Below are 57,671 nucleotides of genomic sequence, written 5' to 3' on the forward strand. Positions count from 1 at the left end.
ATGAATTGGAAGAAGCTCCAAGGGATAGCCTGTGAATTTATCCAAGCGATGAAATTGCAGGAGCATCAGGTGGTAGCCGTTACGCATAAGGATACCGACAATCTGCACATTCATATCATTGCCAATCGGATGAGTATGAACGGGGCGGTTTATGATACGACCTTTGTAAGTAACAAGGCAGCACGAGTGGCAGAAGAGCTGAGTCGCAAACACGGTCTGACGATTGCCAATGAGATACGGGCAGAAAAACGCTATCAAAAGCCGAGAGCCAATCAGACACGGGAGGCGAGCAGGGAGAAACTGCGCACAATGGCTTATGGACTGTTGGGAAAGTATGCGAATGGCGGACTGAATGGCTACGCATCCTTTCGATATGATTTGAGACGACAAGGTGTAATCGTGGAACAGATGACGAACAAGAAAGGTAGCATCTATGGACTGAAGTTTCATTTTGAGGGGCAGACTTTCAAGGCTTCGGAAATAGGACGAGAGTTTGGATATAACTCGCTGCTGAAACAATTCGGGCTGTCCTATGCTGCTCCCTATCACTCTTCTGTTCCAATTTATCAGACGAAAAGCCCTTTACAAGAAGAAAAGCGACAGCCAACACCAAGTCCTGAACCAAGCCTTGTTGAGAGCGTAGTGGATGTTGTTGCCGAAGGGATTGCATCGGGTGTTGGCGGTCTGTTGGACTTCCAAGTCCACGGAGAAGATTATGCCGAGACCGCCTTCCAGCGGAGACTGCGCCACGAAGCCAACAAGAGAAAGAAACGAGGACGAAGGATGTAGGAAACAGAATGTTCGCCTTTCATCAATCTCACAAGACGCAAAACTCACAGCCGAAGAGTAAAAAGGAGATGATACGACTGGTCGCACCTCAAAAAAGAAAATCACGAAAGAATGCTCACTTTCGCTCGCAAATCTGTACCTTTGCAAGTGATAATAGTGAGCGTTCTTTGGTTATTCAAAACAATGTGCCTCAAAGCACTCCGCTCATTTCTAAATCGTTACCTATTCATCTATCTCCCAAAGATAACACTCTACTCCTCAGTAAGATAGTTCGCAAGCAAAAAATCGCATTGCAATCTTAATATACATATACGCAACTTAAATATATATATATTCAATCTACAAATATATATACGCAATTTGCGTATAAACTTTAAGTATAATGCTTATAAGGTTTACCCTTGTAGGTCAAGAGTTTTTCCTGCAATGCTTATAACTTTTAGCCGTAGGGGGCGAATAGATACCCCTATACCATCGTTTCATTTCCCTCTACGATTCTCTGCTTGAAGAGGAAGTCAAAACATTTTTAGCGATATGGATTGGGACAGCCAACAAAGAAATTGAGGTAAAAGAGAGGCAGTATAAGTAGTATTCTTCGAACTGTTATAATCAACAGAGCGTTACACGGGTAAAAAATTATACTTTTGTAGAGTATTTCCCTCTTAGAAAGCATGGGAAACTCTCATTAGGCTCGGTAGCTTAGCTGAATAGAGCGTCAGATTCCGGTTCTGAAGGTCGTGGGTTTGAATCCCACCCGAGTCACTTCTCTCGATAATGGTAAAGTGCAACCCGTAGTACGTAGATACGACAACTTTTCAACAACCACTATGAAAGGCATCATCTCCTATACCATAGCATCTCTTTTGCTACTGCTGCTCCTCCTAATCCCTACCTTCTGGAAAGTGTATGCGTGGCACACTGCCGTGGCAATCACAGTAGGATGTATCCTGTCCGATATAGTAGGACGAAGGATTATACGCCGTAGCAACAAGAAGAGATAGCCACCTTTACAACGAGACCGTTCGCTCTCGCCCCCACTCTACCCTATTCAAAGCGTTGTATCTGCCCTCAATAAGGAGATCAGAGTCGCTTGCGTTTGCGCCAAACTTCCCAAGCATAGGCTATCTTGCCTGAGAGCGATATGATAAGCACAGAGCATATAATAAGCCCTATACCCAAAAGGTGCATAGGCGTTAGAGGCTCGTCGAAAACCAATATCCCTATTACTACGGCAGTGAGGGGTTCGAGAGCACCCAAGACCGAACTAAGGGTAGAGCCACAGAGCTTTACAGCCTCTACGAGCATTATGTTTGCCACAACGGTGGATAGGATAGCCAAAAGTAGCATCCATCCCCAACCTTTTGCATCGGGTATTAGCTGTATTCCTCCCCAGAAATAGGCGATAATGAGGAAACCTATACCACAGAAAAGCAAGGCATAAAAGGAGAGCTTGATGTTGTTCATGTGCTGTAATACGCTCTTATTCACTATCACCATGTAGGAAGCATAGGCCAATCCCGTAATAGCTACGATAAGAAATCCGCCGAAAGGTATGGGCTCTGCACCGCTCCCTATACCCGTGATGAAGATAACGCCCACAAAAGCGAGTATTATGGCTATCATCACAAGCAATGTCGGTCGCTGACCATAGAAGACAAAGAGCAATAGGATAACATAGATAGGATAGGTGAAATGGATAACCGTAGCAATACCCGTAGGCATATAAAGGTAACCCAACTGCAAGCCCATAGCCGAGCAAATGTAGATAAGCCCGAGAGAGATGAGTAAAAAAGCTTCGTAGCGTGTAATCTTGAAATCTATCTTTTTGCTCCAAAGAATAAGCATTAAAAAGAAAGCCGCCAGAAGAAATCTATACGCGAGTATAGAGGGGGTAAGTATACCCATGGCCATAAGAGGCAGGGTAAAGAGGGGTATAAAACCGAAAGATATAGAAGCAGAGGAAGCCATGGCTATACCTCTAATGTGTTGTCCCATGGTAAAAGGTCTGTTTGGGTGCTTTTTTTCTTAATCTTTCAACACCATAAAACAGCTGATTGGTTTATGATCCGATATGCTTGCTTGCTGATCTATATGGCAGTTGTAGGATTCTATTTGTTCCGAGTGTAGTATGTGATCTATCCGTACCCCAAAGCGTTTGAATCGGAAAGAGATACCCCAACCGCAGCCAGTGTGGGTGTAAGCATCTACCAGTTCAGAGGCTATGCGAGAGCGGGCATAGGAGATGGGTGTATCGTTAAAGTCGCCACAGACAATTACGTAGGGTGTTTTACTCTGTGCACAATCGATTGCTATGGCATCGGCTTGGGCTGCTCTCCTCTTAAAAGCGGGTGTAAACTTGGCCTTAACTCTATCTTTCAGTCTGATAGGGTCTCCCTCTTTGGCAAGGGTCATATATTCGTTGGCATCTTTGTTCGTAAGGTAGAAAGACTCCAAATGCAGGTTATACAACTGTACCTCTTTTCCTTTTACATCGAGCGTGTAAACTACTCCACCGTTGAAACGTGAGTCGAGAGGCAAAAGTCGTGTATCTTTTACAGGAAACTTTGAGAGCAACATAAGGCTTGTACCCCTATCTTTCTGTGCAAAGCGCAGTATAACATAAGGGTACTCGGGGAGATATTTGGCAATATGTCGCATGGAAACATAAGGCGACTTCTTACCCGAAGTGTACGCCTCTTGCAGGCAAATAATATCTGCCTTAGACTCTTTCAGGTAGCGCAACGTAGGGTTAGGCTCTTGCTCTGTATGCTTTATGAAGCCAAAACCATGACAGTTTAGAGAGAGTACCTTTATAGCTTCTTGCGGTACTTCGCTCTCTTTGCAGTGTAGGGGCATATAGGTTGTAATGCCTCCCCATGTAACGATTAGAAAAAAAAGATTGAAGAAGAATCCCTTCCACTGACGTTTTATAAGCCTGTAAAGTAAGAAAAAGCAAATACCCAAGAGTAGAAAGGGAAATCCCATACCCAGAAAAGCAGGGAAAAAGAGCTGTTCGGGCGATAAAAACATCGAGAGCAAAGCAAGGAGATAAAGTGCCGAAATGAAGAGATTGAGCATCCACGATATCGAATGAAACAGGGTATAGAAGAAGTTCCATACGGGTGCTCTTTTCTTTCCTTTACGGCTATTTCCTCTACGCAATACACTCATCGGATTTTTATCCATACAAGTACTCTGTTTAGCGTTCTTCCTCTGTTTTTTGAAAAAGTACGTTGCGCTCCTCTTGGGTTAGTGCTGAGTAACCCGAGCGTTTAACCTTTTCCAAAACAGCCTCCATGGTAACTCCCTTTTTATCGTTTGAAGTCTCTTTTGGAGCAGATGCCTTATCTCTTTTTTTACGAACCGAAGATCTCTTTCCAGAGACGAAAAGAGGTTTTGAAAAGAGGTTAACGAGCCAATCTATCGCCTTTCCTATCCCCTGGGTTATATCCACCCCCTTAGTTCGCAGCAATCCCCCAAAGAGCATCCCCGTGAGTATGCCGCCCAAATGCGCTATCGTACCGCCCAAATTCTCCTCACCATTGAGGAGGAGTATTATACATACGATTATGATAGATAGGTTTTTGTAACTGATAGAGCTTACTATAAAGAAAGGCCTGCGCTGACGAGGTGCATACATACCTATGGCACTTATCAAACTTAAGAGAGAGGCAGAGGCTCCATAGAGTGGCAGGTGCAATTTATAAATACCTATCAGCTCCATCAATTCAAAAGTAAGAGGATAAAAAAGACCTCCTATTATCCCCGAAAGTACATATAGTCCTATCGTCTGTCGGTAACTGAAAAAACGAGCAAACTCTCTACCAAAAAAGTAGAGCAGTATCATATTGACCAAAAGATGCCCTACACTATTATGAAACCACATATAGGTGATAAGCGTCCACGGCCTTAGCAGTACCACCTGTAAACTACCGCTCAAAGAGAGGTAAGGATCGAGAAAGTAGCGGCTACCCCACCCTGCCAAAGCAAAAAGCCCCGAAACCAACCAATACAGCATAGAGAGCAAAAGGGATATTACCACCAGCTTTTGTACAGCCGTGGTAGTACGCCACCTGCCTATAAGTAGCCTTTTTCTAAACATAGGGTCTATCTATATATCCTTTTTTACGCCAGAGAAGAATCAGAACAATACCCCCTATCATTCCTCCCAAGTGAGCAAAATGCGCAATACCATCATTTGTACCCGAGATACCGAGGAAGAGTTCTACCAATCCGTAAATAGCGACAAAATACTTTGCCTTGATCGGTATCGGTATAAACATCATATAGATAGAAGCGTTTGGGAAAAGCATACCGAAAGCAAGCAATAACCCAAAAACCGAACCCGAAGCACCTATCGTAAGCACTCTATTGAGGAAAGAGGTAGCAAGCATCTGGCCTCCCTCTGAAAAAGTAACGATGGTTGCCCCCGATGCTACTATATCATGAAGCTCTGTGTACCAGAATATCTGCTGTGTAAGAGCTGCCGTAAGGGCACAAACGATATAGAAAGTGAGAAATCGGCTCCTACCCCAGAGGCGTTCTATGGCACCTCCGAACATGAAGAGAGAGAACATATTGAAGAAAAGGTGCGCTATGGAAGACTCATCATGCAGGAAAGCATAGGTAACAAACTGCCACAGGCGAAACTGTTCTGCCTCGAAGTAATGAAGCCCAAACATATTGGCAAGATTAAAACCCAAGCGTCCGAAGACGAATTGTGCAAACCACACTAAAGCATTTATTATGATAAGGTTGAGCGTTACAGGAGGTAAAAACTGTTTCAAACGCTCATAGAAGTTTCTATTATCATAGTTGTAATAATTCATACGCTTCTTCTCTTTTTATCGTTAATACCATGTATTTCTTGCGCCACCTGTATAGATACTCGTCTGTTGGTACTTCAAATCCTTCAACAAACTCGATTTTACACCTATAGTTACGCTGTATGATTTGTAATAACCTATCGGTATAATACTTGCAGTTAATTGCCAGCAATGGAGATCTCGGGTTACAGATATGGTCATATTGGTAACCTTTTTGAGATCGAAATTATAGTTGGCATCGAACATAAACGCCCAGTTTTTTGTCGGTTTTATATCACCTCTAAAGCTCAAGTTATGGGTTAATTTATAGCGATACTCCTTTTTATGAATGTCAAAGTTAGCATGATCGTAACCAAGATTCATACTGTAATTGAATGAAAAGTTCCAAGGAAAGTTCCATACCAGATAGCCATCATCATCTACTTCTTGGTCTCCAAAAGGCGAACTGCTTCCTCGCCGACCAAAGCTTCTACTACTCTTGTCGACAGCTTCCTTAGAGGGTAATGCAGGTTGATTAGAATCGGGAGTATCGGTTTTATTGGACATATCTGAAGTAACCTCCTCCTCTTTATTCTTATTGAGTAGTTTATCAATGAAGGCTGCTATCTTCTTTCCCGTTTGATTATTAAATGTGTAACTGAAACCTGTACCCGTACCAATGAGGCGACCAAACCCTTTTCCATTGAAAATACGAAGTTTATCTACTCTTCTTGGTATAACCCTACCCGATTCGTCTATAGAATAATCGTAGAGATAGGTATCGAACGTACCATTAAGACGAAGTACAAATTTCTCCGATAGACGAAGTGCCAAAGTAGCATTGATATTGGTCCATTTGAATGAATCGGCCATCATATTGTACCCGATATTCCAATCGAACTGGTCGATAAGGCTAATCTTTTTGAATCCTTCGCCCACAGTATCTCTGTTGTCCCTCAACTTCATTTCGAGGTTGTTGGCAAAGTTAAAGTTGATATACCCAGATTTGTCTCTACCTGGTACCCCAAACATATTGCGTCTGAAAGGCGAATAAATCTCCTCTCTATCTACTCCGTTTTTGTCTTTATAGTGGAGCTTTTTATAGTATCCGAGCGAGGGATCCCCGAAATCGGGTGTGTAGCTAAAAGAGACCGAGGGTGTAACACGGTGGCGTATCATCTGTACTTTATCGCCGAATATCTTCCATGGCTTAAAGAAACCATATAGTGTAGTAGAGGTAGAGAGTGAAGCACTATAATCGTGTATATGGTAGAAACCAAATGTTGTGTCGGCATCTATCACACGCCCTGTTGCATCGTCCCACCTGCGCCCTATCTTTCTGGTGTACCAACGTGCATTGTAGTTGAACGAAGGGGTTACTTTGATATAATCAAAAAGGTCAAACGAAGCCGATACTGGTATCCTATGTTGCATACCGTTATTCCAATCCCTTATAAGATTCGATTGCAATATCTTGTCCTCTTTGGTTACTATGTTGTTACGGAAAGAGCCACTATAACTGAGCGAAATCTTCTCATACCAACGCTCTTTGCCTACTCTTTTCTTACGTTTGAACGGATATATGGTACTTAACGATACCGAGAGGTTGGGCAGAGATACCGACAGCGTAGAGTCGCTCGAACGCTGGTCTATATTCATAGCAGCGGTGATATTGAGCGGTATGCTATTGAAACGACGCGAATAACTTATACTCGAACCCTTAGTATTCTGAGCTCTCACGTCGGGATTATACATCGTATTGATAGAGTTGTGGTTGTAACTACTCGTAGAGAAGTTGACACTTGCCGAGAAAGTACGCAATGGATCGACTTTGCGGTCCTGTGTATGCGACCAATTGATGCTGAAATCTTTTGAGTTGCTATAATCTCCTGGTATCTTCTTATCTCCTCTAACGGTAGAAACAAAGCTTACATTCACATTACCGCTATACTTGTAACGACGCACATAGTTAGAAGAAGCAGAAACTCCCCATGACCCCAACGTATAAATATCTCCCACCACTTTGAGGTCTACATAGTCGTTAATAGCGTAGTAGAAACCTCCTCCTCTGAAGTAGAACCCGCGGTCTAATTCATCTCCATAGGAGGGAAGAATAATACCCGACGTACGTTTTTCATTGAAAGGAAAGAACCCAAAGGGTAGTCCTATGAGATAGAGCGGTACTCCCCCCATAACCATATAAGCGGGTCCCGTTACTATATTCTTCTCGGGTACCACTTTGGCTCGTGTAAGGCGAATATAAAAGTGCGGATCGTCATGGTTATCGCAAGTCGTATAACGCCCTCCTTTGACAAACATGGTATTATCGGGCATACGCATAGACTCTTCACTGGTAAGGAATCCCTCGCCCTGTTGTGTCAAAGCTCCCGTTATATACCCCTTTTCTGTACGGAAGTTATAGAGCATGGTCTTACTCTCAAACTTCTGATCTCCCTCTGAAAAAGTGGGGTAGGCCATAGGATGCCCCTCCTCATCCAACGTATATTGAGCGTAAACCTGCGAGCTATCCGTATTGATGTACATGAAGTTAGATTCCAAATTCATTCTTTGGTAACTAACTTTAGAGGGACCAAAAAAGTAAACCTTGTTCTGTCCTAATAGTACCACAGAGTCCTGTGCCGAGAAATTTACAATATCCTCCAACACGATAGGTTCTTCGGTAGCAGTCTGTAGACTATCCTCTACCACTTCTACTTCTTCGGTAGTAGATGCTATGGCTTCGGGAGCTACTTTCTCTTCTATAAGTTCGTTCGATGTCTGGGTAATGCTGTCTTGTTGGATAACATCGGGTGTATCTGAGGGCGGTACAGAATCGGAAACTATAATTTCTCTCCTCTTTTCCTCCCCCGACTTTATAGATGTCATCTGTACACTATCGGTAACGCTCGTAGGCTGCTCCTCTCTCTTGTCCAAAGAGAGCGTATCGCCTGCTCTGTCGGTAACAAGGGTATCTACAACAGTTTCATAACTTGGCTCTGTAGAGGTATGTAACGAAGTAGTCCGCGTTTTACACGAAACAGCAAAAAGGAGTAAAGCCATCCATAGAAAGAAGAGCTTCACACTACAAAATCTGCATCTACTATACATCTAACCCCTATTACTCTGCGCACAAAGTTAGTGCTTTCTACGTGAAAAGTATTGCCTCTAAAGGGGTTATTAACAGGAGTAGTAAAAGAAGAGAGAGCAAGACCTATTGAGAGCTGGGGTATATATCTATCGTATTTCTCTCTATACCCTTTTACTACCCTCTCGAGAAGATATAAAAGTTCCCTATAATCTTTCCCAAAGTTTCCATAGGTCTAAACTCAAGTTAGGACCTATGCAAACTCGAGTTTGTATAGGTGGAAACTAAAGTTTGCACAGGAGCTATGAAAAAGCAGGTTATTACTTTATCAACAATTCACCCCAAACACCTCTGTTTCTATGTAAGTATATAAGGAATATTCTTTATATCTCTTTCGTAGTAGTAGTAGGGACTGTTGATATGTTGATAGTGTAGAAAGGATATAAAGAGTATAGATAGAGGGGTAAGTTCTCTCTACATAAAAAGTGTAGTAATCTACTACTTATCGTCCGTTTATCAATATCTTATTGACAGTTTAATTCTCTGATAAATAAGGATTTAATGAGGTTATAAACAGATAAACCTTGTGGATAGCCTCGGTTTTATTGAATACTCCCTTTCGTTAGCTTTACTATCTGTGTCTATAAGTAGTAGATTATTGGGAGAATAACTTAGGCTAACTTTTCTTGCATTGTACATAACTGGGCTGCTTGCGAAAAAGAAAAGGAATATCAAGAATAAGTTAGCTTTTCTTTTCAACTTGTTTACAACAGAGTTATCGTCCGTTTATCAACACTTATCTACAGATTCAAATACCGCACTCCATTGTAGAGAGGTATAGGTGTAACGATACAAAGCAAAGAGGGCGCGAAAAGCCCTATTTTCTTTAGTATAAAGGGAGATAAGGATATTTAACTATCTTTGTGGTATAGATGCTTAGAGTATGGAAGTGGAAAAAAATATCTTGTCAGAGGCTACTGTTATAGCGGAAAAATCTACCGACGAACGCTTCTCTTTGGTTGCAAAGACTTTGGCGGGCTTGGAAGAGGTGTTGGCTCAAGAATTACGTCAATTAGGTGCGCGGGAAGTAGTAGTGGGTCGACGTATGGTGAGCTTTGAAGGCAATAAGGAACTTCTATATAGAGCTAATTTTTACCTTCGTACAGCACTCCGTATCTTAAAGCCCATTTACGAGTTTCAGTGTACGAATATAGAGCAACTCTATGAGGAATTGTCTCATTTCAACTGGATGCGTTACCTCCGTGTAGACCAAACTTTTTTGGTAGACCCTGTGGTATATTCCGATTTCTTTACCAATAGTCGTTATGTAAGTTACCGTGTAAAAGATGCGATTGCCGACTTCTTTAAGCAATACCATCCCGAGGGATTGCGTCCTTCGGTATCTACTACGGCTCCTCAGGTACGTTTCAACATACACATCTCTGGGCGTAATGTTACGCTTTCTATAGATAGTTCGGGCGAGAGCCTCCATAAAAGAGGTTATAAGGTACGTCAAACACCTGCCCCCATCAATGAAGTACTCGCTGCTGGTATACTGCTTAAAGCAGGTTGGAAAGGGGAGTGTGATCTCATTGATCCGATGTGTGGGTCGGGTACCTTTTTGATAGAGGCAGCTATGATAGCACGCAATATAGCACCTGCTACATGGAGAAAAAGTTTTGCTTTTGAGGAGTGGAAAGATTTTGACCCTATTCTCTGGCGTTCTATACGGGAAGATATTTCACAAGAGACCCCTTTTCAACACCACATATATGGTAGCGATATAGCTTCGGATGCCATTGCTGTTGCGCAAAGCAATATCAAACATACGGGTTTAGGTGCCGATATTACTCTCGAAAGGATTGGTATGGAAGAGCGAGAGGGTCCAAAAAATCTCTCTTTAGTTGTTATCAATCCGCCCTATGGGGAGCGTCTCAATCGTTTCGATATGGAGCGTCTTTATGGCATGATCGGTACCCAATTAAAGCATAAGTACACAGGTTCTAAGGTCTGGGTCATAGCCCCTCGTAAATCTTTTTATAGTGCTATTGCTCTGCGTCACTCTACCAAAGAGATACTTTTCAATGGAGATATTGAGTGCGAATTAAGAAGCTACGACCTCTTTGCAGGTAAGCGAGAAGATTTTAAGAGAGAGGGTTCGAGAGAGAAGGAACCCTATTCGGCAAAAAAAGAGTTGCGGGGAGCTCGAGAAAAGAGTAGTTTTTCCGACTCAGAGAGACCGAAAGGAAACTTTGAAAAGAGCGATAAAAAGCGATCTTACTACCCAAAAGAGGCAGAAAAGGCTACCGAAGAAAAAGCCCCAACTCCGCGCCGTCGGGCGCGTATAGGCGAGAGAAAAGCATCGGAGGCTATGCCTCGCACTCGATTTGCACAGGATGAACGACGCCGTAAGGGTAGAGCTATCCAAGTATTTGATGAAAGTGATAATTAAACAGTACAATATATTTCAATCTGATTGATCCTATGAAGAAAATTTTCCTACAAGCCTTGCTTGCGATACCTTTCCTTTTTGGTGCCGTACAACTCCAACCCGAAGCAATGGCGCAAAGGAGCCCTGGACTCTATACCTTAGAGGATGTTACTATGGGTGGACGTACCTTTTTGGATAGATTTTACCCTCAATATAAAAATCGTCTGCAGTGGATAGGCGATAGAGCTATCTACGTAGAGGGTGAAAGTATCCTTTTAATAGAGGGCAAAAAGGGAACTAAAGAGCTCCTTACGTTAAAGGAAATACGTAGGATTATACCCCATGAAGAGGTTTTTGAGAAGAGTACTTTTTTCCCTATGTTTCGTCCTATTAAGGGATATGATAACTGGATAGGGCTCTCCTCACCTACGGGATACTATATTGTAGATGTAAAAAGCAAAAGTTTGGTGCGCAGCTTCAACTTCTTGCCTGCCGAGGGAGTTGAGCCTTATACTCTACTGGAGTTAAGTCCCGATGCAACCCATGCACTGCTTCGCTCCTCCAAAGGAGAGTTACTCATTACTTCAGCTCTCAATTCCAGTACTACTCATCGTCCTTCCTTTGAGCTTGTTGCCTGCAATGAGAGCGATACAATTCTTTATGGAGAGGCAGTGCACCAACGAGAGTTTGGTATAGAAAAGGGTGTTTTTTGGAGCCCTGACGGTAGTAAACTCGCTTTCTACCGCATGGATCAATCTATGGTAGCTCCCTACCCTATCGTTACAATTATGGAGAAGAAAGCACAGATTGCTCCACTTCGTTATCCCATGGCGGGCGATCCCAGCCATCATGTTACTCTCGGAATATATGACCTTGCTACCCGTAAGATTACTTATATGAAGACAGGAGGCGACCCCGAGCACTACCTTACCAATATAGCTTGGGCACCCGACGCCAAATCTATCTTTATGGCAGAAATAAACCGAGCACAAACACGCTCCGATGTAAATCAATACGATGTTGCGACTGGTAACCGCATCAAAAATATCTTTACCGAGGAGGATAGCAAGTATATCGAGCCTTCTCATCCGATGGTTTTCCTCCCTGGTAGCGATAAAGAGTTCATTTGGCTCTCTCGTGCCGATGGATTTAATCATATCTATTGCGGTAATATAACAAACGGAAAGCTCCGCCAGGTAACTTCGGGAGCTTGGGAAGTGCTCGCTTTCAAAGGTTTTGACAAAGAGGGGAAGACTCTTTTCTTTGAAGCAACAAAGGCAAGTCCACTGGAGACACGCCTTTACAGCGTACGATTAGATGGCTCTAAACTTACAGACTTGACCCCTGATAAGGGTGTACATCACACGCAGTTCAATGCGTCGTTTACTTCGTTTATCGATACCTATTCTTCTACTACCGTACCTCGTAACATTGTACTACGTAGTACTTCGGGCAAGGTTGTACACAGCATTCTTACAGCTCCCGACCCTACAAAGGAGTATCGTATGCCCAAGATAGAGTTGGGCTCCATAACCAGTAAGGATGGTTCTACCGAGCTTTACTATCGACTTATCAAACCTTTAGACTTCGATGCCAACAAGAAATACCCCGTTATCGTATATGTCTATGGAGGTCCTCACGCGCAGCTCGTGACCAACTCTTGGATGGGAGGTGCCAGAGGATGGGATATTTACATGGCACAGAAAGGCTACATCGTCTTTACTTTAGATAATCGTGGCTCTGCAAACCGTGGGAGAGACTTTGAACAGGTTATACACCGTCAGGTCGGTACCGTCGAGATGGAAGATCAGATGCAAGGGGTCGATTTTCTCTTGAGCCATAATTGGGTCGATCGTGATCGCATAGGTGTTTACGGATGGAGCTTCGGCGGATTTATGACAACGAACCTTATGCTTACCCATCCTGATGTATTCAAAGTAGGCGTAGCAGGAGGCCCTGTAATGGATTGGAGCCGCTATGAAATCATGTACGGCGAACGCTATAACGACACTCCCAACGAAAATCCCGAGGGATATAAGGCGAATAACTTGACTTTACGTGCTAAAGACCTCAAAGGCCGATTGCTCCTTATTCACGGAGCGGTAGACCCTGTAGTCGTTTGGCAGCATGCCCAAGCCTTTGTTGAGCAGGCTATCAAGGCACGTACCTACCCCGATTGTATGTATTATCCTACGCACGAACACAACGTAACAGGGCCAGATAGAGTACATCTCAATACGACGATTGCTCGTTATTTCGAAGATTTTCTGTAAAATGCCCTATTACACTTTCTATCGAGAACCCATTCCAAAACAATGAGGAATTAAAGTTTACCGAAATTATGGAAGAAAAACGCACTTCAGGACGTCTTAACGTCTTACTATTAGGCTCTGGAGGAAGAGAGAGTGCAATGGCTTGGAAGGTAGCTTGCAGCCCACATCTCGAGCACTTATTCATAGCTCCAGGCAATGGAGGTACAGAGGAGTATGGAACCAATGTACCCGATTTGAATATAAAAGATTTCGATGCTGTAGCGCATTTCATAGCTCAGCATGGTATAGACCTCTTGTTGGTAGGTCCCGAAGATCCCTTGGTAGAGGGTATTGCCGACTATTTCGAGGAACGAAAGGAGTTATTTCCTTTCTTGCTTGTGGTAGGCCCCAATGCCGCAGGAGCACGCCTTGAGGGTAGTAAAGACTTTAGCAAAGCCTTCATGACTCGCTATAAAATCCCTACGGCACGCTATCAATCTTTTGGGGCAGACCAGAAGAGAGAGGCTCTTGCTTTCCTCGAAACACTACAACCCCCCTATGTGCTCAAGGCAGACGGTTTGGCAGCTGGTAAGGGTGTACTCATCGTACCCTCTTTGGAAGAGGCAGCTAACGCTTTTTCAGACTTGGCAGAGGGTACTTGGGGCAGTAAGGGGCAGCGTATCGTGATAGAGGAGTTTTTGCAAGGTATCGAGTGCTCTGTCTTTGTTGCTACCGACGGTAAGGATTACAAAATACTTCCCGTGGCCAAGGACTACAAGAGAGTAGGAGACGGAGATACAGGACCCAATACGGGAGGAATGGGTTCTGTGAGCCCAGTTCCCTTTGCCAACGAAGAGTTTATGCAGAAAGTGGCTCAGCGTATCATAGAGCCTACTCTCAAGGGATTGCAGAAGGAAGGTATCTTCTACAAGGGTTTCATCTTCTTGGGGCTTATGAATGTAGAGGGCAATCCTTACGTCATAGAGTACAATTGTCGCATGGGAGACCCCGAAACAGAGGTAGTCATGCTCCGTATAGTGAGTGACTTTTTGCTCCTTCTTAAGGCTGTTGCCGAGGATTCTTTGGGGAATTATGTGCTCGAGGAAGACCCGAGAGCAGCTGCTTCTATTATGCTTGTTTCGAGAGGTTACCCAGGCAGTTACATAAAAGGGTACGAGATGACCCTTCCCGAGCCTACTTTCAATACGCAGTTGTTCCATGCAGGAACTACTTTTATGGATGGTAAGTTGGTTACTTCGGGCGGTAGAGTACTCGCTGTAAGTTCCTACGGAGAGCATCTCGAAGAGGCTCTCAATAGAAGTTACACCGTAGCACAACAGGTACTTTTCGAGGGTAAAAACTACCGCCACGATATAGGCAAAGATCTTTTGAACGACAACTAATTGCTATAACCTTTATCCCTATCCATCTCTAAGCCGAAAGATAGTTGCAGAAATGGATAGGGGTATTCTTTTTTTCCCCTTTCTTTTCTATCGTTTTATATCGTGAAAAGGCATTCGATATTCTCTAAGAAACGCCCCTACGACTACTCTCTTCTCTGGATTGTTTTGTTGTTTTTGGCTTTTTTGCTTTTTGTTCGCTCTGCTTACCCGCTGCCCGATGGAGAAGAAAGTTATTTCTTAGACCTTCATCGCTTTCTCCCGCCCTCTTTTGCGCCCATAGCGAGCTTTTTCCTCTTTATAATGGGAGTGATTGTTGTCCGTGTTACTTCCAATGTATATGTACTCAACGATGAGAGTGAGCGAAGTAAGAGTACACTCCTTTCTCTCCTTTTACTCTTTCTTTTCCCCTGCTCTTTGGGCTCTAATCCTGCTTTTTCCGCTCTTCCTTTCTGGGGTATGGCACACCATACGCTCTATGCCTCTTATCGAGAGAAGAGTGCCCCTTTTGAGATAACCAACTGTGCCATTGCGCTCTCACTGGCAACGATTGTTTGGCCTCCTTCTATTCTTTTATTGCCTATCATGATCTTTAACATCATAGACTTACAGGCTTTCTCATGGCGCAATCTGTTGGCTTTTTTCTTTGGTTATATTGCTCCTCTTATCCTTTTGGCTCTTATTGCCGTAATGACAGGGTGGTCAGAGGATTTGCTACTGTCGCTCCAAGCCATGATGAGGCTCGAAATCATAGGATACAGTACTGTTTCTTGCGGTATCTCTCTGCTTATGGGTGGGGGAGTACTTGTATTGCTTTATCTTTGGGCTATAGGAGGGGCTATGATGCACCTTTCCAAAAAGAAAGTCAAAGTACTGCAACTCACCGCTACCCTCATGCGTACCCTATTTTTACTACTGGGGGGAGTGCTGTTCGTACAGCATCTGGAGGGATTTTTACTCCTGATGATTTTACCTACTGCTATGCTTCTCTCGGGAGTTATCCAACGAAAAAAGCCGTTCCAAATACTGTTAATTTTGCTCATGATTATACTGCTTGTGATTTGGGGCTCGGCTTACAACTTCTACTCCTTTTAATCGGTCTGTAAATAAACTATAACGTATGTCTGCTCAACGTCTTTTTCTCCTCGATGCTTACGCACTTATATTCCGCTCTTACTATGCTTTTATCCGCTCGCCCCGTATCAACTCAAAAGGCATCAATACGAGTGCTCTTTTTGGTTTTACGCTGAGTTTGCTCGATATTATAGAGAAAGAAAACCCCGATCACTTGGCGGTTGTTTTCGATCCCTCGGGAGGTTCGTTCCGACATGAGGAGTATCCCGATTACAAAGCACAGAGAGACGAGACGCCAGAGGGTATTATTTGGGCGGTTCCAGAGATAAAGAAACTGCTCGAAGCAATGGCCATTCCAACCCTTGAGGTACCACGTTACGAGGCGGACGATGTAATCGGAGCTCTTGCACATCGAGCAGAAAAGGAGGGATACGATGTATACATGGTTACGCCCGACAAGGATTATGCACAGTTGGTTACGGATCAATGCCGTATATACCGACCATCCACTCATGGATATGAACTGTGGGGACCGCGCGAAGTGTGTGAGAAATTTGAGCTAAACAATGCTCATCAGGTAATAGACTACTTAGGATTGGTAGGCGATACTGCCGACAATATACCTGGTTGTAAGGGGATAGGACCCAAAACGGCCTCCGAATTGCTCCGTTCGTATGGATCGATTGAGGAGATATACAACAACTTGGAGGCACTGAAAGCAGGTACACGTAAGAAGTTGGAAGAGCACAAAGAGGAGACTCTACTCTCTCGCTATTTGGCTACGATTTGTACCGACATTCCTTTTGATTTTGCTATTGATTCGCTCGTTCGGAAGCAAGCGCATGTAGAACGAGTGCAAAAGCTTTTTGAAGAGTATGAGTTTCGTTCATTGGCTAAGCGTATAGACGTCTTGGCGCATAACCAAGGCAACGGAGAGGCTACTCTTTTTGATATAACGTCACAGAAGAGAACTGCCACCGAAAAGGAACAAGAGGAGGTTAAGAGTGAAGATATAGACCTCTTTGACCTTGGAATGGGAGATGAGGGTACGAATAAAAAACGTCTGGCAGATATTCCCCACCGCTATACGATTGTAACTACCGACGAAGAGCGTACAGCTCTTTGGCAACGCCTTGCAAGCGTTCCGCACTTTGCTTTCGACACAGAGACCGATGGCTTAGATGCACTGACTTGTTCCATAGTGGGAGCATCGTTTGCTCCTGCAGAGGGAGAGGCTTATTTCCTCCCACTTCCCGAGGATGCAGCTACCGTTACCGAGTGGCTTAGTCCCCTTATCAAGCTCATGAAGGAGGATACTATCCTCAAGATTGCACAGAATGCAAAATTTGACCTTAAGGTACTTAGTCGTTACGGCATAGGGGAGGTTGTTTCACTTTTCGATACTCTTTTGGCGCATTATCTGATTGCTCCCGAGCGTCCGCATAACTTGGATTCGCTTGCCGAACAGTACCTTACCTATACTCCTATCCACTACGAGGAGCTCTCGTCACAGAAGAAATTTGATCTTCGTAAGGATGTTTCTCTGGAGTTGCTTGCAGATTATGCTTCGGAAGATGCCGACGTAGCACTCCGCCTCTACCCTATTTTACGGGAAGAGCTCATAAAGGGGGGGATGTATAGGCTCTTTGAAGAGGTGGAAATGCCCCTTCTGCAAGTACTCCAACGTATGGAAGAGCGAGGCGTACGCTTAGATACTGGACGTCTTTCTGAGGTAGCTAAAGGCTTGGAAGAGGAGATGCAAAAGCTCGAAGAGACGATATACCGCGAGGCGGGGCAATCCTTCAACATAAGCAGTCCCAAGCAGGTGGGGGAGATTCTTTTTGAGAAGATGAAGATAAGTAGCCGCCCCCGCAAGACGAAAGGCGGAGGGTATGCTACGGGCGAAGAGATTCTTTTGCAGTATGCCACAGAGCACCCCGTGGTACAGCATATATTGGATTACCGAGGGGTAAAGAAACTTATGAACACCTATATCGAGGCTTTGCCCACACTCCTCTACTCCGATGGCAAACTACACACTTCATTCAATCAGACGGTGGCTGCAACGGGTCGTCTATCAAGTAGTAATCCGAACTTGCAAAACATACCGATTCGCTCGGCTGTGGGGCAGGAGATACGCTCCGCTTTGGTACCCGATAGCGACGAATATCTCTTCTTAAGTGCCGATTATTCACAGATAGAACTTCGCCTTTTGGCACATCTAAGTGAAGATGAGCACCTTATCGACGCTTTCTGTCGAGGGGAAGATATTCACCGTACCACGGCTGCCCGCATCTATAAGATACCCCTCGAGGAGGTAACACCTATACAGCGTTCGTTTGCTAAGACCGCTAACTTCGGTATTATCTATGGTATTTCTGCTTTCGGATTAAGCCAGAGACTGCATATTCCCCCGAAAGAGGCACAGAGTTTGATTGATAGCTATTTTGCCTCGTACCCCTCTATAAAGGCTTTTATAGATCGTTGTATCGAGGAGGCACGTCGTAAGGGATATGCCGAGACGATAATGGGGCGTCGCCGTTACTTGCCCGATATCAATAGTCGCACCGCTACGGTACGCTCATTTGCAGAGCGCAATGCGGTTAATGCACCGATACAGGGGACAGCTGCCGACTTGATAAAAATAGCGATGGTACGTATCGATCGAGCCCTCAGAGAGAAGCAAATGAAAAGTCGTATGATACTCCAAGTGCACGATGAATTGAACTTCGACGCGCATCGCTCCGAAATAGAAGCTCTTACCGATTTGGTGCGTTACGAAATGGCACATGCGATAGAGGGATTACGGGTGCCGTTGGAGGTAGAAATCGGCACGGGAGCTAATTGGTTGGAAGCTCACTGATAGCACCTTTTTCTTTTTATATTCTATCAAAAAAATAAAAGCCAAACCTAGGAGAGTTAAAGTGTTTTAGCTCTTCTAAATCGGCTCTGGTCAAGACTCACAAGGACGGTTGTATAGGCTAACTGCTCCTCTCAAATGTTTCTTTCCAGTTTCAATTCACGCAACCCGAGCGGGTTGCGACATAGACCTAACAGACGAGCTAATACGAAAGTACAGGTTTCAATTCACGCAACCCGAGCGGGTTGCGACTGTAACGGGAAGAAAGTCTTTGAGCGAAAGCACTGGTTTCAATTCACGCAACCCGAGCGGGTTGCGACATCTTGTTGTTGCGGATTACACTTGTACGAGTGAGTTTCAATTCACGCAACCCGAGCGGGTTGCGACTCAGAGCGATTAGCGCATATTCAAGAGACCGAAGTTTCAATTCACGCAACCCGAGCGGGTTGCGACAGTACACCCACAAATGTACACAATTTAGCCGAGTTAGAGAGGTTAAAATGCGAATCATTAAATATGTCAAAGAACGTATGCTTGTTTTTCTTGTCATATCAACTATAATGTGTTGATTTATAATGACTGCGACACCGCGGCTTTTTTCTGTGTACTTTGGGTTCGCAGAAGTTATATGAGGGATTTAAATGATTAATTCCCCCTCAATTTCAAATGATGTTGGTTTGCCATAACTTTCTATGTGGGCTTGATAGTTTTTTCCCAGACGGTAAATCCTTAAGCTATCTACACTATCGTCCATAGTAGAGAGAAGTTGATGCTTGAGTAACACAAACTGTGCAGGATCTACGAGGCACTCAAATACGGAGTTCTGTACTCGTTGTCCGTAGTTTTGGCAGATTCGGGCTACTTGCCGAAGTCTTTTCTCTCCGAAAGAACTGGAGGTTGCCACATCGTATGTGATAAGGATATACATAGGTCGCTATTGTATAAGGAATATAGGGTAGTCATTGATATCTCCTCTAAGGTATCTGGATAAAAGCAAGGCCTGTATATAAGGTAATAGCCCTAATGGCATTTTTTCTTTCAAAAAGGGGTGAGTTATCTCTTCTTTTTTACGCCTTTGCCAGAGAGTTAGTAGTTTCTTACGAGCATCTTCCTTGAGAATTATACCGTTTTCTCCCTGAGACAGAAAGTCTTTTGGGCTAATTTGCTTTTTATTAATTAGCGAAAGCACGAAGCGATCTACGAGGTATGCCCGAAGTTCTTCCATAAGATCAAGGCCAAGACTGGGACGTCCAGGTCTATCTACATGTAAAAAGCCAACAAAGGGGTCTAAACCAACGCTTTCGAGGGCAGATCGTACATCAAGGGAGAGAATTGTATAAAAGAAAGATAGAAGAGCATTAACCATATCTTTTGGAGGTCGCTTGTGTCTGCCTGTGAAAGGAAATTCTGGATTTAGAATCAGATGTTCGAAAACCGAGAAGTATAGTTTTGCAGCATTTCCTTCTACCCCTAAGATGCTCTGCCGATCTCTTAGGCTTCCTATTCTCTTTTGTTCGTACTTCAGTTGCAATATAACTTCCCTAATAGCCTCTGTGGTCGTATTTGTTAGAGGATGATCTCTCAGAAGTCTGGAGAGGACAGCTCTTTGGTTAGCAATTTTTCCAGCAATGAATATAGCTGCGATATGTGTCGAGGTCAGCTCGTCATCCGCTATGCGATATTGTGTGCGGCGAAGCAATACATTTCCTTTTATACCACCTTCAAGACTACCGATATACCTGCCCGTGGGGGAGAGAAAAGATAGCTTGATGCCGTTCTGTACACAGAGGTACATAGCTCCAGGCGACGCCCCTGTACGAGAGAAAGAGAGAATGCTCTCAAGGTTGTGTATGGGTATGCGTAAGGCCTCTACATCATTGATGCGTATCACGAGGTTTTCACCGTCTTTACAGAGATAACCATCGGGAGAGAGAATATATAAGGTATTGAGAAGCTTTTTCATACGTCAAATAGTTTTTTTCTTGATAGGTAATCGGAAGCCGATTCAAACTGATTGACTCGGGGAAGACAGACCTCTACCAGAGAACAACTATTGCATTTCTTTGAATATACAGCAGGTATATAGGTCTTACGACGGAAGGCCTCATGCATGTCTTCGCAGATGTCGAATAGTTCCTTTCTCAATTCTGGAGATAAAACGACTTCCTCTCGGTGCCTTGACTCTCCATAGTATAGGTAGCCTTGGGGGATGTCAATACCATACAACTCTTCTAAGCAAATAGCTTGTGCACAGAGCTGTAATTTGTCTGCATTGTGTTTCTTGGGGCGACCACGCTTGTATTCAATAGGGGTAGCTTCCCACAAACCTGGATACTTTGGGTGAGTGAATGCAAGGCTACGAGTGTCAGATGCAGGGCGTAGCTCCACTGCATCTGACAAACCATATACTCCTAAATTGTACGAGACGAGAGGTACTGAGCGAAGAATAATTGTATTGCCTCTACGCTCGTTAAGCTCTGGTTTATCCACTTTTTTGTGTAGCAAACTTCCTAAGGTAGTGAATTCATTTTCACTCCAAACCTGCTCTACGTGTATGAGAAACCATTGTCTGGGGCAAAACTTGAAGTGTTGTACCCCAGAGAGCATTAGCAACTCGTCTTCGGTGTACATAAACTATATGTTTTTAGAACTTTTCGATTAATTCGACATTATTGGGGCAAGCACTTTTGTCTATTAAAATCTCGTAATCATCAAATGAGCGAGCTACTCCATCGGTTTTCTTTCTCTTAATTTGTATAAGGTCAAAGAGACGATGAGCAGGAGCATTGCCCAGTTTGCTCTCGTGCTTGAAGATGATAAGTTTGCGAGCAGACATAAGGCCTCGTGAGGCAGAGCGGTCTATCTCAAACATATTTTCGATAGCTTCCCATAGCAACTCCAAATCGCCTTCGCTAAACCCAGTAGTTTCTGCGCAGTAGGGGGTTATGAATCCATGACAACGATAAAGAGCATAAGAGATGGTGTGCTTTGTACCCATAGCTTGGTTAGGTCCTTGTGCATTTTCATTTTCCTTGTTGGTATCATTTTCATTTTCCTTTTTTTCGGCATCTTTTTTATCCGTCTTAGCCATACGGGTAATGCTGTGCTCTTCTTCGTATATAGGGTCAATGCTTCTGGAGAAGGTAAGCTGTACAGCTCCACGTACTTGACCTGCTTTGGCCGAGTTCTCTCCTGTAGACATTACTGCACCAAATGTGCGAACATCGTAGTAGTGTTTACACATAGCCTCTCTGTTAGCTTGTTCTTTCTCTTCTCCTTTGAGTTTCTTTCCCTCTGGTTGACTTTCTACTAATTTGGCGTTCTCTTTGAGGGTTTCGTTTAGCAAAGATCCTTGTCGGATGAATAATTGGTGGGTCTCCTTCAGTTCAGGTCGCTCCTGTGTTAAGAGCTCTATGTAGTTACGTATCTTTCTCTTAATGCAGACATCTGTCACGAGGCCGTGCCCTGTCTCTGAATCGGATCTGGGGGCATTAGCTCCGTCTGGGTCTCCATTAGGATTGCCGTCTACTACATCGAAAAGGAGTACAAACTCGTAGCGATTTTTAATAACTTCTTGATTCATAATGATATTGATATTTATTTAGCAATTATAGTTTTGATAATATGGGTTATTTAGATTTTTGGGGATTTTCCTCCTCCTTTTTTTTGTCGTTTTGGGGGTCTATAGGGGGAAGAGTACGTAGTTCTTTGCTCTGGTGGTAGTATCCGTTATCAAACATATTTTGCTGATCAAGGGTGAATCTTTGAGGGAATACCAGTTCTGAACCAGGGAAAAGGTTACGGATTTCCTGATGTACTTTGGTGAGAAAGTAAGCCGTCTTTGGCTTATTTCGAGAGATTTTGCGGATGTGCTTTTGGTGAAGAACTGTCATCTTATGGAATACAGTTCTGGGAACTACGCTGGCCTTGGAGTAGAATCGATCCTTAATAGAGGTATTTACATCCCCCAAGGCTTTTTCTTGTGTGTACTCGTAGAGTGCGAGTAGGCGACCTCCCAGGTAGCCTACATCAGTTTGATTTTTGTCTAGTCCTACTTGCATGACGATATTTCTTTTTTGAAAACGATTTTTTCTATTTATAAATGCCTTAAGAATGGCAGCTCGCATCTCAGTTACATTCCTTTCCCTTCTATTTTTTCGTAAGCAGAGTTTTTGAACTAATGAGGGATAAGGCTTATTCTTGACGATACTCTCAATGAGTTCTTCAAGAAGGTGAGTAGACATCTTATCTATTTTCTTACCCTTAGGCATGATGGAGTATATGATTTTATGCAGAGACTGAGGCTGAGGCATTGGATCTATCTTGCCATTCCACTTGATAATATGGAAGTCTTCCATGTGTGTTAGGATATTCTGGGTCATCTCTTGAACTGTACCCTCTGCCCAGAATTTGACGGCAATTCTACCCGAGTTAGGCATTAGTCCCAGCATAAAGAATCGTTCTTTTCCATAGTCGATTCCATTAAGGCTGTTTTTACCTCCCGCATACATTTTCATTGCTTTACGAAGATTCTCTACCCCTTTTTCTGGATCTTCTGAGGGTGTATCACTGTCATCTTTGGATTGCTTAGAAGTCTCTAACTCGAAGGCGAACTTTTGATAGTTACTTATAAACTCTCGATCTAATAGGCTACTCCAGAAGATATATACGGTATTACCGATTCGAAGAGAGGTGCCATTGTCCTTACGCAATAGTTCCTTAAGAGCTGTTCCGATAGCATCCGATGCTTCGAATGAAATGGGGGCGTTAAAACCTTGCTGTTTGCCATAGGAGTCGAAGCCCGAGGCTTTTTGGATTCCTATTAAGGGACCGCTGTCTTTTCCTAAAGCAATTTTTTCGTGAGTTGGGGCAATGGAGCTGTCTTGTTTTCCTGTTACGATGCAGGTCATGCGACCATGGGGTTCATGATTTTCCCTAATGCGAGGATCCATAACCTCTATTACTTCTGGTAGAGATGCTACCTCTATTCTATCTTTATCCTCTATGACAAATGTGATACGTCCACCCTTAGAAGACTTAATTTCAGAGATTAGTTGATCCTCTCTTGCTTTTAGATATTCTTCTTTTTGATAAAATAGTTTGACGGCTTTAATAGATACAGTATCGGGTAACTCCAATACCCTTTTATTGAAAGCATCGAATTGTGCAGGGTAGTTTTTCTTATCACTATCGTTATCGGTCTTAGGAATGCCCAAAAGGTAGCCACAGTGATCCCATAATGTCTGTGCTTCTACCTGGCTGGTGCGTGCATTGTCTTTCGGGATGAGATAGAGTTGGTTGTCCGTTTTTTCGATACGAACGAATGTGCCATCCGACTTAATGACCACAATATAGGGGATGGTTTTCCATTCCATGCCTGGAGGGGCTATTTTACGCCCTCCCTCCTCTTCGTCCAGCTGTTCTTGATAAGCAGCCAGCTTCCAGTAGTAGTTGTATAGAGCTTGTAGTATCATAGGTTTAGCGTAATATTTTTTCTTTATCCTCTTCTATGTGTGGTACAGTAATAACTCCATGCTCCATATAGGCATTGAAAAAAAGGGGATTGGGAGCTTTAGGATTGCTCTCAAAGTCTAAATCGAAGAGCATGTAGCCCAAACTTCTTGTATCATCGATACCTTCTTGGTACTCTGCATTGGGTTCGAACTCAAAAGAGCAGCTGAATTCTCTACACCCGAGATAGGGTTGTGTGAAGCATTGACCTCGAGAGGCACGCCTTTCAAATATATCGTGGTACTTCTCGGGTGTCTCGGCTTCGGGGTGCTTGCACTGCTTTTGCTGCTCTTTACTTCGACACTCTAATGGGATGAATTCCATTTCGGCGAAGATGCGATAGCATACATCTTTCAGAATGTACGCTGTACGTTGCGTGCGTTTGCTATTCACATCTATAGGACCGCTTTTGAGGTTCATAACACTCGAAACTTCATTGCGCCGTACCGATGTTTTTCGGATAGGATTGTGTACCTCGATGCGACGGATATGCCACTTTATGGCGGGTTTCCAGAATATGGCTTGGAAGATGTTCCTTGCTGCTGATGGAGTGATGACTTCGTAGCTAACGCGCTCTACCTTCATCTCTGGCCGAGTAAAGCATGCAAAGTCGCCTCTTAGGCGAATGCAAAATTCTTTCTTATCTTTCATAGGAGTCAAATGATGTTTGCTCATAAATTATACTAATTGCGGTTCCTCTAAATAGTAGTTGGTCATAGTTACGCCCAGTTCGTCGCTATAGCTTCTTTTATCGGTAAGTATCAATATGGGATTCTTTTCTTCTCCAAAGAAGTGTACGATAGATATACTTCCCTGCTTGAAAAGCTCTTCCAAATCTTTTTTTCTAAGTCCTACACGTAGCCTCTGAAGGCTTCGTAGCTCATCTCGCTCGAGCCAATGGTGGTTCATAATCTTATTAATAATCTTTTCTCCCGCCTCTGTATAGGGTACAAATAGATCGAAATTACCCTCATTATCTATAAGCCTAAAAGCTTTCTGTGCACTCTCGAAGTTGAGTTTTATATCCTGAGTTACCTTGATATTCCAGAGGTGCTGTAGCATATTTCCTTTGTCAAAATCCTTGTGTCTACCATAGAGTTTCCGATAGTATTCTTTACTAATCTCAGGGTCGTGTAGGTCTACATTTTGCCCTGCGAGTACTTCTTCTGTAGCATACTGGCTTTTTGATAAAGCGGGAAATGAGGTATTGACATCCGTTAGCTTAAAGATGTAGACATTACCCTTGGAAGAAAGCCTACCCTCTCGATTACACCGCCCAGCAGCCTGAATAATCGAGTCTAAGCCACTGTAAGCTCTATAAACAATGGGAAAGTCTAAATCTACGCCTGCCTCTATGAGTTGAGTACTGATGACAATTGTAGGCAGTTTTGAGGATACACGGTGTCTGATTTGCGCTATCTGCTTGCCAAGATGTTCTGAGCACATCATGCGTGATAGGTGTATAAGCCCATCGCCAGACGTGCCACGTATATCTCTGAGTGCTTCGTAGAGGAGACATGCTTCCTTTCTACTATTTACAATGCATAGAGCGGAAGAATACTGGGATAGCTCCAAAGCAAGCTCTTTGATGCTGTAGTTTTTTATATCGAGATGGTATTTTACTCTTTCGAAATGGGCAAATAAGGTGGCATCGTAGGGGACAACCTCCTCTATCGGAGTTTTGATATTATAGAGCCCTGCTGTTCTGTTTAGTGATTTGATAGACTCATCAAATACTGGTTGGGTGGCGGTACACAGTAGTGTTTGCGTTCCACAACATCTGGAGAGGCTTTCGATACTTCTGAGCATCGGGCTGAGTTGCTCGGTAGGGAAAGCTTGACACTCATCAAATAGTAGCACGGAGTTGGCTATGGAGTGTACTTTTCTACATTTTGAGGGTCTATTGGCAAATAGGGACTCGAAGAACTGCACATTCGTTGTTACGATAATCGGTACATCCTGCCAGTTGTCGGCGAGGAGCTTGAGCCGGCTACTTTCCCCCTCTTGAGAAGAGCTTGACTGCTCTGTTTCTATCCTTTTAGTATCTATATCTGAGTGATGCTCTAAAATGGCATCTGCACCGAATATATTGCGTAGTATTTGACATGTTTGTGTAATGATGCTGGTAAAAGGAAGCACAACGATGATTCGCTCCAGGTGGTGGCGTTCAGCAGTCTCCAGAGCCCAAGCCATTGAGGAGAGTGTTTTGCCCCCACCCGTTGGCAGAAATAGCGAGTAAATGCCCTTGGGAGCCGTTTCTCCGTGTCTTTTGCACTGAGATAGGAATAGACTTCTCGCTCGATTGATTTCTGAGTCGGCAACGAACTGCTCGGTGTGTGCATATAGTTTCTCTCGCAGGCTACACCATATTTGATTTTGATATAGAGTTTGGAATCTTTCCCTTTGTTGGGCTATGTTGGGAGCCATGAATAACTCTGTGTCTCTAGCATCGGCATCCACCAGACATGAGAAGATCATCCGGATAAGCATTTGTATGTCACTACGCCCTTCTTTTGATTTGAGTAGCTCTTTAAGTCCTGTCTCTAATTGCAGAGACCATGTAGGTGCCTCGTGGAAGAGTTGTTTTTGAGCTGTCGATTTCTCATATATAAGCTTCTCGTTATCTGACTCTATCCTGCTTGAGAGGTCGCTATAATCGTATAGACCGCGATGGTGCGAGGCTATACAGAAAGAGGCTATTCTGCCCAATCGTTGAGGTAAGAGCTTATTGGCATAAAGAGCCCCAGAGGCACTATGAGGGGTTGAGAGCGGTGTGCCCTCTATTAGGCCTCTGCTTCTTAATAGGTAGTTCTGCCAGTCTGGATTGTATTTGCCGAGGTCGTGTATCGCCCCGAGAAGCTCGCCGAAAGAATGCCACTCTTCTCCTAAGGCATTAGTCAAGAAGTTGCTGCATAGCTTTGCAACACCTTCTTGGTGCTCACTCATGCTCTGTACCCTTGCGTCATCGCTTATGTGAGCTATGGCAGTTGCTGTATAGGTGTTCATATTATCCAATGAAATATCCTTGCAAATCGATGCTCCGATTTAATTCTGTTTTAATATCAATCTTTTGTGCAAAAGAAATACTTCATGTTATATATAGCAATATCTTCAAGTAATTTTTTTGTGTTATGTACTATAGCATTATTATTTTATAGGATAGAAATGTCAGATTAGTATTACTTTTGCGATAGTATCTTCCTGGTTTAGGAAGCCTTGGGTGAGTTAAAAATCTTGGAGGCTACCCTCTTGGAAGAGGCTAATCTGATTTGTAGCCTTTCTGGGCTACGTGAGTTGAAATATGTTTTATATGAGGGTTAAGTAGATTCTCTTTGGGCTGTATTCGAACGTTTGACGTGGATACAGCCCTTTTTCTTCTTGAGAAAAGGCTGGAGCAAGCTATATAGTTAGTGTGGGAGGTCGCCAAAAAGAAATCCCTCACATCGATTGTCGGTGTAGGGGATTGTTGTAAGATAAGTAGGCTTCCGTGCTTACTTTTCGGCAGAGCGTTGCCGTGTTTCAAAAGGTATAACCCTTTCATTTGTTTACACGGAGGGTTTTGTAAGTTTGCACGGACCCTTTTGGTCAAAAGGGTTAATGGTTTTTCTCGAAAGGGTTAGTCCTTTCTTCGGACACCTTCTGTGGGCTGTTGAGAAGGGAGTGAAGGAGTCCTTTTTACTGCCCCTTGCTCCCCTCGATACCCTTTTTGAAAACTTCCGTAAGGCTCGCTATTTAGGGGTGGGCAGGTATGCGCACTGCCACCATCATAGCCGTGGCAGTTTTCTTATCGCCCACCCACATCTCCATTTTCATAATGACTTTGCGAGCTCCTACTTCGGTAGGCGTGGCTATAATCCTAAGCTCTTGTTGCATGGGAGTGGGAGTCAAGTAATCGACCTCCAAGTGGGCAGTAACGAAGCGGTCGATATTCTCTGCCGTAACTTCTATACCATGATGCACCATGTAAAAACCTGCCGCCGAACCCGTACCGTGGCAATCGAAAAACATAGCAATGGCTCCGCCGTAGAGGTTATGAGGCACTCCTCCTGTATAGTAGTCGGGCGGTGTAATGCGACACTCGGCTTCTGTGCCACTATCAGTTAGATAACTTTTTATATGTAGCCCCGTGGGGTGTACCTGTCCGCAACCAAAGCAGTGACTATACTCGGGAGCGTAAAGCTCTTGTAGGGAGGTAGGGTATTTCATCGTTATGCGTGGATTAAGTTTTCTTATTGCGCCGACAAAGATACCCTATTTGGAAAGAGAGACCAACAGCCACCCCTCTACCTATTACCATTCGTCTTTTTAAGAATGGACAAGAGGCTTTTTTATGGTATGACTATGCTCGCGCTGTTATGGGTAGACGATTACACAAAAAAGCCCATATATCTTTTGAAAAGTTTTCTCCTATGATAACTTTAGTTTGCACAGGTAGAAACTCGAGTTTGTACAGGAGGAAATTTTTGTTACGTGCTATGCAAAGAAAAGATATAACTTTGCCTCTACCTGTTTTAACTATTTAATGTATAAGATTTAATAAATAGTTATTTGAAGTACAAGGATAGCTTTTGATGCTCTACTTGATGGAATGATGATAGGAATTTCGGCATTAGGAGCGGGACGAATAGTTACGGCAGTTATTGTTGTATTTACTATCGGAAAGACTATTGTAAGGTTATGCGATTGATAGTCTTCGAAATAAATGAAGAATATCTTGATTGTGTGAGAATGGCACACAGAGATTATGGTGACCAGAAGTAAAGGATTCATTTCAAACACAAATGAAAGAGAAGGGGTATAATGTAGGTTTTATAGCGACGACTGTAGCTTTTTTAAGCCTTTCGTTGCTGTTCTTCTTACCTATTATTGTAAGAAATCATTGGGTCACATCTATCGTAGCGTTTATTTTAGGCTCGGCGAGTTTTCTAATTTTAGTGACTACTATCGGTCGTACTCTAATAAAAAAACGACCTATAACGCGCAAATTGATTTATATCTTCATAATCTCTGTCTTTGCCCAAATAGTCTCTGTGGGGCTTTTTGCAAATGTGGTTATAGACTTCTTGGTACGAGGTTATAATCCAATCTAAATACCCTAACTTTTCGAACGAGCGATAGAAAGCAGTTTATGAACTGAAAGAATCACAATAGTAGCTATGGAACAGAAAGAAAAGAGAATGGATGTATGGAGCTTAGTTATTATAGCTCTAGCAGCTGTTGGGAGAGCTTCCTCCGATTTGTAATTTCTGACCCTAAGATACTCTTCGTGCTTGCTATGGTAGTGATGGTAGTACTCCTTTTCTGCTTGGCAGGCTATGCAGGGGCAGCCTTTAAGAGTAGGAAGAATAGCACTGCCAAAGAGCGTTGCATATCTGCACTGCTTGCGGCGATACTCCTCTTTTCGGGTTGTATATTCATACAACTCTTTTTTCCAACCTGTATGAATGGATGCGCCTGACGCTTAGTTCAGACTCCTCCGAAATAGCAAAGCAATGATTGCCTTAGGGTGGTCATTGCTTTTTTTGTACACTTTTGAGCCTCCTTTCTTTTCGGTAATATCTGCAAAAAGGCTATTTTTGTCCTGATAAACTGATAGAAATAAAGATAGTTACACAATAATGTCGTTACAATGCGGTATCGTTGGTTTGCCCAATGTAGGTAAATCGACCCTCTTCAATTGCTTATCCAATGCAAAGGCACAGTCTGCCAATTTCCCTTTTTGTACCATAGAGCCCAACGTGGGGGTTATTACAGTACCCGATGAGCGTCTCAATAAGTTGGCAGAGATCGATAAGCCTAAGCGCCTTATCCCTGCTACGGTGGAGATTGTAGATATAGCGGGTTTGGTCAAGGGCGCCAGTAAGGGCGAGGGCTTGGGCAATAAGTTTCTCGGCAATATACGAGAGACCGATGCCATACTGCACGTACTGCGTTGCTTTGACGATGATAACATCACGCACGTAGATGGCTCGGTAGACCCCATTCGAGATAAGGAAATCATCGACACCGAACTACAACTCAAAGATTTGGAAACGGTAGAGAGTCGTCTTGCTAAGCTCGAAAAGCAGGCTAAGACGGGCGGAGACAAGCAGGCTGCCCTTGTGGTAGGCGTTTTGCAGCGCTACAAAGAGGCACTCGAAAAGGGACTCAACGCACGTACCGTGCAGTTTGATAAGAAAGAGGAGCAGGAAGCGGCGCGCGAGCTTTATTTGCTTACTGCCAAACCCGTGCTTTATGTATGCAATGTAGACGAAGCCTCTGCCACTAAAGGCAATGCCTATGTAGAGCGCGTGCGCGAAGCTATTGCCAGCGAGGGGGCAGGTTTGCTCATCGTGGCAGCGAAGATAGAGAGTGAAATAGCCGAGCTGGAGACCTACGAAGAGCGTCAGATGTTCCTCGAAGAGATAGGTTTGGAAGAGTCGGGAGTAAGCCGTCTTATCCGTGCCGCCTATGCGTTGCTCAACTTGCAAACCTACTTCACTTCGGGAGCCGATGAAACAAGAGCGTGGACCTTTATCAAGGGAAGCAAAGCTCCTCAGTGTGCGGGCATCATCCATACCGATTTTGAGAAAGGATTTATCCGTGCCGAGGTTATTAAGTATGAAGATTACGTCGCTCTGGGCAGTGAGGCTGCTGTAAAAGAGGCGGGTAAAATGAATGTAGAGGGTAAGGAGTACGTGGTGCAAGATGGAGACATTATGCACTTCCGCTTCAATGTATAATTGCCGTACCCTACCCTAAGTAAGGGCTGTAAAGAGGGGTAACGCGTAGGGCTCCTCTTGTCAATAAAAATTGATTAGTGCAAAATAGGTGTGTCCTATGAAACATAAGTGGATTAAGATAGTATCGTTCTCGCTCCTCCTTCTATTGATAGGAGAGTTTGCCTCGCCATCACTACTTTTTGCTCAACGAAAGGGCAAGAATAAGTTTACGGTAGTTATCGACCCAGGACATGGGGGGAAAGATGCTGGAGCGGTAGCACACGGAGGTAGAGAGAAAGACATCAACCTTGCCGTGGGATTACGTGTGGGAGAGATGATCTCCAAGCGATTTCCTAATGTAAAGGTGCTTTATACCCGTACAACCGATGTTTTTATCGGTTTGCAGCAGCGTGCCAACTTTGCCAATAAGAACAAGGCCGATCTTTTTATGAGTATTCATACCAATTCGGCCAAGTCTTCCGCTTCGGGCGTAGAGACCTACGTACTCGGTTTGTGGCGTAACGAAGACAACTTACGTGTGGCGATGAAGGAGAATGAATCTATCCTTCTGGAGGAAAACTACGAGCGCACCTATAAGGGATTCGACCCCTCTTCGAGCGAGAGCTATATCATGTTTGAGCTTTTGCAGAATAAGCACCTCGACCAGAGTATAGAGATTGCCAAAGCGGTACAGGACCAATTGGGGGCTACCTCACTCATCAATCGAGGCGTTCGTCAGGCTGGTTTTTTGGTTATCCGAGAGACAGCTATGCCGAGTATCCTTATCGAGTTGGGTTTTATCTCCAATAGAAACGAGGCGGCCTTTTTGCTTAGTCAGCGGGGGCAACAGACCCTTGCTAACGCTATTGTAGAGGGGTTTGGCAACTACTATAAAGCCTACAACAAAAGTTTTGGGGTTACGACGGTCGAGAATACCTCCACTCCAGAGCCAGAGCCCGAGATAAGGGAGGAGGAATCTCTGCAGGAGCCTACCGTTGAGACCGAGGTAGAGCTTGCTGAGCAACCCGAGAAAGCCCCCGTAGTAGAGGAGCCTGCTAAATCGAAGGGCGAGACTTATGCCATACAGATCATGGCTTTGAAGAAGAAAGTGTCTACCAAAAATCGAGACTTTAAGGGCGAAAAGGTGCGTTGTGAGCGTAATGGTAGAAACTATTGCTACATGGTAGACATCTCGGGCAACCGTAAGATGGCAGAGAAACAGCTCAAGAAATACAAGAAGAAATTCCCTGGAGCTTATATTGTAATCTATAAGAACGGGGTACGACAGGGTACTATTTACTGATAGTAGCGGATAAAACAAGAGAATACACACCACAAAAACATACTGAACGATGAAGAAAACAACTAAAATAACGCTGGTAGGATTTTGGGTACTACTGGCCTCCTTAATCCTTTACCTGGGCGTGAATTACTTAAAGGGCCTCTCTGTTTTCAGTAGAGAGAAGTACTACTATGCTCGTTTTAAAGATGTTTCGGGGATTGTTGTAGCCTCTCCCGTTCTTATCAACGGGTATAAAGTGGGTACGGTACAGGGGTTGGAGTTTGATATGGAGCATGATGCTACCACTTTGGTAAAAGTAAATATCGACAAGTCTATACGCCTTCCCAAGGGAACATCTGCCACAGCACGCCTTTCTCTCTTCGGGGGAGCTCAATTGGATTTGCAGTTGGGTTCTTCTACCGAGATATTGGAGCAGGGAGGATATTTAGAAACCGTCCCCCCCGACAATGACCCGATGTCTGTGGTAACGAATAATATATTGCCCGCTGTGGTGCAGATGTTGCCTAAGATAGACTCTACACTTTCTGCTATCAATGCGATTGCCAACGACCCTGCGATTCTTGCTACTCTTAAGGAGGCTCATGCTACTGTACAGCGTGCCAATACGGCGATGCAAGGTATAGAGGGTGTTGTTGCCAAGGTAGATGGTTATATGAAAGGAGATGTGGCGAATATACTCCGAGCAGCAGACTCTTCTGCAGTACGTCTTGAGCGTTTTACTCGTCAGCTGGATGAAATCGAACTCAAAACATTGGTGCAAAACTTAGAGACCTCCAGCGAAGAGTTGCGTAAGATAACTCAGCAAATCAACTCCACTGATGGTACTATTGGCAAGTTGGTACACAACAATGAGCTCTATGACGAAGCCAATAGACTTTTACAAACGATAGAAACCTTGGTAGAGGATATTAAAGCTAATCCGAAGAAATATCTCAAAATAAGTGTCTTCTAACGATGAAAAGAGAGATAGCTTTTGGGGTGGGTGTTGCCCTCCTTATGACCTTAGGACTGGGAGGATGCTCCTCCGATAAGAAAGAACGTAAGCAAGCATTAGGGCAGTTGCAGAGTTATGTGGTGGAGGGGGCTTTTGAACAAGCAATACCTCTTGCCGACTCTATCGATAGTGTGTGGGCATCTGACCTTGCTTTGCGAGAGGAGGCACTTGCTTGGCGTCGTAAGGCTTTGTCGCAGAAGTACACCTTTCTCTTAGACTCCATAGAGCAGGCTCTCGAAGGGCTTCAGGTGCGTTTAGATAGCCTCGAAGAAAAGATGGTTTTTATACCCGAGAGCGAAACCCAAGAGGCTAAGTATTGTGCGCAGAATCATAGGCAGGTTCCAACGCAGATGGGTAACTATCTCTACGCTTCGGCACATCCAAAGGGCTTTTTGAGCCTTACACATTATTATATAGGTAGCAGACCTTTGAAATATGATGCTATCGGACTGACCTCTTCGCAAGAGATTGCCGTGCGCTCAAGAGTTTTCGACACAGGAGATGACCATAACCACACCTTTACGGCTGGTGGGAGGCATCATGCTACATTACAGTTGCCCCCGAATGATAGTTATGCTTTGGGGCTTTATGTATATATGTGCTATCAAGATAGTGTACCGCTAAGGGTGGAGCTACACCATGAGGGAAAAGTAGTTACTCGCTATACTCTGAGCCGTGCGGATCAGAAGCCCTTGGCGGAGACTTTCCTCTTTGCCCAATGGGTACAGCAGAGAGAAAGTCTCAAAGCACGCTATACACGTTATCAAAAGGCATTAGGACAATTAACTGAAAAAGCCCCCCTTGCGCCTCGAAGCTAAATCATTGCTACTGCTATGCCAATGTTTATGATTATATAATGAAATAAATATTCTAACTCGAAGCTAAATCATTGCTACCGCTATGCCCTATGCTTACTTTTGGACAGGACAGATTATCTACGATGTTGCTTATCTGTTACTCCTCTTAGGGTTGCTCTTTTTGGGATTTGCTTCCTATCGCATTCCTCGTCTCTATCCACGTCTTTTCGAGGCGGCTGCGTTCTATAAAGAGAGTGTTTTCTTTGAAGAGATCAAAAGGTATATATCCCCTACTTTTTTTCTCATTTTGGGGCGTTTGCAGTTCTCCCTTTCTCTGTCGCTTATCGCCTATTTTTATTTAGATTCCATAGGTAGGTTCGTTGGTATAGCTCTTGAGCAAACGCTGTTGATACTCTCCCTACTTTTCGTTGGTATCTATCTCTTTTTTGTTGTGCATAGGTTGCTTTACCGTGCATTAGGGTATGTTTACCTCTCTCTCTCGGTTTACGATTTGTGGAGAGATGGGTATAATCTTTTGGAGTGGTTATGGTCTTTTCCGCTCTACTTGGCCATACTTATGATGACCCAGCCGATGGGATTTCAGGCGGGATTATGGGTAGCGGGTATCACCTTTCTTCTTTGGAGACTTTTTGTCATACGACGTACCCTGAGTGTACTAAAAGAGACAAATATTACGTATCTACAACTTTCTTTGTACCTTTGCACCCACGAAGTAGCACCCTTTGCCTTTTGGGTATGGATTGCTATACGGGGGTAGTATTAATTTTGTATTAATAGAAAATATGACCGCACCGACCAAGAAGATACTTATATCGCAACCAGAGCCTACCTCTGGCCGATCTCCTTACTACTCTATTGCCGAAAAGTATGGATATTCTTTAGAATTTCGTCAACTCATCAAGGTGGTTACCGTAGAACCTGCAGAGTTTCGTCGCCAAAGAGTAGATATTCTTGCCCATACAGCTGTAATCCTTTCATCCAAATCGGCTATTGATAATTTCTTCACACTCACGAAAGAGTTGCGCCTTACAATACCCGAATCCATGAAATATTTCTGTCCGAGTGAGTCGATTGCTCTCTATTTGCAGAAGTATATTGTGTATCGCAAGCGCAAAGTCTTCTTTGGAGAGAACGGTCAGCTTACGGACTTGCTGGCAACTATAGCTAAGCATCCTAAGGAAACGTACTTTCTGCCCGTTTCTGAAAACCCAGAGAATGCACTCTTCGATATGCTCAATGAGAAGAAAATCACATTTAATCACGCTATAATGTATAGAACCGTAACGCGTGGATTGGATGAGGAACCAATGGCTTTTGACCATGATATTATTCTTTTTTTTAGTCCCTATGGGATTAAGGCCTTGAAGGAGCTCTGTCCCGACTTTGAGCAAGGAGATAAAGTGATAGGAGCTTTCAGCACTTCTGCCGCAGAGGCTGTGGAGCAAGCTGGCTTACGACTGGATTTTGCAGCACCAGTACCAGGTGTACCCTCTATGCCTGCCGCACTTGACCTCTATCTCTCTCAGCATGCAGAGAAGTAGGCTTCAGAAATCAGAACGAATATATTTACGAGATACGCTCCGTAGGCTCTTTGCTTGCGGGGCTACTTTTGTGGCTTATCCATTTAGGGTGGTCTATATGATGGTAGAAGAGCCTATGAAAGAGGCTCCACTTGCCATCTTGATTAGTGTGCCGAAAAAACGTTTTAAGCATGCAACAGATCGTAATCGGGTTAAGAGGTTAGTACGGGAGAGTTTCCGTCTGCAAAAAGCTCCCCTACGAGAAAAGTTGGAGGCTCGGCATACTACGCTCTGTTTTGCAGTTTTGATGATTTCTGATGAAATACCTTCTTATGCCTCGGTCTATAAGGCTATGGAGAAGATACTTCGGAGGCTTGAGCGTGAAGTGGCTAAGCAAGGCGAAGTAAGTAATGGAGGCGAAGAGCCTACCCTTTTGTCGGTTGAGTAAGTCCTTTTCTTTCTATTATGAATAAGCAACGCTCTTTGGGACAGAAAATATACTACCAGCTTCATCGTCTGCTTATACTTTTTCTTTCGCTCCCTATTCACTTTTATCGAGGGGCTATATCGCCACTCTTTCCTCCTTCGTGTCGTTTTACGCCTACCTGTTCGCAGTATGCTCTGGAAGCACTTCGCAAACATGGTGCTATCAAGGGGACGAGGCTTGCCATTCGGCGCATCTTTCGTTGTCATCCATGGGGAGGGGGAGGCTATGACCCTGTACCCTAAGAGTTCTATCCCCCTACTAAGATGACGCCTTACATTGATTTTCACACACATTCGGAGCCTTTGATTACGCCCGAAGTGGTGGCGATACGGAGCGTTGACCTTTCAACCGAAGGGAATTGGCTTGAGCGGGAAGAGGCTTTTGCATTTGCAAGAGGTAGGGCGAGTAGGGGGGTGAAGGAGCAATATCTCCCTGCAAAGACTCCTATTTCCTTAGGCTTACATCCATGGTATATAGAGAAGGCAACTTTATCTGCTCAACTTAAGCAATTACAACACTATGCCCAACTGCCACAGGTCGTAGCGATAGGCGAGTGCGGAGTAGATCGTTACAGTAGAGTAGATATATCTCTGCAAAAGGAGAGCTTCATGGAGCAGTGCCGTTTGGCGTACGAGAATAGTCTTCCCTGTGTACTGCATGTGGTAAAAGCATGGGAAGAACTTTTTGCTTGCATAAAGCAGTTGGAAAAGCAACGACCGACCTTTGTTGTGCATGGATTCAGAGGAAAGAACGATTTGGCGCAAAGTCTTATTTCAAAAGGTTTTTACCTCTCTTTAGGAGTGCACTATTCAGTGTCGTCTTTACACACAGCTTGGCAAGCGGAGCGACTATTCCTCGAAACCGATGAGGCCGATTTTTCTATCTTTTCGCTCTATCAAAAAGTGGCTCTGGATCTGCAACTACCCATCGCGACGGTACGAGAAAATATTTTTCATCGTACGCTCAATCTGCTCCCCATTGCCCCTCTACTTTCTTTGGATACCTTGTAAAAACGGGAAGGCAAAGATGCAAAAAGATCTCCCTTCCCGTTACCATTTAGATAGAAAAACTTATTTCATAGAACCCCTATAGGGTTCTGCCCCATTCGGATTACATATGATATTCGTCGGGGTCGTTTTCTTGATGATTAGGGATATTCGAAGCCTCGTTGTACATAGTTTTTACCTGCTCGGGTGTAAGGTTAAATTCCTTAGCGATGTCTGAAATGAAGTTGTTAAAGGAAGCCTCATCTTTAGGACGCTTCGTAACGATGCGCACGGGTACTTTGAACGAACAGATTGTTAGTGCAGAGAAAGATTGTTCCCAAGCAAAGGCACTACGGAATTGGTTACCCATTTTCTTTTTGTTTGGGGTAGCAAAGCGTACGAGGTGATACACGAGGTCGAAGGCAACGTGTTCTTCTCGAACACCGATGAAGTTCTCTGCTTTTTTGGTATCAGGATTGTGGAAATAGCCTTTGAACCCGATGTTCTTTTCCGAAAGTTCTACCTCTTCTTCATCTTCTTCATGTCTAAGTGATGCTACACTACCGCTGTGATGGTGGTGATGCCCTTCGTGGGGTTCGTACATAAGATGTTCAGGATTAGTATCGCGATATATAAAACCGCTCATAACCTGCTCTAAAGACTTGTTAATAGATGCACCCTGTACAGTCTCTCCAGGGGTGTATTGGCGCATATTCTCTGCCGTGAGGAAGAATTGGCATACGTCTTCTACTCCATTCGTAGTATAGTAAGGGTTTACGCGCTTGTTGTCTTTGTCTAAAAAGGTTATTTCGGAAGACCAAACCATATGAGCCATTAGGCGAAGGGGTGTATTTCCCTTAAGTGCATAGGTCTTACCGTCGGATTGCAGTTCGAGCGTAAGCTGTGCCTTATTCTTGAGAGGAAATGCGATATTGGTATAGGTCGGATTGCCATGGAAGTTGCTACCATGGAGGTGTCCGCCACGTACCAAAATCTCAACTTTTTGAGGCATTATTCCCTCGGGTTTTGTCTGTACGGGTTCCTTTTTACAGGAAGAAAAAGCAAGAGCTACGGTGGTAGCTAATGAAAGGATAAAGATACTTTTCTTCATAATTGAGTATAATTTTGAGTGTAAATAATAGATTACTGTTTTACAGTTATGGGTATTTGGAGGTCGATGTCCGTTACCCCGAGTAGATGCTTGGCAGGTTCGTCAAAAGGATAGTAGTTGCCCTCTTTGTTTTTCTTTGTGGCAGGGGGCACTACATGCACCAGTTGGGTGCGAAGGTAAAAGTCTGGATAGGTAACATCGTCTATTAAGCGAAGAGCTCCCTCAAATCCGATGGGCTGTTTCTCTCCGTCGGAGGGTTTGGGGTCCATATACTTGTAGATGACTTGTGTTGCTATCGGTGTAGGGTAGGGCTTAGAAGTATCTTCGCGACGAGTAGAGAGAAAGAAGAATTGGTGCATAGAAGCCTGCTCGTCCGTCAGATACTGTGCATTGATCTTTACGCCTGCTTTGTTGTAGAAGTTAATATCTACTTTGTACCATTCCCCTTTGGCAAGCTCTACAGCTCCCGACTTAATAACCGAACCCTTCTTGGAGTCTTTCGTTTCCTTGTAACTAAGGGGTGTCTTGCCCGAGGCGTTAAAGCGGTCGGCATAGACTGCCGTAGTGTCTTGTACCGTACCGGGAGTAAAGAGTATTTCTACACTCCAAGGCATTTCATGCTCTTTTTCTTCGACTTGGTTTTTTACTTCAGGTGCTCTGCATGAGAAGAGACTCACGAGCAATACCGCTGCGAAAAGTATTTGTATAAAATGATAACGTTGCATAGTCTATCTAAATGAATGGTGCGTATTAAAGGGTATAACTTAGAGAGAGCTGTATGTCTCGCCCTTTTTCGTGAGCGTAGTAGCGAAACCGATTGGTGTACTCCTTATAGAGATGGTTGAAAATATTCTCGCCCTTTAGTCGTATCTCGAAAAGTCCACGCCCCCAATGCAAGGAGGTGCCTATCGAGAGGCCGAAAAGGTGATAGGCGGGGGGCGTTTGGGGTATGAAGTCTATTTCGGGATCAAATCTCTTTTGTTGTGTTACGTAGAGATGCTCCAGCGAGAGGGATAGCTGTTTTATCTGTTTTATCGGCAGGGTAGGGCTCCACTCGATACGCTGAGAGTAGCGATCGGAGGGAATGTAGGGGAAAAATCCCTTTGTCTCTCGGTTGATAGCTCGTATCCATTGCCCCTCTAAGCGATAGCTCAAAGCCTCTAAAGGTTGCAGCAAGAGGCTTACATCGCCCCCGTAGAAAAGTGCGTTGGCCTGTCGGTAGCGGAATACAGGAAATACTCCTGCGAGTAGTTCCTTTACTTCTGGTCCTCCCGTAGCAGGGTCTATTTGGGGAGCATCGTAGATATAGTTTTTAATCCACTGGGTGAAAAAAGTGGTAGTAAGCGAGAGGAGGCGGGAGCTGTAGCTGAGCTCATTGTTCCACTTCCATGCAGCCTCGGGGGCAAGGTGTGCATCGCCTATCTCGTAAGAGGCAGCTCCGTGATGCAATCCTTTGCTGTATAGTTCGTTTACATCGGGAGCTCTCCATGCCAATCCCAAGTTGCTGCTGAAGGAGGTATTGTCGCCGATACGACGCATAGCCGAGAGCGAGAAAGAGGGGCTCTTGAAATGCGTCTCTCCACCGTAGAACATGCCTAAGTCGTCATACCCTTTGGCTTCGAGATACTTATAGTCATAACGGACACCTGCCTCCAATTCGTAGCTTTTCTGTACATATTTGGCAATCCCATACCCTCCCCAAGAGAAAGCTCCGAAGTTGGGGATAAGGGGGATGGAGCCCGTATCGTTGCGATTGGCATTTTGTTGAAAGATGAGCGAAGTGCCTGCTATAAAACGTAGAGGGACGTGTTTGTCCGACTCCCAGCTCAGGTGTCCCGAGTGGGTGGTAAGGAAAAGACCCATAGAGGGTGCGTAGCGAAAGCGTCCAGGACGGTTCTCATATTCGTCGCGTACATTGCTCTGTACGTCGTATTGCATACGCAGTACCCCTCCTATACCCATAGAGTAGAGCCCAGAGAGACGCCCTATTATGTGCAATACTTCCTGTTTGGGATTGTGTATAGCATAGCTTGCAGGGGCAACATTTACAGGTCTGCCCGCTTCAAAACGCGCCAAAAGATCGTCAAGAGTACCGATGTGTGCTCCGTAGAATACGCCCAAACGAGCATGGTACAGACTGGCAAAGGCGTCGGCTTCGAACCTTTTACGCTTTATACCCATGGCGAGCGTTGCTCCCATCTCTCGTACGCCCGTGTTATTGAGTACATATGCTGCCGTACGATAGTCGCCTGCATAGAGCGATGAAGCTTGTAGTCTCCATTTGACCCCCTCTATGGTTTTGAAGGTTCCGTAGGTGTCGGCATTTACGCCCCAGCTGCGAGCGTTAGAAGCTCCTTTTAACTGCAATTTTCCACCCCATTTATCCTCCTCGGGTAGTGTGGCGGTATTCATTAGTATGACGCCCCCAATCGCTCCTGCCCCGTAGCGAATAGATTCTGCCCCCTTGATAACCTCCATATCAGTTACCGAGGAGGCATCTACCTCGGGAGCATGGTCGGCTCCCCACTGCTGCCCCTCTTGGCGCACGCCGTTGTTGATGAGCAGTATTCTACTGCTGTGCATACCTTGTATTACGGGCTTCATGATGGTAGCACCGCTGCTGATACTACTCATGCCTGGTATTTGCTGTAAAATCTGTGCGAGGTTTTTGCCTACATTTTCTTTGAGTTGTGCTTGGCTCATTCGTACGGAGACGGTGGTGCGCTCACGTTTTCGCTTGTCGGTAGTAACGACGACCTCTTCTAACTCTATATTTTTCAGATAAAGCGTCAGAGGGCGAGAGGTGGCTTCTTCGTAGGCAAGTATTCTCTGCTCTTCTTGATACCCCACCGCGTGTACGATAAGATGCGCTTTGCGCCCAGAGGGCCATGCAATGCGCGCTATACCCTGCTGATTGGTTATTGAGTGGTTTTCCTCCAGTCGTACCACGACCCCAGGTATCGGTTCTTGGCTCTCTGCCTCGAGGATGCGTACCTCTAACTCTTGTCCTCCTCTGTTTTGTGCGGAGAGCATACCGAGTGGCAAGAGGAACAGCAGGAGTAAAAGTAGAGAACAACCCTGTTTGGAAGAGGTATAGCGTATATTTCTCATTGTAAGGTTTAGGAGGTGGGAGGAGGCGATAGACTGTATAATTTGTTTTGAACAGAAACTTATCTCAATATCTCTATATTATTTCGGTTTATTTTCTGGTCGATTTTTAATATATCATTTCTATTTGAACTAAAACAAAGATAGGGACTTATTGGACTATTTCCAAATGATAACACTAAGTGATATTTTAAAAATCTCTCTATATCCCTTTGCTGTAAAGGGATTTTCCTCCCTTAAAGAAGAGCGTTTACAGACCTTTTTTCTCTTTGTAACGGGTGTTTTTCGATAAACGAAATTCGATATTTATCCTTTTTGCACGGGTTGATTAGGGTAGGAAAGAGGAGTTTCTTTCGAGAGGGCTTGAACGAGAATTGTAATGACTGTGCCCCTATCGCGTAGTGGATAGCTCGCTACATCGTTAGGAATATGTGAGGTTGCCTCCCCCTCTCTCTGTAAATCCTCTTTGTTTTACGTATTAAGTTGAAAAGAGCGGGGCATCGTGAGAGGTTTACCGTAGAGGTCTGAAAGGCTGCTCTTTAGTGCTGTGATACAGTTGCTTATAGGTTTTGGACTAAAAGCCTTTATGAGAGTTTTAGTTTGCATAGGAGGAAACTAAAGTTAGCACCTGAGATAATGCAAGTTTGCACATATATAAACTTGAGTTTCCTCCTGTGCAAACTTTGGAAGTCTTTATACCATAATATCTCACCTACTCTGCTTTTTTTTCAAAGGTCTCCTTTTGGGTGCTATTTTGATAAAGAACTTTTGAGAGTTGTCTGTACAGGAAGAGACCCTGGTCTCTTCTTCAATATATGTTATTTATTTTGCAATACTCTTTCTTTTAAATAAAGTATTATATTTGCACGGCGGGGGTTGGTATGTTTTGTAACAATTAAGCTTTCTATTTTTGAGAAAAGTTGAGTTGTAACGATATTTGTAGATGCCCTCCTAACGAGACCCATAAACATATGGAGAGAGAAGGTGCGGTATATTGCTTAGAGTGAAGCTGTCTCTTTGCCATAAGGAGTAACCCTTTCTGTGGATAGAGTAACTTTTACGATAGGTTAAAATTACCTCATTGCATTCTGCGACTTTTTCTAATAAAAAAGTTGAGAGTTCTTAGTTCAAGCGAGAGCAAAGATGGAATAATATATAGTACTACCGATACAATACATTTTATTTTAAGGAAATGAAAATAATAACCAACAAGTTCTATGGTCTTTTCCTCATTCTTGCAGTGGCACTTTTTACGGGGTGTAAGCCTCCTAAAGAAGTGGTTATAGAGGAGCAAGTAGCACTGCAGCTTACAGTAGACAAACGTGTGATAAGAGCCGACGGGCTCGATACACTACAGATGAGTGTAACCAACAATGGTATTTCTGTACAAGAGGAGTGTACATTCCACGTAGTGGCACCTGAGACAATTCTAAAAGATGGCCGTTTTTTTACCTCTAAGGTGGGAGAATATGAGCTTTACGCTCTTTATAAAGGCAAATACAAGTCTGAAGTAATACGTGTAGAGGCTGTAGCTCTCTCTTTGATACTGAACGCATCTTCCGAGAAAATCGTAGCAGATGGCGAGCAAGAAGTTACACTCAACGTCTCTTGGGAGGGCAAGGATATTACTTCTGAGTGTGCACTCTATTTGTTGCAAGGTGAGGAGAAAACGCTACTCGATAGCCCTCGATTCAAAACAGAGAAAGCAGGGAAGTATCAGTTTCAAGCGACCTTTAGAGGATATACCTCCAACATTTTCGAGGTAGAAGCTCTGCCTCTCACTCTTATACTTAAGGGGAGTAAGAATGAGATAAAGGCCGATGGCATCGAGGAAGTAAAGTTTAACGTAACTACAGATGGTAAAGATATCTCCTCTTTGTGTCAAATCTTTTTGTTAAAAGGAGAGCAGGAAACATTGGTAGAGAATGGCGTTTTCAAAACCAATCAACATGGCAAGTATAAGTTCCAAGCTATTTATAAGAGTTACCGCTCCAATGTATTCGAGGTCAATGTTACCGAAATTATCCCTGAAAAACCTATCGAACTCACGGCAACTACAAGAGAAATTCCTGCCGATGGTAAGACCGAAGCGCATTTCTCTGTAACGCAGGGCGGGGAAGATGTAACCTCAAAGTGCAAGATTTATTGGTGGGGTGGCGCGGTACAAGAACCCGTCTTGCTCTTGGGCACCTCGTTTAAGACGAAACGTGCAGGCGAGTACAATTTTAAGGCCACGATGGGCGAGCTTGTCTCTGCCGAGATCGTAGTAAGAGCCATAGAGAGTGATCTCCCCTCTGAGGCGGGTGTGCTTTTTGTGCATGGAGTAACCAAAGATAAGGGGTGGTATGATGTCAATAAAAAGAAAGATGGTAGAGGTCCCGATGGCCTTCTCTGTTGGGCAGCCGCTTGTGCCAACGGATTACAATGGTGGCAAGAAAACTATGCCGCAGCTGGGCTTTCTCTTCCCAACGGGGTGCCTTCAGGAGTAGGTGAGAAATGGGAATTGAAGATTTTTGAAGAGTTTATGGCCAACTGGACTAATAGAGGAGCTCACCCCGATATGGGTTTTGCATGGTATTTTTCAGGAGAAAATAGAGCCAGTAATTGTAGTGTTTGCTCTCAACCCAAACCCAACTCTGGTGCCTATCTAAAATCTATTTACGACCAACTGGATAATACGTGGAAAGATGGCTATACTCGTTCTGTACGAGGCTACTCGACTTGGGGTGATAACGGCGACAAGAATGAAGACCCTCTTAAGATATTTTCTCGACACATAATAAGAGCTCTAAAAGAAGGGATTGTGGTGTTAGATATTAATCCTGGCTTTTCTACTGCTCATGCGATTACCTTATGGGGGTGTGAATATGGGGCGGATGGACTTATTCGATACCTGTATATTACAGATTCGGATGATTTGATTCATACACCCTTAGTACCTCGTAGGCCAGTGCTCCACAAATTTGAAGTCGCAAAAGCCTCTAACGGGAAAAGAATTGTAGGAATAAAAGGAACCACTTATAAACCTTTTGTTGAAATACAAAACTACTATACTTTGCGAGCTTTTCCTATCACCAAATGAGTAAGAAAAAAGAATTAAATAAGTGACTATGAAACGATTATTATCTACTTTAGTTGTTTTTGTGGGTCTTTTTGTCTTTTCCATGACAAGTGCAAGTGCCCAACATGCATCGATTCCTCCCTTTAGTGGGGGTAATGGAACCGAAGCTACTCCCTATCTATTGTCTACTGCAGACGATATTATTGCACTCTCTAAACTTGTAGAAGAGAGTCAAAACGATTGTACTGGGCTTTTCTTTAAGATGACGCAGGACATCGACATGACAGGGAAAACCATGAAACCTATTGGTAACAACCATAATTCTAGTTATACCCCTCATTACTTCTGTGGTACTTTCGATGGAGGAGACTATACCATCAACAATTTGGTTATCGAAGCAAAGACAAAAAGAGCGGTAGGCTTATTCGGTATGGTCAAGAATGCAACCATCAAAAATCTCACAATAGAGAATAGTACCTTGAAAGGTCAGGGAATTACAGGTGGTTTATGTGCTGTTATGGCCAACTCTGTTATTTCTAACTGTCATATAGGCAAAAAAGTTTATGTGGAAAGTATTTCAGACCCCAATACTGGAGGAGTGATTGGTGCAATTCTTGCGGGAGATAAGAATGTTATTGAAGATTGTACTCATGCAGGGCATGTAAGAGGTGCACACTCTACGACAGGAGGAATACTTGGATTGGACAATGCTAAGGGAAGTGTTGTTAGAAGATGTTTTAACATAGGTGTTGTCGAAGATTGGATGGGTATTGTTGGTGGTATCGTTGGAGAGACTAAATATGGGCATTTGTCCATAGAAGATTGTGGTAATACAGGGACGGTTCATGCGGGTAAAAACGGAGCTTCTTACCATGCCGCAGGTATGTTGGCAAATATAGATGGTACCGCTGTAGCAAAGAGACCTGTTATAAAAAATTGCTACAATGCGGGAGAAGTGGCTTCTAATGTAGATGATGCTCCCCCTCACCCTATGACTTGTGCAATGCAATCTACTACTACCGAAAACTGTTACTATGATCCTGTAAGCTCTAAGACAGCTGTGGACGATGTTACCAGCGTATCTGCCGAGGAAATGGCTAAGCCTGCTTTTGTAGATCAACTCAATCAAAATCGCCCCAACGGACCATGGAGGATTATTGAAAACGTAAATAAAGGGCTGCCTGTACCTACGAAAATGAAACCCTCTTCGGAAGAGCCAACTCCCATATCTTCTGAGTTTAAGCCTCTTTTCGATAGAGTTACAATACCAGTATCTCAAGACTATGCGATGTTTATAAAGGAGTACTCTGCCGAGGCATACAATCACATAAAGGCAAATCGTATTGTCATAAAATTGGAGTCTCTTACTCCAGATGTTATTAAATCTTCGGGCGATAAGTATCGTGCCATTAAACCAGGTGAGGGAACTGTAAAGGTGCGTATTGCGGGTGCTGTGAAAGGTTCTTTGGATCAATTCGATGAGAATAATGTATTCGGTGAAACAACTTTCACCGTAGAGGCTGTTCCTTTTGAAGAGTACCGAACCACTTTCCCTGCCGTACCTACCATCTGGAGGCATGGAGCAGAAGAGGTAAAAGAGTTTGCTCAAAATACTTGTAAGTTGACTCTCTTTACTGAGCAGTACAACAAGCTTATCAGAGTGCCCGAAAGCATGAAGCCTCATAACGATATTTTCTTGACAGGACTTTCAGACTTCCCTCTCATTAATACTCGTTATACAGAAGATACAGGGGCTTTCATTCAAGCAACAGTATTCACCTCTACTTTCCTCTTTATCGATAACACAGCCCCCCTTCGAAAAATACTCGAAAAGGCAGGTTATGAATATAGAGGATATAGTAGTGTTACAGGTACAGAAACCTATCGCCACGAAGAGTCTAAAACATCTGTATTCTTACAGTTTGTAGCACTTCAAGGCGTACGTTACGGTGGTATCTCATTCATGTACGATGAAAAAGGAGAATATGTACCCGATTCCAACGAGGCTATTGAGGCTTTCAAGGGCGAAATCTTGTTGGCAGACCATGGTAGTTCGTTCGATGTAACCGTTCCCGAGGGATGTTTAGGCGAAAATGTACAGATTTTTGACTTGGCGGGTAAGCTCATCGCTTCTCAGGTAGCTAATGATACAACCTTACATTTCGACGCTGTTCAAGAGAAAACATTTATCGTACGCGTTAAGGGATGTCTCGCTTTGAAGGTTATTCTTTAACTTGAAATGACCCAATAAATACTTCTCCTCATAAGAGAAGTGTAGTAGTAAGGCTCGCAGGTTTTTCCTGTGGGCCTTATCTTTTTGAAGCAAAGAGAGTGCAAAGAGCTCTTTCTCCATAGAGTTCTCTCTCTATTTCCTAAGGCGCGAACTTTTGTTACCTTTGTCCATACGATTAAGAATAAAAAGTAATTAAATGGAACGTGTAGTTAGTGGTATACGCCCTACGGGCAATTTACACTTGGGTAACTACTTCGGGGCAGTCCGAGGTTTTATAGAGATGCAGCATAAGTATGATAGTTTCTTCTTTATTGCAGACTGGCACTCTCTTACCACCCACCCACGTCCCGAAGATATTATACGTAGCACACACACGATACTTGCCGAGTATCTTGCCTGCGGATTAGATCCAGAGGTTGCTACCATTTATAGACAGAGCGATGTGCCTGAGGTGTTGGAGCTCTATCTCTACCTTAATATGAATGCTTATCTCGGCGAGTTAGAGCGTACTACATCTTTCAAAGAGAAGGCGCGCAAACAACCCGACAATGTTAATGCTGGGCTTCTCACCTACCCTACACTCATGGCGGCAGATATTTTACTGCATCGCGCTGTGCGTGTACCCGTAGGCAAAGATCAAGAGCAGAATATGGAGATGGCGCGCAAGTTTGCCCGTCGTTTTAATACAATCTATCAAACAGAGTATTTTGCCGAACCTCAATCGTGGGCATTGGGGGATAAGTCCATTAAAATACCAGGACTGGACGGTTCGGGGAAAATGGGTAAAAGTGAGGGAAATGCAATCTATTTGATTGATGACGAGAAGACTTTGACCAAAAAGGTTATGCGTGCCGTTACGGATAGTGGTCCCACAACGCCCAATAGCGATATGCCCGAGGCTATTCAGAACCTGTTCACATTGTTGCAAATAGCTTCTTCACAAGAGGTTTACGACCACTTTTTAGCGGCTTACAACGATTGCTCTATCCGTTATGGAGACCTGAAAAAACAGTTAGCAGCGGACTTGGTAGCCTTTTGTGCTCCTATCCGTGAGCGCATCATAGAGATACAAAAAGATCAAGCTTATCTCGATAAAGTCGCTGCACAGGGAGCCGAGCGAGCAAGAGAAAGTGCCCGAAAGACCATCAGTGAAGTGCGTCGAATCATCGGCTTCAAACCTCTATACTAAACGAAACATTTATTGTACAATAATTATATATGGAAATTCAAGGAAGAATCATCTTTGTCGCTCCCGAGGTAGGGGGGACAAGCAAAGCGGGGAATCAGTGGCGCAAACAGGAGTATGTATTGGAGACATTGGGACAATATCCCAAGAAGATTTGCTTTTCTCTTTGGGGAGATCGTATCGATCAATTCAACATTCAAGAGGGTGAAGATTTGACCGTACAGATAGATCTCGAGAGCCGTGAGTTTAACGGCAGATGGTATACCGAAGTACGTGCATGGAATGTAACTCGAGGCTTTAACTCTATGGAGCAACCTCAAGTAGCTTCTGTGAATAATGATTACCTCAATCCTAATATAGGAGCTCCTTCGTTCTCTGCGGCTTCTCAAACTGTAGCAACCGAGTTTCCCGCCTCTGCAGAGGGAGACGATTTGCCTTTCTAACAAGAGCAGATAACGCAAGTACCGCTGTAGATGCAAATACGTTTATTGGTGGTAGGCCCTTCGCAAGAGCGCAATCTTGAGGCTCTGATACAGGTATACATCGATCGCATAAGGCACTATTTGCCTTTTACGATAGAGGTTATCCCCGACGTAACCCCTGTGGCACTGCGCAAAGATCCCGAGCGACTCAAAGTTCTCGAGGGAGAGCAGATACTAAAACGTATAAAGGCTGGAGAGGAAGTATTACTCTTAGACGAGCGAGGCAAGGAGCCTACCAGTCGAGAGTTGGCTGCACTCCTGCAAAAGCGAATGTTGTCGGGTATAAAACGTTGGACGTGGGTCATAGGAGGGGCTTATGGTTTCTCAGAAGCTGTATATGTACGGGTGCCGTCGCGCATATCGCTTAGCAAGTTAACCCTCACTCACACTATGGTGCGTCTACTTGCTACGGAGCAGCTCTATAGAGCTCTGACGATACTTAATAATGAGCCTTATCACCACGATTAACGTATTTTGTACAGATAGTTCCTTTATTGTAAGAGGATAAAAAGAAGCTTTTTATAGTATGAATTATTTGGAAGAGGCAGATGTAGCCATCACTATTTGCGATAGAGAGGGTAAGATCTTAGAGATGAATCAGCAATCCAAAGAGGTGAATCAGAAGCCTGGAGAAGATCTCATCGGTAAAAACATTTTAGACTGCCATCCCGAGCCTGCACGTTCTCTTTTGGTACACCTGATGGAGCACGAAGAGAAGCATGTTTACACCATAGAGAAGAAGGGCAAGAAGAAGCTCATCTATCAAATCCCTTGGTACAAAGATGGGGTCTACATGGGCTTTGCCGAGCTTTCTATGGTGATACCTTTCGAAATGGATCACAAAGTACGTAGCTAAGTTTTGTAAGCAATGAGACGAGAGCCACAGGATAAAAAAGCAGCCCTCCGACGTATTCGCTGGAGCGTCGTAGCTTTGGAGCTATGGGTACTGCTCGTAGTACTCTATGTCTTTATAATTAAGAAGATGCCCTTTACCCTCGAGAGAGGTATTCAGCTCGGCATCTCTTTTCTTTTACCTCTGCTACTTTATTTCGTATATCGATGGCAATGGCGCATACGCTCCCGCTCTTCGGCTCCAGAGGATAGCGACCAACAGTAATTGCTCTATACGCTACAATTCGTTTATGCCCTCGACACCACTGTATCCCTTAAGTTTTACACCGATATTCCGCCCTGTTCTCTGGGGGGGGACACGGCTTATGCGCTATAAGGGGTATGCAGATACTTCGGAGAAGATAGGGGAGTGTTGGGAAATATCACCTATCGAGGAGCATCTTTCCGTCGTGGATAAGGGGAGCTTGCAGGGCAAAACACTAAAGGAACTGATGCAAGCCTATGGGAGGGACATCTTGGGAACAAAGCACTTCGCTCGCTACGGAGAGCGATTCCCTCTGCTGATTAAGCTGATCAATGCAGAGCAAGACCTTTCCGTACAGGTACATCCCGATAAAGTTTCTCCCAAGAGCGAGATGTGGTATATATTGGAAACATCGGGAGATGCCCGTATATCGGCGGGCTTTCGACAGGGGGTAACAAGCGAAAAATACCTTTCGGCCGTTCAGGAGCACTGCGTGCCCCAATTACTGCACTACGATGCTATCGAGGCGGGCAATCTTTTCTACATTCCAGCAGGACGTATCCACACAATTGGAGCAGGCTCTTTCCTCTTAGAAGTACAGCAACCCTCCGACACTACCTATCGTATTTTTGACTATCAAAGGCGCGATCAAGAGGGACACCTGCGCCCATTACATTTAGAGCAGGCACTTGAGGTGCTTGACTTTACCGCCTTTCCGCCCTACAAGGAGCGTTATACCGAGAGGAAGAATAGGCTCAACAGATTACTATCTACGCCTTACTTTCTCTTCTCGACGCTACATATCGATAAGCCCTATATGTTTACTGCATCCGAAGCGGAGGGGTGTGCTGTTTTTTTTGTTGCTCATGGGGCGGTGGAAATAGAGGATCGATGGGGACAAAAAGTGCTTGTAGAGCAAGGTCACAGTGTGCTTATACCTTCAGTGCTTATCCCCCTGACTTTAACGCCCAGTGCTGCCAGTAAAATACTGGTTGTTACCCTGCCCGAGTAAGACTTCTTTTTCTTTTCTTCTTTCTCTTTGTTTCGAGAGATAAGATACAAATTCTACATTTTTTAGTGAAACCTCAAGGGAGAGGCTTATTTCCGCCTTTGTGCTGTCTAATAGCAGGGCTTATGGGGTTTCATATTAGAATATACGAATAGAACATGCTCTATATACGTAGGGAAATCTTTGTATATACGCAGAAACAACTTCGTATATGCGGAATTATGATTAAGCCCTCCTAAAAATCGACTTTTACATATACAAAGCCTCACATTATCCTATCATACAGTGAGCTTCCTACGGTTTATGAGAAATCTTCCCTTTAAAAAAGTAAAACTTTGATATTTAACTGAAAATATGTAGATTTGCAAAAGGGAGTCGCTCTTGTGTTCTTTATTTTCTGGTAATATGGTTTTAATAACAAACAATAATGAGACAAATCAAATCAAAATGAAAAATCAAGCACTAAGGAACATGTCCGTGGCGATAGCTACGCTGTTCATTGTAATGTTTGCGATGCCTTTTATGGCAAAAGCACAGACCGAATACAACCTCAAGATAGCAGGGGTTCAAGTAACGTCAGAGAATTGCAACGACCTATCTGTCATAGATGGAGTGAGCGGAACGGTAGAGTATGATCCAGACACTAAGACCCTCACGCTGGAGGATGCAACGATTGAAATAGAAGATGACAGAATATGCATCAAATCACAAGAAGAAAATCTTACAATTGTAGTCAAAGGAACATGTAATCTTTCTACTGTAAAAGCTGCTCTTTCTTTAAGAGAAAATACAACTATTACGGGCGGAGGAAGGCTTTCCGTGGCATCAGCCGATAACTGTGGAATTTTCCTGATTAGAACTCCTCTTACTATTGATGGCTGTCGTGTAGAAGCCAAAGGCGAATGGGGCATAGCGGGAAAGGATGGAGAGAACGGGGAGCATCTTACCATCAAGAATGCAACGGTAACCGCAGAAGGTATATCGGGCTCCATCTGCGACTTGGCATCGCTTACGCTCGAGGGCTGTAAAATCACCGAACCAGCAGGGGCGGCGTTTAACAAAGGTGCGCATGCCGTATGTGATGCCGATGGCAATATCATCAAAAGTAAGATTGTCATAAAGCCCACAGTTAAATACGACCTCAAGATAGCAGGGGTTCAAGTAACGTCAGAGAATTGCAACGACCTCTCCGTTATTGATGGCGTTAGCGGAACAGTCGAGTATAATCCAGACACTAATACCCTCACGCTGGAGGATGCAACGATTGAGGTAGGAGATGATAAAAACTGCATTTGGGTGAAAAAAGAACTTACCATCGTAGTCAAAGGAACATGCAAACTCTCGTCCACCACTTGGTCTACGGTTAATCTTTGGAGGAATACAACTATTTCGGGAGATGGAGAGCTTTATGCAGAATCAAGAGGAACTAATTCGTTCAACTTGGATGAAGGGGCCACTCTTACCATTGATCGTTGTCGCGTGGATGCTAAGGGGGTGAAAGGCTTTTCGGGATTCTATCAGTCGAGCAATGCTAAACTTGTTATTAAAAATGCAACGGTAACCGCAGAAGGTACGGAGGGCTCCATCTGCGACTTGGCATCGTTTACGCTCGAGGGGTGTAAAATCACCGAACCAGCAGGGGCGGCATTTAACGAAAGTGAGCATGCCGTATGTGATGCCGATGGTAATGTCATCAAAAGTAAGATTGTCATAAAGCCTGGCGACCCAGATGCTATTGAGCGCATTAGCCAGGAAGAGCCTGCTTATCGTGGCATATACAACCTACTTGGTATTAAACTCAATATCCCGTTTGAGCAACTGCCTTCTGGGGTCTACATTGTAGATGGCGTGAAAGTGTTTAAGAAGTAAGTAAAATCCTAAAGAGAAAAAAGAGGGCTGTGGCAAAACTGAATTCGCCACAGCCCTCTTTTTTTGTGCCCAGAGCCGGGATCGAACCGGCACGAGTGTTACCTCATTGGTGTTTGAGACCAACGCGTCTACCAATTCCGCCATCTGGGCTAAACGCTCTGCGAAAGTACTACATTAGTTTGAAATACACAATAAGAGGGAGAAAAAGATTAATAAAATAGTAGGTCTTAAAATACTCTATTCTCCTCTTTTATAATTATATAGAACTCGTTTTTCTGACTTCTTCGCGCGTACTCTTTGTGGGGCTTCGGTAGGGGAGGCTCTCCATTCTTAAGAAAAACTTCCTTTCTTTTTGATGAAAAGTACGGAAAGAGAGGAGGTAAAAGTACTTTCCTTTTGAAGTGTTTTCTATTTGCAGATTGAATATACATATACGTAGGTTGAATATATGTATATTCAAGTTGAAAATATATATATTCAGATTAAGAATAGAGTATTGCTCCTATTGAGGCAAGTTTATAGTAAGCAGGAAACTATTTATAGAGCCTTTGTAAATATTTTTATACTACGGGTAGATGGTTTTAGAGCTACTCTATACTTTCTCAGCCATCATACGGCAAGCAATTTTGGTAGGCTACCATGACCGCATTGGCTAAACGGTACGCAATGCTTTCTTATAGTTCTAAAAAAGAGTGAGTTTCTCTCTTTGCTTCCCTTGCATATCCTTGACAGTATCATTACCTTTGTGTAGTTTTTCAATAGGGTATATCTAAAGTGTAAAATCTCTCTTATGGAAGAAGAATACAGAAAAGACCTTTCCATAGGCAATGAGGGCGAAAACTCCTCTTTGTCGGGGGATTTTATGCCCAATGGATGCGATAATGAAGCAGAGAGCGCACCTCGAAAAGAGCAGGAGCGCACCTCGCTATCGGCAAGGGGTACGCACGATAGCGACCCCCTCTTGCCCCGAGAAGAGAAGCAAGAACTCCAGGCATTGCCTCTGCGCCAACCAACTTCGTCCCGTGCGGAGGGGCGTAATGGGTATCGCACTCAGACCGCTGCGGGTGCTGCGCATAAAAGGGGGGATGCCAAAGCTCCAAAGAGTTCGTTACGAGCATCTATCTTCAAAATTCTTTCGGGGGCATTTCTTAGCAAAAACCCTTGGACTATTGCTATATTCTTGGTCGTTGCCATATGGAGCACGATAGGGATATGGCAATCGTATCGCCTCAACCATCTTATCTCCCGCATAGATACTTTAGAAACTTCGTTGGAGAATACATACCGCAAGCAACAGGAGCTTACCTACAGATTGCACTCTGCCATTCGTCCCGACGAGGTGGAGCTGCGCCTGCAAGCTATCGGCTCTACCATTGCCCCCTCGAAAGAACCCTTCTTTGTGCTGTACGTAAACGAGCCTGAGGGGCTATACGATGAGGAAAGCGACTATTAAACTACGGCTCCTATGAATGCACAGAAAGACAAATTGCCTCACACTGTAAAAGAACGGATAGAGCAGAGTAAACGAGTTCACAAGGGCATCGTGCTTCGATTTTATTTGATTGCATGGGTTTTTGTGCTTGTTGCGGTAGTTGTCTGGGGGCGTCTCTATTGGATTGCAGGCGTTGAGGGTGCCGAGTGGCGTGAGATAGAGCGCAACCACCGTCCCGCAAAAGATGTCGTAGAGTACCCTAAAAGAGGCAGTATCTATGCCGCTACGGGAGAGTTACTGAGGGTCTCTGTACCCTTCTTTCGTATGCGTTTCGATTTCCGTGCAGAGGGGTATACCACCCTGTGCGATACCAATCGAAGAAAAGAGCGGCAGGTCTTAGATACTTTGACGCAGATTTCGTATCGCGCTATCCCTCGTTTGCACACCTTGGATAAGTCCAGAACCAAGGAGACACTTATCCAACGTTGGTTAGAATACTCCAATAAGGGAAAAAGAGGAGCTGACCTATATGGTTGCAATATTACTTTTGAAGAGTATAAAGCTCTGATCGGAGACTCTCTTATGTGGGTTTATGAGAGAAAAAGGGGAAGTGATACGCTCAAAAGAACGAAAAAGCGTACACCCTACTACATGGCACTAAACTCCGATAAAATATCCACTCGAAGAGCTCCTAACGGAGATATGGCAAAGTCGGCTCTCGGCTCCGTTTTAGGGAGAACTCAAGATAGCATAACGGTAGCGATTGGGGGAATTGAAGAGTACTACAACAAGTATCTTGCTGGCTCTTTCGGTATCAGAGAGGAGAAATTCCGCACCAATCGCTCTACAACGATTCAAAAAAATCCTCCCATTCATGGATCCGATGTCTACACCACTATCGACTGGAAGCTGCAAGATGTAGCCGAGAAGGCTCTTGTGGAGCAGATCGACCACTACCAAGCCTATCGTGGTTCGGTTGCTGTTATGGAGGTAAACACGGGGCGCATCGTGGCGATATCCAACAAGGAGAGAAACCTCAAGACCAACAAAATAGAAGAGAGCGGTAACCATATCTTTATAGACCTTATGGAGCCAGGCAGTACTCTCAAAACGGCAAGCATGGTTATCGCTCTTAATGACGGTATCATCGACCCTAAAGCATCGATTGATATCGGCAACACACGTGTGTGGCATTATCGAGGGAGGCCTATTCAAGACCATAATGTGGGCGTGCTTACCTACGAAGAGGTGCTGGCCAGATCGAGTAACATCGGTACTGCCAAGATGATAGTAGCTGGTTATGAGCATCGTCAAGCCGATTATGTCAATAAGTTGAAAGCACTCTGCTTTGGAGATTCGCTCAAGAGTGATATCCCCCGTCCCTCTTTCCCTACGATTCACTCCCCCGAGAAGAAGTATTGGGATAAATTAACCCTCTCTCGCATGTCCTACGGATATGCCATGCAGATACCCCCTATTTACATCCTCACGTTCTACAATGCCATAGCCAATGGGGGGCATATAATGCGTCCCTATCTGGTAGATAAAATTGTCAATAACCGTGGAGAGGTCGTTTTGGAAAACAAGCCTACCGTCTTGCGCTCAGATATTGCTACCCCCCATACCATAGATGCCGTGCGTACTATGCTACGTATGGTGGTAACGGATGGTACGGCGAAAAGTTTGCGCACTCCACTTGTGGCTATCAGCGGAAAAACGGGTACGGCACGCTATACAGACCGAGGTCGGGGGTACATCAATAATGAGCACGTGGTGAGTTTTTGCGGTTATTTCCCCTCAGAGAACCCACGGTATACAGTCTATGCCAATATCGTACGCCCTCAAAACCCCAAGGGTCGCCCTGCGGCAGCCCTTATGGCAGGGACCATTGTAAAGGCTGTGGCGATAGCAGATGCCAAGCGACAGAAACAAATAAACTTCGAGGAAGTAAGACCCGATGCGGTACCCTCTGCGATGCCGCACCTATTGTCGGGCAGGAGAACTTCCTTGCAACGTTTCTCTCAACAGACGGGTATCGCTCTGTACACGGCAGAGGAAGCCTTGCCAACACCTTATGTAACGGTACAAACATCGAAAGATAGAAAGATGGCTATCACATCCGTTACGCCACGACGTCGAGAGATTATGCCCTCTGTGATAGGGATGTCGGCTTCCGATGCTTACTACCTACTGTTGAACCACGGCTTGACGGTATACTTGAAGGGTCGAGGCGAGGTCGTGGAGCAGTCTAAACCCAGCGGTAGCAAAATCTTAAAGGGCGAGCAGGTACTGCTCTATTTGAAGCCTAAGCACCTCCCTGCCCCAACCGCTATTCAATCAGATACTTCTACGCCTCCTAAACAACATGAGTGATCGTTATACACCCTCTTCTATCGAACTTCTAACGCTGCAAGAAATTGTAGAGGGATTGAAGCCTTGGATTATCCATCTCGAAAATCAGGGAATCGAGAGTATCTCCTTTTGCAACATTGCCTCCGATTCTCGCAAGGTAGTCAAGGGGGGTATTTTCGTCGCTATCCCAGGGGTTGCCGTCGATGGGTGGAGCTTTATCCCCAAGGTGGTAGAGGCTGGCGCAAGCCTTGTAATCGGTGAACACATTCCGAGCGAAGAGGAGCGACGCCTATTCGAGGCGCACACAACGCTCTATCTTCAGGTCTCTTCTGCTCCCGCGGCGTTGGCTGCTTTGGTAGAGCTTTATTGGGGGCACCCCTCGCGTCAACTGCAATTGATAGGCGTTACGGGTACCAATGGCAAGACCACTACCGCTACTTTACTTTATCGTCTCTTCTCGCAACTGGGGTACAAAACGGGGCTTATCGGCACGGTGGAAAACCGAGTGGGCGATGAGGTCATTCCTGCGACCCACACTACGCCCGATCCTATCGCCTTAGGAGCGTTGTTGCACCAAATGTGCGTAGCAGGCTGTACCTACGTTTTTATGGAGGTCTCTTCGCACGCCGTAGTGCAGAAGCGTATCGGCTCTCTTCTGTTCCGTGGGGGTATTTTTACCAATCTAACGAGAGATCACCTCGACTATCACGGTACGATGCTCGAATATATCCGTGCCAAAAAGGGATTCTTCGACAGTTTACCCCAAGAGGCCTTTGCCCTTATCAATGCAGATGATAAGAACGGTGCCACAATGGTACAGAATTGCGCTGCCCAAGTCTATACCTATTCGCTGAATCGACCCGCAGACTTTTCTATAAAAGTGATAGAGAGAGACCTCAACGGTACCGCTTTGCTCCTCGATGGAAAAGAGGTCTGGAGCCGATTGGTGGGCAACTTCAATGCCTACAATATGGGGGTTGTTTATGCGGCAACCCGTCTACTTCTCCCCAACCTCCCCGTAGAGGAACTTCTTAAAGCACTCAGCACGCTCCAAGCAGCGGAGGGACGCTTTGAAGTGGTCTATTCGGGAGCCTGCACCGCTATTGTCGATTATGCCCATACGCCCGATGCTTTGATTAAAGTATTGGATACAATTCGCCCCTTACTCTTGCAGGGAGCACGCCTTATAACGGTAGTCGGGGCTGGAGGCAACAGAGACAAAGGCAAAAGACCGATTATGGCACAGGAGGCTTTCCGCCGTAGCGATTTGCTGCTTCTTACCAGCGATAACCCACGTAACGAAGACCCCGAAGTAATTATACAAGAGATGCTTGAGGGGCTTACTCCAGCAGAACAAATACGCACGCTCGTTAATAAAGATAGGCGAGAAGCGATACGTACCGCCTGCCGTCTGGCACAAAAGGGCGATGTAATAGTCGTGGCAGGCAAAGGACACGAAACCTATCAAGAGATAGCAGGCGTGCGCCACCATTTTGATGACCGAGAAGAGCTGCGCACAGCTCTCTCGCTACTAAACAATCCTTCTTAATCTCAATTTTATATCATGCTATACTATCTAAGTGATTTACTTACCCAATGGCAAATACCAGGTAGCCGACTTTTTTACTACGTTTCGTTCAGAGCCACGATGGCCTTTATATTGGCCCTCGTTTTAGCTACATGGGTGGGAAGTAGTATTATAAACTATCTGCGCAA

At 44.4% G+C, this 57,671-nt stretch carries 49 protein-coding genes, 2 tRNA genes and 1 CRISPR repeat array (1 of these 52 running past the window's edge); of the genes, 33 read left to right on the forward strand and 18 right to left on the reverse strand.

Annotated features, from left to right (window positions below):
* The 4 genes from B5D06_RS06030 to B5D06_RS08875 form a co-directional block, all read left to right on the forward strand.
* The coding region (locus tag B5D06_RS06030; protein ID WP_078737114.1) for a relaxase/mobilization nuclease domain-containing protein at nucleotides 1-789 on the forward strand (789 nt) is incomplete at its 5' end.
* Between the two features lie 68 nt (nucleotides 790-857).
* Complete coding sequence (locus B5D06_RS06035; protein WP_143742627.1) at nucleotides 858-1,091, forward strand: hypothetical protein; 234 nt, start codon at nucleotides 858-860, stop codon at nucleotides 1,089-1,091.
* Between the two features lie 386 nt (nucleotides 1,092-1,477).
* Nucleotides 1,478-1,551: transfer RNA gene (locus tag B5D06_RS06040), tRNA-Arg, on the forward strand.
* Nucleotides 1,533-1,790: a hypothetical protein gene (locus B5D06_RS08875; RefSeq protein ID WP_143742628.1), complete on the forward strand. Its 258-nt coding sequence runs from the start codon at nucleotides 1,533-1,535 to the stop codon at nucleotides 1,788-1,790. Before B5D06_RS06040 ends, B5D06_RS08875 begins: the two co-directional genes overlap by 19 nt.
* A gap of 79 nt (nucleotides 1,791-1,869) precedes the next feature.
* Here B5D06_RS08875 and B5D06_RS06045 read toward each other — a convergent pair whose 3' ends face one another.
* Genes B5D06_RS06045 through B5D06_RS06065 form a run of 5 tightly spaced genes read right to left on the reverse strand, consistent with a single transcriptional unit; the run spans nucleotide 1,870 to nucleotide 8,702 of the window.
* A complete protein-coding gene (locus B5D06_RS06045) occupies nucleotides 1,870-2,784 on the reverse strand; it encodes a DMT family transporter (protein WP_078737116.1) in 915 nt (304 codons plus the stop codon).
* Between the two features lie 30 nt (nucleotides 2,785-2,814).
* Nucleotides 2,815-3,975, reverse strand: a complete 1,161-nt coding sequence (locus tag B5D06_RS06050; protein WP_078737117.1) for an endonuclease/exonuclease/phosphatase family protein — start codon at nucleotides 3,973-3,975, stop codon at nucleotides 2,815-2,817.
* A gap of 13 nt (nucleotides 3,976-3,988) precedes the next feature.
* Nucleotides 3,989-4,891 carry a rhomboid family intramembrane serine protease gene (locus B5D06_RS06055; protein ID WP_078737118.1) on the reverse strand — a complete coding sequence of 301 codons (903 nt, stop codon included), beginning with the start codon at nucleotides 4,889-4,891 and terminating at the stop codon, nucleotides 3,989-3,991.
* A complete protein-coding gene (locus tag B5D06_RS06060; RefSeq protein WP_078737119.1) occupies nucleotides 4,884-5,618 on the reverse strand; it encodes a rhomboid family intramembrane serine protease in 735 nt (244 codons plus the stop codon). Before B5D06_RS06060 ends, B5D06_RS06055 begins: the two co-directional genes overlap by 8 nt.
* A 21-nt stretch (nucleotides 5,619-5,639) precedes the next feature.
* Entirely contained in the window at nucleotides 5,640-8,702 is a 3,063-nt protein-coding gene (locus tag B5D06_RS06065) for a putative LPS assembly protein LptD (RefSeq protein WP_455566630.1), read from the reverse strand.
* Nucleotides 8,703-9,622: 920 nt separating this feature from the next.
* Between B5D06_RS06065 and B5D06_RS06070 the strand changes: the two genes are divergently transcribed.
* From B5D06_RS06070 to polA, 5 genes are all read left to right on the forward strand, one after another.
* A complete protein-coding gene (locus B5D06_RS06070) occupies nucleotides 9,623-11,131 on the forward strand; it encodes a THUMP domain-containing class I SAM-dependent RNA methyltransferase (RefSeq protein WP_078737120.1) in 1,509 nt (502 codons plus the stop codon).
* A 32-nt stretch (nucleotides 11,132-11,163) separates the two neighbouring features.
* Complete coding sequence (locus tag B5D06_RS06075) at nucleotides 11,164-13,383, forward strand: S9 family peptidase (protein WP_078737121.1); 2,220 nt, start codon at nucleotides 11,164-11,166, stop codon at nucleotides 13,381-13,383.
* A gap of 68 nt (nucleotides 13,384-13,451) precedes the next feature.
* Entirely contained in the window at nucleotides 13,452-14,765 is a 1,314-nt protein-coding gene (gene purD / locus B5D06_RS06080) for a phosphoribosylamine--glycine ligase (RefSeq protein WP_078737122.1), read from the forward strand.
* 102 nt (nucleotides 14,766-14,867) lie between these two features.
* The gene (locus B5D06_RS06085) at nucleotides 14,868-15,857 is read left to right on the forward strand and encodes a DUF6427 family protein (protein WP_078737123.1); all 990 of its coding nucleotides are present in this window, start codon (nucleotides 14,868-14,870) and stop codon (nucleotides 15,855-15,857) included.
* Nucleotides 15,858-15,882: 25 nt separating this feature from the next.
* Entirely contained in the window at nucleotides 15,883-18,699 is a 2,817-nt protein-coding gene (gene polA / locus B5D06_RS06090) for a DNA polymerase I (RefSeq protein WP_078737124.1), read from the forward strand.
* Between the two features lie 148 nt (nucleotides 18,700-18,847).
* Nucleotides 18,848-19,149: a CRISPR direct-repeat array (repeat unit 33 nt; unit sequence GTTTCAATTCACGCAACCCGAGCGGGTTGCGAC).
* Nucleotides 19,150-19,333: 184 nt separating this feature from the next.
* Here polA and cas2 read toward each other — a convergent pair.
* From cas2 to B5D06_RS08880, 9 genes are all read right to left on the reverse strand, one after another.
* Nucleotides 19,334-19,624, reverse strand: a complete 291-nt coding sequence (cas2, locus tag B5D06_RS06095; protein WP_078737125.1) for a CRISPR-associated endonuclease Cas2 — start codon at nucleotides 19,622-19,624, stop codon at nucleotides 19,334-19,336.
* 6 nt (nucleotides 19,625-19,630) lie between these two features.
* Entirely contained in the window at nucleotides 19,631-20,659 is a 1,029-nt protein-coding gene (cas1c, locus tag B5D06_RS06100; protein ID WP_078737126.1) for a type I-C CRISPR-associated endonuclease Cas1c, read from the reverse strand.
* Nucleotides 20,656-21,327: a CRISPR-associated protein Cas4 gene (gene cas4 / locus B5D06_RS06105; protein WP_078737127.1), complete on the reverse strand. Its 672-nt coding sequence runs from the start codon at nucleotides 21,325-21,327 to the stop codon at nucleotides 20,656-20,658. The genes cas1c and cas4 overlap by 4 nt, the downstream gene beginning before the upstream one ends.
* A gap of 13 nt (nucleotides 21,328-21,340) precedes the next feature.
* On the reverse strand, nucleotides 21,341-22,279 hold the full coding sequence (gene cas7c, locus B5D06_RS06110; protein WP_078737128.1) for a type I-C CRISPR-associated protein Cas7/Csd2: 939 nt from the start codon (nucleotides 22,277-22,279) through the stop codon (nucleotides 21,341-21,343).
* A 46-nt stretch (nucleotides 22,280-22,325) separates the two neighbouring features.
* The gene (gene cas8c, locus B5D06_RS06115; RefSeq protein WP_078737129.1) at nucleotides 22,326-24,170 is read right to left on the reverse strand and encodes a type I-C CRISPR-associated protein Cas8c/Csd1; all 1,845 of its coding nucleotides are present in this window, start codon (nucleotides 24,168-24,170) and stop codon (nucleotides 22,326-22,328) included.
* Between the two features lie 4 nt (nucleotides 24,171-24,174).
* Complete coding sequence (gene cas5c / locus B5D06_RS06120; protein ID WP_078737166.1) at nucleotides 24,175-24,858, reverse strand: type I-C CRISPR-associated protein Cas5c; 684 nt, start codon at nucleotides 24,856-24,858, stop codon at nucleotides 24,175-24,177.
* A 27-nt stretch (nucleotides 24,859-24,885) separates the two neighbouring features.
* Nucleotides 24,886-27,213 (reverse strand): CRISPR-associated helicase/endonuclease Cas3, encoded by a 2,328-nt coding sequence (locus B5D06_RS06125; protein WP_078737130.1) that lies wholly within the window; start codon nucleotides 27,211-27,213, stop codon nucleotides 24,886-24,888.
* 726 nt (nucleotides 27,214-27,939) lie between these two features.
* Entirely contained in the window at nucleotides 27,940-28,413 is a 474-nt protein-coding gene (locus B5D06_RS06130) for a PaaI family thioesterase (protein ID WP_078737131.1), read from the reverse strand.
* A 327-nt stretch (nucleotides 28,414-28,740) separates the two neighbouring features.
* Complete coding sequence (locus B5D06_RS08880) at nucleotides 28,741-28,977, reverse strand: hypothetical protein (RefSeq protein WP_143742629.1); 237 nt, start codon at nucleotides 28,975-28,977, stop codon at nucleotides 28,741-28,743.
* Nucleotides 28,978-28,988: 11 nt separating this feature from the next.
* Here B5D06_RS08880 and B5D06_RS06135 point away from each other — a divergent pair, with 11 nt between their 5' ends.
* The 11 genes from B5D06_RS06135 to B5D06_RS06185 all read left to right on the forward strand — a co-directional run bounded on the left by B5D06_RS06135 (nucleotide 28,989) and on the right by B5D06_RS06185 (nucleotide 37,040).
* A complete protein-coding gene (locus tag B5D06_RS06135; protein WP_078737132.1) occupies nucleotides 28,989-29,297 on the forward strand; it encodes a hypothetical protein in 309 nt (102 codons plus the stop codon).
* A gap of 95 nt (nucleotides 29,298-29,392) precedes the next feature.
* A complete protein-coding gene (locus B5D06_RS06140) occupies nucleotides 29,393-29,665 on the forward strand; it encodes a hypothetical protein (protein WP_078737133.1) in 273 nt (90 codons plus the stop codon).
* Between the two features lie 160 nt (nucleotides 29,666-29,825).
* A complete protein-coding gene (gene ychF, locus B5D06_RS06145; protein ID WP_078737134.1) occupies nucleotides 29,826-30,929 on the forward strand; it encodes a redox-regulated ATPase YchF in 1,104 nt (367 codons plus the stop codon).
* Between the two features lie 97 nt (nucleotides 30,930-31,026).
* Nucleotides 31,027-32,211 (forward strand): N-acetylmuramoyl-L-alanine amidase family protein, encoded by a 1,185-nt coding sequence (locus B5D06_RS06150; RefSeq protein ID WP_078737135.1) that lies wholly within the window; start codon nucleotides 31,027-31,029, stop codon nucleotides 32,209-32,211.
* 49 nt (nucleotides 32,212-32,260) lie between these two features.
* A complete protein-coding gene (locus B5D06_RS06155; protein WP_078737136.1) occupies nucleotides 32,261-33,163 on the forward strand; it encodes an MlaD family protein in 903 nt (300 codons plus the stop codon).
* Between the two features lie 2 nt (nucleotides 33,164-33,165).
* Nucleotides 33,166-34,023, forward strand: a complete 858-nt coding sequence (locus tag B5D06_RS06160) for a hypothetical protein (protein ID WP_078737137.1) — start codon at nucleotides 33,166-33,168, stop codon at nucleotides 34,021-34,023.
* An 82-nt stretch (nucleotides 34,024-34,105) separates the two neighbouring features.
* A complete protein-coding gene (locus B5D06_RS06165; protein WP_078737138.1) occupies nucleotides 34,106-34,780 on the forward strand; it encodes a DUF4271 domain-containing protein in 675 nt (224 codons plus the stop codon).
* Between the two features lie 25 nt (nucleotides 34,781-34,805).
* On the forward strand, nucleotides 34,806-35,564 hold the full coding sequence (locus B5D06_RS06170; RefSeq protein ID WP_078737139.1) for a uroporphyrinogen-III synthase: 759 nt from the start codon (nucleotides 34,806-34,808) through the stop codon (nucleotides 35,562-35,564).
* Complete coding sequence (locus B5D06_RS06175) at nucleotides 35,551-35,991, forward strand: ribonuclease P protein component (RefSeq protein ID WP_078737140.1); 441 nt, start codon at nucleotides 35,551-35,553, stop codon at nucleotides 35,989-35,991. The genes B5D06_RS06170 and B5D06_RS06175 overlap by 14 nt, the downstream gene beginning before the upstream one ends.
* Before the next feature lie 17 nt (nucleotides 35,992-36,008).
* Nucleotides 36,009-36,272 carry a membrane protein insertion efficiency factor YidD gene (gene yidD / locus B5D06_RS06180; RefSeq protein ID WP_078737141.1) on the forward strand — a complete coding sequence of 88 codons (264 nt, stop codon included), beginning with the start codon at nucleotides 36,009-36,011 and terminating at the stop codon, nucleotides 36,270-36,272.
* 21 nt (nucleotides 36,273-36,293) lie between these two features.
* Complete coding sequence (locus B5D06_RS06185; protein ID WP_078737142.1) at nucleotides 36,294-37,040, forward strand: TatD family hydrolase; 747 nt, start codon at nucleotides 36,294-36,296, stop codon at nucleotides 37,038-37,040.
* Nucleotides 37,041-37,140: 100 nt separating this feature from the next.
* Here B5D06_RS06185 and B5D06_RS06190 read toward each other — a convergent pair whose 3' ends face one another.
* The 3 genes from B5D06_RS06190 to B5D06_RS06200 are packed head-to-tail and all read right to left on the reverse strand — an operon-like array spanning nucleotide 37,141 to nucleotide 41,238.
* Entirely contained in the window at nucleotides 37,141-38,127 is a 987-nt protein-coding gene (locus B5D06_RS06190; RefSeq protein WP_078737143.1) for a hypothetical protein, read from the reverse strand.
* A 32-nt stretch (nucleotides 38,128-38,159) separates the two neighbouring features.
* On the reverse strand, nucleotides 38,160-38,852 hold the full coding sequence (locus B5D06_RS06195) for a hypothetical protein (RefSeq protein WP_078737144.1): 693 nt from the start codon (nucleotides 38,850-38,852) through the stop codon (nucleotides 38,160-38,162).
* Between the two features lie 25 nt (nucleotides 38,853-38,877).
* On the reverse strand, nucleotides 38,878-41,238 hold the full coding sequence (locus B5D06_RS06200) for a TonB-dependent receptor (protein ID WP_078737145.1): 2,361 nt from the start codon (nucleotides 41,236-41,238) through the stop codon (nucleotides 38,878-38,880).
* A 1,189-nt stretch (nucleotides 41,239-42,427) separates the two neighbouring features.
* Between B5D06_RS06200 and B5D06_RS06205 the strand changes: the two genes are divergently transcribed.
* The 9 genes from B5D06_RS06205 to B5D06_RS06245 all read left to right on the forward strand — a co-directional run bounded on the left by B5D06_RS06205 (nucleotide 42,428) and on the right by B5D06_RS06245 (nucleotide 52,171).
* Entirely contained in the window at nucleotides 42,428-44,317 is a 1,890-nt protein-coding gene (locus tag B5D06_RS06205) for an IdeS/Mac family cysteine endopeptidase (protein WP_078737146.1), read from the forward strand.
* Between the two features lie 28 nt (nucleotides 44,318-44,345).
* Nucleotides 44,346-46,529 (forward strand): M26 family metallopeptidase, encoded by a 2,184-nt coding sequence (locus B5D06_RS06210; RefSeq protein WP_078737147.1) that lies wholly within the window; start codon nucleotides 44,346-44,348, stop codon nucleotides 46,527-46,529.
* 196 nt (nucleotides 46,530-46,725) lie between these two features.
* Entirely contained in the window at nucleotides 46,726-47,718 is a 993-nt protein-coding gene (gene trpS, locus B5D06_RS06215; RefSeq protein WP_078737148.1) for a tryptophan--tRNA ligase, read from the forward strand.
* Nucleotides 47,719-47,747: 29 nt separating this feature from the next.
* On the forward strand, nucleotides 47,748-48,158 hold the full coding sequence (locus B5D06_RS06220) for a DUF3127 domain-containing protein (protein ID WP_078737149.1): 411 nt from the start codon (nucleotides 47,748-47,750) through the stop codon (nucleotides 48,156-48,158).
* Nucleotides 48,159-48,188: 30 nt separating this feature from the next.
* On the forward strand, nucleotides 48,189-48,665 hold the full coding sequence (locus B5D06_RS06225) for a 23S rRNA (pseudouridine(1915)-N(3))-methyltransferase RlmH (RefSeq protein ID WP_078737150.1): 477 nt from the start codon (nucleotides 48,189-48,191) through the stop codon (nucleotides 48,663-48,665).
* A gap of 58 nt (nucleotides 48,666-48,723) precedes the next feature.
* On the forward strand, nucleotides 48,724-49,053 hold the full coding sequence (locus B5D06_RS06230; protein ID WP_078737151.1) for a PAS domain-containing protein: 330 nt from the start codon (nucleotides 48,724-48,726) through the stop codon (nucleotides 49,051-49,053).
* Between the two features lie 12 nt (nucleotides 49,054-49,065).
* The gene (locus B5D06_RS06235; protein ID WP_078737152.1) at nucleotides 49,066-49,314 is read left to right on the forward strand and encodes a hypothetical protein; all 249 of its coding nucleotides are present in this window, start codon (nucleotides 49,066-49,068) and stop codon (nucleotides 49,312-49,314) included.
* A gap of 25 nt (nucleotides 49,315-49,339) precedes the next feature.
* Nucleotides 49,340-50,305, forward strand: coding sequence for a type I phosphomannose isomerase catalytic subunit (locus B5D06_RS06240; protein ID WP_078737153.1), 966 nt, complete (start codon nucleotides 49,340-49,342; stop codon nucleotides 50,303-50,305).
* A gap of 444 nt (nucleotides 50,306-50,749) precedes the next feature.
* On the forward strand, nucleotides 50,750-52,171 hold the full coding sequence (locus B5D06_RS06245; RefSeq protein WP_143742630.1) for a peptidase: 1,422 nt from the start codon (nucleotides 50,750-50,752) through the stop codon (nucleotides 52,169-52,171).
* A 66-nt stretch (nucleotides 52,172-52,237) separates the two neighbouring features.
* Here B5D06_RS06245 and B5D06_RS06250 read toward each other — a convergent pair.
* Nucleotides 52,238-52,321 (reverse strand) — tRNA-Leu (locus B5D06_RS06250).
* Nucleotides 52,322-52,961: 640 nt separating this feature from the next.
* Here B5D06_RS06250 and B5D06_RS06255 point away from each other — a divergent pair.
* The 4 genes in view from B5D06_RS06255 to mraY are tightly spaced (at most 15 nt apart) and all read left to right on the forward strand, a layout consistent with a single transcriptional unit that may run on beyond the window.
* Nucleotides 52,962-53,624, forward strand: coding sequence for a hypothetical protein (locus B5D06_RS06255; RefSeq protein ID WP_078737155.1), 663 nt, complete (start codon nucleotides 52,962-52,964; stop codon nucleotides 53,622-53,624).
* Nucleotides 53,625-53,636: 12 nt separating this feature from the next.
* Entirely contained in the window at nucleotides 53,637-55,976 is a 2,340-nt protein-coding gene (locus tag B5D06_RS06260) for a penicillin-binding protein (RefSeq protein WP_078737156.1), read from the forward strand.
* Complete coding sequence (locus B5D06_RS06265; protein WP_078737157.1) at nucleotides 55,969-57,504, forward strand: UDP-N-acetylmuramoyl-L-alanyl-D-glutamate--2,6-diaminopimelate ligase; 1,536 nt, start codon at nucleotides 55,969-55,971, stop codon at nucleotides 57,502-57,504. Before B5D06_RS06260 ends, B5D06_RS06265 begins: the two co-directional genes overlap by 8 nt.
* A 15-nt stretch (nucleotides 57,505-57,519) precedes the next feature.
* On the forward strand, nucleotides 57,520-57,671 hold the 5' portion of the coding sequence (gene mraY, locus B5D06_RS06270; RefSeq protein WP_078737158.1) for a phospho-N-acetylmuramoyl-pentapeptide-transferase. Its footprint extends 1,108 nt past the window's final position; 152 of the gene's 1,260 nt are visible here — the first part of the coding sequence; the start codon lies at nucleotides 57,520-57,522; its stop codon lies off the right edge, out of view.

Source organism: Porphyromonas circumdentaria, assembly GCF_900167105.1.
In the GTDB taxonomy this organism is placed as follows: domain Bacteria; phylum Bacteroidota; class Bacteroidia; order Bacteroidales; family Porphyromonadaceae; genus Porphyromonas; species Porphyromonas circumdentaria.

What these genes read in the sequence shown, in the direction of transcription:
- B5D06_RS06035 (WP_143742627.1), top strand. Translation starts at nt 858, where the DNA reads ATGATACGACTGGTCGCACCTCAAAAAAGAAAATCACGAAAGAATGCT.
- B5D06_RS06045 (WP_078737116.1), bottom strand. Translation starts at nt 2,784, where the DNA reads ATGGGACAACACATTAGAGGTATAGCCATGGCTTCCTCTGCTTCTATA.
- B5D06_RS06050 (WP_078737117.1), bottom strand. Translation starts at nt 3,975, where the DNA reads ATGGATAAAAATCCGATGAGTGTATTGCGTAGAGGAAATAGCCGTAAA.
- B5D06_RS06055 (WP_078737118.1), bottom strand. Translation starts at nt 4,891, where the DNA reads ATGTTTAGAAAAAGGCTACTTATAGGCAGGTGGCGTACTACCACGGCT.
- B5D06_RS06060 (WP_078737119.1), bottom strand. Translation starts at nt 5,618, where the DNA reads ATGAATTATTACAACTATGATAATAGAAACTTCTATGAGCGTTTGAAA.
- B5D06_RS06065 (WP_455566630.1), bottom strand. Translation starts at nt 8,702, where the DNA reads ATGTATAGTAGATGCAGATTTTGTAGTGTGAAGCTCTTCTTTCTATGG.
- B5D06_RS06070 (WP_078737120.1), top strand. Translation starts at nt 9,623, where the DNA reads ATGGAAGTGGAAAAAAATATCTTGTCAGAGGCTACTGTTATAGCGGAA.
- B5D06_RS06075 (WP_078737121.1), top strand. Translation starts at nt 11,164, where the DNA reads ATGAAGAAAATTTTCCTACAAGCCTTGCTTGCGATACCTTTCCTTTTT.
- purD (WP_078737122.1), top strand. Translation starts at nt 13,452, where the DNA reads ATGGAAGAAAAACGCACTTCAGGACGTCTTAACGTCTTACTATTAGGC.
- polA (WP_078737124.1), top strand. Translation starts at nt 15,883, where the DNA reads ATGTCTGCTCAACGTCTTTTTCTCCTCGATGCTTACGCACTTATATTC.
- cas2 (WP_078737125.1), bottom strand. Translation starts at nt 19,624, where the DNA reads ATGTATATCCTTATCACATACGATGTGGCAACCTCCAGTTCTTTCGGA.
- cas1c (WP_078737126.1), bottom strand. Translation starts at nt 20,659, where the DNA reads ATGAAAAAGCTTCTCAATACCTTATATATTCTCTCTCCCGATGGTTAT.
- cas4 (WP_078737127.1), bottom strand. Translation starts at nt 21,327, where the DNA reads ATGTACACCGAAGACGAGTTGCTAATGCTCTCTGGGGTACAACACTTC.
- cas7c (WP_078737128.1), bottom strand. Translation starts at nt 22,279, where the DNA reads ATGAATCAAGAAGTTATTAAAAATCGCTACGAGTTTGTACTCCTTTTC.
- cas8c (WP_078737129.1), bottom strand. Translation starts at nt 24,170, where the DNA reads ATGATACTACAAGCTCTATACAACTACTACTGGAAGCTGGCTGCTTAT.
- cas5c (WP_078737166.1), bottom strand. Translation starts at nt 24,858, where the DNA reads ATGAAAGATAAGAAAGAATTTTGCATTCGCCTAAGAGGCGACTTTGCA.
- B5D06_RS06125 (WP_078737130.1), bottom strand. Translation starts at nt 27,213, where the DNA reads ATGAACACCTATACAGCAACTGCCATAGCTCACATAAGCGATGACGCA.
- B5D06_RS06130 (WP_078737131.1), bottom strand. Translation starts at nt 28,413, where the DNA reads ATGAAATACCCTACCTCCCTACAAGAGCTTTACGCTCCCGAGTATAGT.
- B5D06_RS08880 (WP_143742629.1), bottom strand. Translation starts at nt 28,977, where the DNA reads ATGAATCCTTTACTTCTGGTCACCATAATCTCTGTGTGCCATTCTCAC.
- B5D06_RS06135 (WP_078737132.1), top strand. Translation starts at nt 28,989, where the DNA reads ATGAAAGAGAAGGGGTATAATGTAGGTTTTATAGCGACGACTGTAGCT.
- B5D06_RS06140 (WP_078737133.1), top strand. Translation starts at nt 29,393, where the DNA reads ATGGAGCTTAGTTATTATAGCTCTAGCAGCTGTTGGGAGAGCTTCCTC.
- ychF (WP_078737134.1), top strand. Translation starts at nt 29,826, where the DNA reads ATGTCGTTACAATGCGGTATCGTTGGTTTGCCCAATGTAGGTAAATCG.
- B5D06_RS06150 (WP_078737135.1), top strand. Translation starts at nt 31,027, where the DNA reads ATGAAACATAAGTGGATTAAGATAGTATCGTTCTCGCTCCTCCTTCTA.
- B5D06_RS06155 (WP_078737136.1), top strand. Translation starts at nt 32,261, where the DNA reads ATGAAGAAAACAACTAAAATAACGCTGGTAGGATTTTGGGTACTACTG.
- B5D06_RS06160 (WP_078737137.1), top strand. Translation starts at nt 33,166, where the DNA reads ATGAAAAGAGAGATAGCTTTTGGGGTGGGTGTTGCCCTCCTTATGACC.
- B5D06_RS06165 (WP_078737138.1), top strand. Translation starts at nt 34,106, where the DNA reads ATGCCCTATGCTTACTTTTGGACAGGACAGATTATCTACGATGTTGCT.
- B5D06_RS06170 (WP_078737139.1), top strand. Translation starts at nt 34,806, where the DNA reads ATGACCGCACCGACCAAGAAGATACTTATATCGCAACCAGAGCCTACC.
- B5D06_RS06175 (WP_078737140.1), top strand. Translation starts at nt 35,551, where the DNA reads ATGCAGAGAAGTAGGCTTCAGAAATCAGAACGAATATATTTACGAGAT.
- yidD (WP_078737141.1), top strand. Translation starts at nt 36,009, where the DNA reads ATGAATAAGCAACGCTCTTTGGGACAGAAAATATACTACCAGCTTCAT.
- B5D06_RS06185 (WP_078737142.1), top strand. Translation starts at nt 36,294, where the DNA reads ATGACGCCTTACATTGATTTTCACACACATTCGGAGCCTTTGATTACG.
- B5D06_RS06190 (WP_078737143.1), bottom strand. Translation starts at nt 38,127, where the DNA reads ATGAAGAAAAGTATCTTTATCCTTTCATTAGCTACCACCGTAGCTCTT.
- B5D06_RS06195 (WP_078737144.1), bottom strand. Translation starts at nt 38,852, where the DNA reads ATGCAACGTTATCATTTTATACAAATACTTTTCGCAGCGGTATTGCTC.
- B5D06_RS06200 (WP_078737145.1), bottom strand. Translation starts at nt 41,238, where the DNA reads ATGAGAAATATACGCTATACCTCTTCCAAACAGGGTTGTTCTCTACTT.
- B5D06_RS06205 (WP_078737146.1), top strand. Translation starts at nt 42,428, where the DNA reads ATGAAAATAATAACCAACAAGTTCTATGGTCTTTTCCTCATTCTTGCA.
- B5D06_RS06210 (WP_078737147.1), top strand. Translation starts at nt 44,346, where the DNA reads ATGAAACGATTATTATCTACTTTAGTTGTTTTTGTGGGTCTTTTTGTC.
- trpS (WP_078737148.1), top strand. Translation starts at nt 46,726, where the DNA reads ATGGAACGTGTAGTTAGTGGTATACGCCCTACGGGCAATTTACACTTG.
- B5D06_RS06220 (WP_078737149.1), top strand. Translation starts at nt 47,748, where the DNA reads ATGGAAATTCAAGGAAGAATCATCTTTGTCGCTCCCGAGGTAGGGGGG.
- B5D06_RS06225 (WP_078737150.1), top strand. Translation starts at nt 48,189, where the DNA reads ATGCAAATACGTTTATTGGTGGTAGGCCCTTCGCAAGAGCGCAATCTT.
- B5D06_RS06230 (WP_078737151.1), top strand. Translation starts at nt 48,724, where the DNA reads ATGAATTATTTGGAAGAGGCAGATGTAGCCATCACTATTTGCGATAGA.
- B5D06_RS06235 (WP_078737152.1), top strand. Translation starts at nt 49,066, where the DNA reads ATGAGACGAGAGCCACAGGATAAAAAAGCAGCCCTCCGACGTATTCGC.
- B5D06_RS06240 (WP_078737153.1), top strand. Translation starts at nt 49,340, where the DNA reads ATGCCCTCGACACCACTGTATCCCTTAAGTTTTACACCGATATTCCGC.
- B5D06_RS06245 (WP_143742630.1), top strand. Translation starts at nt 50,750, where the DNA reads ATGAAAAATCAAGCACTAAGGAACATGTCCGTGGCGATAGCTACGCTG.
- B5D06_RS06255 (WP_078737155.1), top strand. Translation starts at nt 52,962, where the DNA reads ATGGAAGAAGAATACAGAAAAGACCTTTCCATAGGCAATGAGGGCGAA.
- B5D06_RS06260 (WP_078737156.1), top strand. Translation starts at nt 53,637, where the DNA reads ATGAATGCACAGAAAGACAAATTGCCTCACACTGTAAAAGAACGGATA.
- B5D06_RS06265 (WP_078737157.1), top strand. Translation starts at nt 55,969, where the DNA reads ATGAGTGATCGTTATACACCCTCTTCTATCGAACTTCTAACGCTGCAA.